At 71.3% G+C, this 49490-nt stretch carries 40 protein-coding genes, 1 pseudogene and 1 riboswitch; of the genes and pseudogenes, 23 read left to right on the top strand and 18 right to left on the bottom strand.

The features are described from left to right. A pseudogene (locus ABZY57_RS15485) lies at window positions 1–237 on the bottom strand (M23 family peptidase); the annotation flags it as partial. Between the two features lie 253 nt (window positions 238–490). Here ABZY57_RS15485 and rpsB point away from each other — a divergent pair. The 9 genes from rpsB (at window position 491) to ABZY57_RS15440 (ending at window position 10269) form a co-directional block, all read left to right on the top strand. After that, complete coding sequence (gene rpsB, locus ABZY57_RS15480) at window positions 491–1414, top strand: 30S ribosomal protein S2 (protein WP_250743876.1); 924 nt, start codon at window positions 491–493, stop codon at window positions 1412–1414. A 134-nt stretch (window positions 1415–1548) separates the two neighbouring features. Beyond that, window positions 1549–2385, top strand: a complete 837-nt coding sequence (gene tsf, locus ABZY57_RS15475) for a translation elongation factor Ts (RefSeq protein WP_266881358.1) — start codon at window positions 1549–1551, stop codon at window positions 2383–2385. 162 nt (window positions 2386–2547) lie between these two features. After that, entirely contained in the window at window positions 2548–3327 is a 780-nt protein-coding gene (gene pyrH, locus ABZY57_RS15470) for a UMP kinase (RefSeq protein WP_243337648.1), read from the top strand. A 51-nt stretch (window positions 3328–3378) separates the two neighbouring features. After that, on the top strand, window positions 3379–3936 hold the full coding sequence (gene frr, locus ABZY57_RS15465; RefSeq protein WP_254385784.1) for a ribosome recycling factor: 558 nt from the start codon (window positions 3379–3381) through the stop codon (window positions 3934–3936). Beyond that, entirely contained in the window at window positions 3936–5015 is a 1080-nt protein-coding gene (locus tag ABZY57_RS15460; protein ID WP_356512026.1) for a phosphatidate cytidylyltransferase, read from the top strand. The genes frr and ABZY57_RS15460 overlap by 1 nt, the downstream gene beginning before the upstream one ends. 93 nt (window positions 5016–5108) lie before the next feature. Beyond that, on the top strand, window positions 5109–6221 hold the full coding sequence (rlmN, locus tag ABZY57_RS15455) for a 23S rRNA (adenine(2503)-C(2))-methyltransferase RlmN (RefSeq protein WP_356512024.1): 1113 nt from the start codon (window positions 5109–5111) through the stop codon (window positions 6219–6221). 59 nt (window positions 6222–6280) lie between these two features. Beyond that, a riboswitch (TPP riboswitch) is annotated at window positions 6281–6389 on the top strand. Between the two features lie 84 nt (window positions 6390–6473). Continuing rightward, window positions 6474–7571 carry a thiamine ABC transporter substrate-binding protein gene (locus ABZY57_RS15450; RefSeq protein WP_356512022.1) on the top strand — a complete coding sequence of 366 codons (1098 nt, stop codon included), beginning with the start codon at window positions 6474–6476 and terminating at the stop codon, window positions 7569–7571. Window positions 7572–7630: 59 nt separating this feature from the next. Next, entirely contained in the window at window positions 7631–9247 is a 1617-nt protein-coding gene (locus tag ABZY57_RS15445) for an iron ABC transporter permease (protein WP_356512040.1), read from the top strand. Then, window positions 9247–10269, top strand: a complete 1023-nt coding sequence (locus ABZY57_RS15440; RefSeq protein ID WP_356512020.1) for an ABC transporter ATP-binding protein — start codon at window positions 9247–9249, stop codon at window positions 10267–10269. Before ABZY57_RS15445 ends, ABZY57_RS15440 begins: the two co-directional genes overlap by 1 nt. A gap of 203 nt (window positions 10270–10472) precedes the next feature. Here the strand turns inward: ABZY57_RS15440 and ABZY57_RS15435 are convergent, their stop codons facing one another. The 6 genes from ABZY57_RS15435 to ABZY57_RS15410 all read right to left on the bottom strand — a co-directional run bounded on the left by ABZY57_RS15435 (window position 10473) and on the right by ABZY57_RS15410 (window position 16495). Further along, the gene (locus tag ABZY57_RS15435) at window positions 10473–11381 is read right to left on the bottom strand and encodes a hypothetical protein (RefSeq protein ID WP_356512018.1); all 909 of its coding nucleotides are present in this window, start codon (window positions 11379–11381) and stop codon (window positions 10473–10475) included. Window positions 11382–11468: 87 nt separating this feature from the next. Then, window positions 11469–12572: an LOG family protein gene (locus tag ABZY57_RS15430; protein ID WP_356512016.1), complete on the bottom strand. Its 1104-nt coding sequence runs from the start codon at window positions 12570–12572 to the stop codon at window positions 11469–11471. Window positions 12573–12598: 26 nt separating this feature from the next. After that, a complete protein-coding gene (locus ABZY57_RS15425; protein WP_356512014.1) occupies window positions 12599–13672 on the bottom strand; it encodes a hypothetical protein in 1074 nt (357 codons plus the stop codon). Beyond that, window positions 13654–14433, bottom strand: coding sequence for an ATP-binding cassette domain-containing protein (locus tag ABZY57_RS15420; RefSeq protein WP_356512012.1), 780 nt, complete (start codon window positions 14431–14433; stop codon window positions 13654–13656). The genes ABZY57_RS15425 and ABZY57_RS15420 overlap by 19 nt, the downstream gene beginning before the upstream one ends. Before the next feature lie 193 nt (window positions 14434–14626). Next, window positions 14627–15988: an aspartate aminotransferase family protein gene (locus tag ABZY57_RS15415; protein WP_356512010.1), complete on the bottom strand. Its 1362-nt coding sequence runs from the start codon at window positions 15986–15988 to the stop codon at window positions 14627–14629. Between the two features lie 3 nt (window positions 15989–15991). Further along, entirely contained in the window at window positions 15992–16495 is a 504-nt protein-coding gene (locus ABZY57_RS15410; protein WP_356512038.1) for an Lrp/AsnC family transcriptional regulator, read from the bottom strand. A gap of 171 nt (window positions 16496–16666) precedes the next feature. Here ABZY57_RS15410 and ABZY57_RS15405 point away from each other — a divergent pair, with 171 nt between their 5' ends. The 3 genes from ABZY57_RS15405 to ABZY57_RS15395 all read left to right on the top strand — a co-directional run bounded on the left by ABZY57_RS15405 (window position 16667) and on the right by ABZY57_RS15395 (window position 20015). Next, on the top strand, window positions 16667–18106 hold the full coding sequence (locus ABZY57_RS15405) for a gamma-aminobutyraldehyde dehydrogenase (RefSeq protein WP_356512008.1): 1440 nt from the start codon (window positions 16667–16669) through the stop codon (window positions 18104–18106). A gap of 118 nt (window positions 18107–18224) precedes the next feature. Beyond that, window positions 18225–19403 carry a spermidine/putrescine ABC transporter substrate-binding protein gene (locus ABZY57_RS15400; protein ID WP_356512006.1) on the top strand — a complete coding sequence of 393 codons (1179 nt, stop codon included), beginning with the start codon at window positions 18225–18227 and terminating at the stop codon, window positions 19401–19403. 90 nt (window positions 19404–19493) lie between these two features. Beyond that, window positions 19494–20015, top strand: coding sequence for a hypothetical protein (locus ABZY57_RS15395; RefSeq protein WP_356512004.1), 522 nt, complete (start codon window positions 19494–19496; stop codon window positions 20013–20015). 7 nt (window positions 20016–20022) lie between these two features. Here the strand turns inward: ABZY57_RS15395 and ABZY57_RS15390 are convergent, their stop codons facing one another. The 5 genes from ABZY57_RS15390 to ABZY57_RS15370 form a co-directional block, all read right to left on the bottom strand. Next, entirely contained in the window at window positions 20023–21231 is a 1209-nt protein-coding gene (locus ABZY57_RS15390) for a serine hydrolase domain-containing protein (RefSeq protein ID WP_356512002.1), read from the bottom strand. A gap of 146 nt (window positions 21232–21377) precedes the next feature. Further along, window positions 21378–22067: a response regulator transcription factor gene (locus ABZY57_RS15385; protein ID WP_356512000.1), complete on the bottom strand. Its 690-nt coding sequence runs from the start codon at window positions 22065–22067 to the stop codon at window positions 21378–21380. Next, a complete protein-coding gene (locus ABZY57_RS15380) occupies window positions 22064–23170 on the bottom strand; it encodes a histidine kinase (RefSeq protein ID WP_356512036.1) in 1107 nt (368 codons plus the stop codon). Before ABZY57_RS15380 ends, ABZY57_RS15385 begins: the two co-directional genes overlap by 4 nt. A gap of 95 nt (window positions 23171–23265) precedes the next feature. After that, the gene (locus ABZY57_RS15375; RefSeq protein ID WP_356511998.1) at window positions 23266–23955 is read right to left on the bottom strand and encodes a glycerophosphodiester phosphodiesterase; all 690 of its coding nucleotides are present in this window, start codon (window positions 23953–23955) and stop codon (window positions 23266–23268) included. A 20-nt stretch (window positions 23956–23975) separates the two neighbouring features. Further along, window positions 23976–25001 (bottom strand): adenosine deaminase, encoded by a 1026-nt coding sequence (locus tag ABZY57_RS15370; RefSeq protein ID WP_356511996.1) that lies wholly within the window; start codon window positions 24999–25001, stop codon window positions 23976–23978. A gap of 247 nt (window positions 25002–25248) precedes the next feature. Between ABZY57_RS15370 and ABZY57_RS15365 the strand changes: the two genes are divergently transcribed. After that, window positions 25249–25860, top strand: coding sequence for a DUF4190 domain-containing protein (locus ABZY57_RS15365; protein ID WP_356511994.1), 612 nt, complete (start codon window positions 25249–25251; stop codon window positions 25858–25860). Between the two features lie 97 nt (window positions 25861–25957). Here the strand turns inward: ABZY57_RS15365 and ABZY57_RS15360 are convergent, their stop codons facing one another. Both ABZY57_RS15360 and ABZY57_RS15355 read right to left on the bottom strand, forming a co-directional pair. Beyond that, on the bottom strand, window positions 25958–27586 hold the full coding sequence (locus ABZY57_RS15360; RefSeq protein WP_356511992.1) for a TROVE domain-containing protein: 1629 nt from the start codon (window positions 27584–27586) through the stop codon (window positions 25958–25960). A 560-nt stretch (window positions 27587–28146) separates the two neighbouring features. Continuing rightward, the gene (locus tag ABZY57_RS15355; protein ID WP_356511990.1) at window positions 28147–28713 is read right to left on the bottom strand and encodes an NADAR family protein; all 567 of its coding nucleotides are present in this window, start codon (window positions 28711–28713) and stop codon (window positions 28147–28149) included. Between the two features lie 193 nt (window positions 28714–28906). Here ABZY57_RS15355 and ABZY57_RS15350 point away from each other — a divergent pair, with 193 nt between their 5' ends. From ABZY57_RS15350 to ABZY57_RS15315, 8 genes are all read left to right on the top strand, one after another. Continuing rightward, a complete protein-coding gene (locus ABZY57_RS15350) occupies window positions 28907–30433 on the top strand; it encodes a gamma-aminobutyraldehyde dehydrogenase (RefSeq protein ID WP_356512034.1) in 1527 nt (508 codons plus the stop codon). A 52-nt stretch (window positions 30434–30485) separates the two neighbouring features. Then, entirely contained in the window at window positions 30486–31736 is a 1251-nt protein-coding gene (locus ABZY57_RS15345; protein ID WP_356511989.1) for a spermidine/putrescine ABC transporter substrate-binding protein, read from the top strand. A gap of 85 nt (window positions 31737–31821) precedes the next feature. Beyond that, complete coding sequence (locus ABZY57_RS15340; RefSeq protein WP_356511987.1) at window positions 31822–32973, top strand: ABC transporter ATP-binding protein; 1152 nt, start codon at window positions 31822–31824, stop codon at window positions 32971–32973. Window positions 32974–33035: 62 nt separating this feature from the next. Continuing rightward, window positions 33036–33899, top strand: coding sequence for an ABC transporter permease (locus ABZY57_RS15335; RefSeq protein WP_356512032.1), 864 nt, complete (start codon window positions 33036–33038; stop codon window positions 33897–33899). Then, the gene (locus ABZY57_RS15330; protein ID WP_356511985.1) at window positions 33899–34705 is read left to right on the top strand and encodes an ABC transporter permease; all 807 of its coding nucleotides are present in this window, start codon (window positions 33899–33901) and stop codon (window positions 34703–34705) included. Before ABZY57_RS15335 ends, ABZY57_RS15330 begins: the two co-directional genes overlap by 1 nt. Window positions 34706–34727: 22 nt before the next feature. Beyond that, window positions 34728–36146, top strand: coding sequence for an FAD-binding oxidoreductase (locus tag ABZY57_RS15325; RefSeq protein WP_356511983.1), 1419 nt, complete (start codon window positions 34728–34730; stop codon window positions 36144–36146). A 159-nt stretch (window positions 36147–36305) separates the two neighbouring features. Beyond that, entirely contained in the window at window positions 36306–36770 is a 465-nt protein-coding gene (locus tag ABZY57_RS15320) for a hypothetical protein (protein WP_356511981.1), read from the top strand. Between the two features lie 109 nt (window positions 36771–36879). Next, on the top strand, window positions 36880–38736 hold the full coding sequence (locus ABZY57_RS15315; RefSeq protein WP_356512030.1) for a glycoside hydrolase family 18 protein: 1857 nt from the start codon (window positions 36880–36882) through the stop codon (window positions 38734–38736). Here ABZY57_RS15315 and ABZY57_RS15310 read toward each other — a convergent pair. The 4 genes from ABZY57_RS15310 to gabT all read right to left on the bottom strand — a co-directional run bounded on the left by ABZY57_RS15310 (window position 38721) and on the right by gabT (window position 44707). Continuing rightward, entirely contained in the window at window positions 38721–39992 is a 1272-nt protein-coding gene (locus ABZY57_RS15310; protein WP_356511979.1) for a hypothetical protein, read from the bottom strand. The two genes, ABZY57_RS15315 and ABZY57_RS15310, sit on opposite strands and share 16 nt — an antisense overlap. Then, entirely contained in the window at window positions 39976–42423 is a 2448-nt protein-coding gene (locus ABZY57_RS15305) for an AAA family ATPase (protein WP_356511977.1), read from the bottom strand. Before ABZY57_RS15305 ends, ABZY57_RS15310 begins: the two co-directional genes overlap by 17 nt. 10 nt (window positions 42424–42433) lie before the next feature. Further along, a complete protein-coding gene (locus tag ABZY57_RS15300) occupies window positions 42434–42979 on the bottom strand; it encodes a phosphatase PAP2 family protein (protein ID WP_356511975.1) in 546 nt (181 codons plus the stop codon). Between the two features lie 393 nt (window positions 42980–43372). Next, window positions 43373–44707, bottom strand: a complete 1335-nt coding sequence (gene gabT / locus ABZY57_RS15295) for a 4-aminobutyrate--2-oxoglutarate transaminase (RefSeq protein WP_356511973.1) — start codon at window positions 44705–44707, stop codon at window positions 43373–43375. 263 nt (window positions 44708–44970) lie between these two features. Between gabT and ABZY57_RS15290 the strand changes: the two genes are divergently transcribed. Both ABZY57_RS15290 and ABZY57_RS15285 read left to right on the top strand, forming a co-directional pair. Then, window positions 44971–47418 (top strand): ATP/GTP-binding protein, encoded by a 2448-nt coding sequence (locus ABZY57_RS15290; RefSeq protein WP_356511971.1) that lies wholly within the window; start codon window positions 44971–44973, stop codon window positions 47416–47418. Window positions 47419–47617: 199 nt separating this feature from the next. Further along, window positions 47618–49195, top strand: coding sequence for a PucR family transcriptional regulator (locus ABZY57_RS15285; protein ID WP_356511969.1), 1578 nt, complete (start codon window positions 47618–47620; stop codon window positions 49193–49195). The last annotated feature ends 295 nt before the right edge of the window (window positions 49196–49490 follow it).

Genomic DNA, 49490 nt, shown 5'->3' with positions numbered 1-49490 from the left:
CCGTGCGATCCTCACCGCCGGCGCCGCCAGGTCCACCCCGCGGTGGCCCGCCGCGTACGGGGTCGGGGGCGGATCCCACCAGCGGACCACCGTCAGCGGAGCGGGCAGCGGGCGTCCGCCCGGTGCCCCCGCGGCGCCAGGAGCGCGCGACGGCGCCGGCACGGCCGCGGGGGCGCGCATGGTGAGGCCCAGGGACAGGGTCACGGCGAGGACCAGGGTGAGCAGCGGCTTCGTCATGGGGTCAGGGTCCTGGCCCCGGGGCCCGTCCCGCCCCGGCCTGTGGACGGTCGGGACACTGTGGACAACCTCGTCATCCGGCATACCACCGGGTCCCGTACACTTCTTGTGGCGATCCGGGTCACCGGGTCGACTTCGCACGCCCCAGCACCGGCCCCTCAGGGCCAGGTGACAGCGTCTCTCGGTCCCCTTTCACGGGGGCAGGGCGCGACAGGGGCGTCAGGAACCAAACCGAGAAAACAAGGAGATGGCCATGGCCGTCGTAACGATGCGGGAGCTGCTGGAAAGCGGCGTCCACTTCGGTCACCAGACCCGCCGCTGGAACCCGAAGATGAAGCGCTTCATCTTCACGGAGCGCAACGGCATCTACATCATCGACCTGCTGCAGTCGCTGTCGTACATCGACCGCGCCTACGAGTTCGTGAAGGAGACCGTCGCCCACGGCGGTTCCATCATGTTCGTCGGTACCAAGAAGCAGGCCCAGGAGGCCATCGCCGAGCAGGCGACGCGCGTTGGTATGCCCTACGTCAACCAGCGGTGGCTGGGTGGCATGCTCACCAACTTCTCCACCGTCTACAAGCGCCTTCAGCGTCTGAAGGAGCTTGAGGCGATCGACTTCGAGGACGTCGCCGCCTCGGGTCTCACCAAGAAGGAGCTCCTGGTCCTCTCTCGCGAGAAGATCAAGCTGGAGAAGACCCTCGGTGGTATCCGCGAGATGTCGAAGGTCCCCAGCGCCGTCTGGATCGTCGACACCAAGAAGGAGCACATCGCCGTCGGTGAGGCGCGCAAGCTCCACATCCCGGTCGTCGCGATCCTCGACACCAACTGCGACCCCGACGAGGTCGACTACAAGATCCCGGGCAACGACGACGCGATCCGCTCCGTCACCCTGCTCACCCGCGTGATCGCCGACGCCGTCGCCGAGGGCCTCATCGCCCGTTCCGGTGCCGCCACTGGCGACTCGAAGCCGGGCGAGAAGGCCGCCGCCGAGCCGCTCGCCGAGTGGGAGCGCGACCTGCTCGAGGGCGAGAAGAAGGCCGACGACGCTGAGGCCGCTCCGGCCGAGGCCGCTGTCGAGACCCCCGCCGTCGAGGCCGAGGCTGCTCCGGCCGCCGAGGCCGAGGTTGTCGCCGAGGCCGTCGTCGAGGCTCCGGCCGCCGACGCCGAGCAGGCCTGACCCACTGAGAGCGCCCGGCGTTCATACGCCGGGCACTCACAGCACGGACGATGACGGCGGGGGAGCCGCGCCACAAGCGCGCTCCTCCGCCGTTCACCCGTAGATCTACGACTTCGAGAGAGAATCACAGACTCATGGCGAACTACACCGCCGCTGACGTCAAGAAGCTCCGCGAGCTCACCGGCGTCGGCATGCTGGACTGCAAGAACGCGCTGGTCGAGGCCGACGGTGACGTCGACAAGGCCGTCGAGGCACTCCGTATCAAGGGTCAGAAGGGCGTCGCCAAGCGCGAAGGCCGTTCTGCCGAGAACGGTGCCGTCGTCTCCGTCATCTCCGACGACAACACCTCCGGTGTCCTCGTCGAGCTGAAGTGCGAGACGGACTTCGTCGCCAAGGGCGACAAGTTCCTGGCAGTCACCAACGAGCTGGCCAACCACATCGCCGCGACCTCGCCGGCCGACATCGAGGCGCTGCTCGCGTCCGAGATCGCCCCCGGCAAGACCGTGCAGGCGTTCGTCGACGAGGCCAATGCCAACCTCGGCGAGAAGATCGTCCTGGACCGCTTCGCGCAGTTCACCGGCGGCTACGTCTCGGCGTACATGCACCGCACGATGCCCGACCTGCCGTTCCAGATCGGCGTCCTGGTCGAGCTCGACAAGGAGAACGCCGAGGTCGCCCGCGGCGTCGCGCAGCACATCGCCGCGTTCGCGCCGAAGTGGCTCTCCGCCGAGGACGTTCCGGCCGAGGTCGTCGAGTCCGAGCGCCGCGTGGCCGAAGAGGTCACCCGCGCCGAGGGCAAGCCGGAGGCCGCGCTGCCGAAGATCGTCGAGGGTCGTGTCAACGGCTTCTTCCGCGACAACACGCTGCTTGGCCAGGCCTACGCCCTGGACGCCAAGAAGTCCGTCCAGAAGGTTCTGGACGAGGCCGGTGTCACCCTGGTGCGCTTCTCGCGCATCAAGGTCGGCATCTGAGTCCGTCCGTACGCGACGGACACCGGACCCCGGTAGGGTCTGAAGCAGTCGCCCGCGTTCGCGCAGGGCGACCGCAGATCTGACGAGGAGGCCATTGCCGTAGAGGGAACCGCGAGGACCCACCGGCAATGGCCTTCTTCGTATGTGCACGAGGAGATCTCCATGAATCAGGGCGTGGACACCCACACCGCTTCCGACGACAAGAGCGACCAGGACAAGAAGGGCCGCCGCTTCATGCTGAAGCTGTCGGGCGAGGCCTTCTCCGGTGGCGGAGGACTCGGCGTCGACCCCGACGTGGTCCACGCCATCGCCCGCGAGATCGCCGCGGTCGTCCGCGACGGCGCGGAGATCGCGATCGTGATCGGCGGTGGCAACTTCTTCCGCGGCGCCGAGCTCCAGCAGCGCGGCATGGACCGGGCCCGGTCCGACTACATGGGCATGCTCGGCACGGTCATGAACTGCCTCGCCCTCCAGGACTTCCTGGAGAAGGAAGGCATCGACTCCCGCGTCCAGACGGCCATCACCATGGGCCAGGTCGCCGAGCCGTACATCCCGCTGCGCGCCGTGCGGCACCTGGAGAAGGGCCGTGTGGTCATCTTCGGTGCCGGCATGGGCATGCCTTACTTCTCCACCGACACCACGGCTGCCCAGCGCGCCCTGGAGATCGACGCGGAAGCCCTGCTCATGGGCAAGAACGGCGTCGACGGGGTCTACGACTCCGACCCGAAGAAGAACCCGGACGCGGTGAAGTTCGACGCGCTGGAGTACAGCGAGGTGCTGTCCCGCGACCTCAAGGTCGCCGACGCCACCGCCATCACGCTGTGCCGCGACAACAAGCTGCCGATCCTCGTCTTCGAGCTGCTCGCCGAGGGCAATATCGCGCGAGCCGTCAAGGGTGAGAAGATCGGCACGCTCGTGAGCGACCAGGGCACCCGGGCCTGAGCAGGCCCCCGTCCGCCTGAACCATCCATTTCTGACATGCAGGAGCACGTGGTGACCGAAGAGATCCTCCTCGAGGCCGAGGAGAAGATGGAAAAGGCCGTCGTCGTCGCCAAGGAAGACTTCGCCGCGATTCGCACCGGTCGTGCGCACCCGGCGATGTTCAACAAGATCGTGGCGGAGTACTACGGCGCCATCACGCCCATCAACCAGCTCGCCTCCTTCTCGGTCCCCGAGCCGCGCATGGCGATCGTGACCCCGTTCGACAAGAGCGCCCTGCGCAACATCGAGACGGCCATCCGCGACTCCGACCTGGGCGTCAACCCCAGCAACGACGGCAGCATCATCCGGGTGACCTTCCCCGAGCTGACGCAGGACCGCCGCAAGGAGTACATCAAGGTCGCGCGCACCAAGGCCGAGGACTCCAAGGTCTCGATCCGCGCCGTTCGCCGCAAGGCGAAGGACGCCCTCGACAAGCTCGTCAAGGACAAGGAAGCCGGCGAGGACGAGGTGCGCCGCGCCGAGAAGGAGCTCGACGACACCACCGCGAAGTACGTCGCGCAGGTGGACGAGCTGCTCAAGCACAAGGAAGCCGAGCTCCTCGAAGTCTGATGAACGACACTTCCTGGCAGCCGGAGCCGGTTCCGGCGGGTCCCGCCTACGATGCGCTGGTGGGCCCGCACACTCGGCCCATGCCCATCGTGCCCGATGCCGCCGGCCGTGACTTCGACGACCGGGAAGCACGCGATCGGGGGGCCGCCGCTGACGGCGGCTCCCTCTTCCGCGCCGATACGCCGCCGCAGGAGCCCATGCCCAGCCCCCCGCCGACCCCGCCTTCGCCGGCACCGCAGGACGGCCCGCCACCGCCGCAGAAGAAGCGCGCCGGGCGGGACCTGCGTGCTGCCATAGGGGTCGGACTGGGTCTCGGCGCGGTGATCTTCGCCTCGCTGTTCATCGTCAAGGCGGTCTTCGTCGGCGTCGTCGTCGTGGCGGTCGTCGTCGGCCTGTGGGAGCTCACCTCCCGGCTCCAGGAGAAGAAGGGCATCAAGGCCCCGCTGGTCCCGCTCGCGATCGGCGGTGCGGCGATGGTCATCGCCGGATACGTCCGCGGGGCCGAGGGCGCCTGGGTGGCGATGGCGCTGACCGCCCTCGCGGTCCTGGTCTGGCGGATGACCGAGCCGCCCGAGGACTACCTCAAGGACGTCACCGCCGGAGTCTTCGCGGCGTTCTACGTGCCCTTCCTGGCCACGTTCGTCGCGATGCTGCTCACCGCCGACGACGGGCCGCAGCGGGTCGTCACCTTCCTGGTCCTGACGGTGGTCAGCGACACCGGGGCCTACGCGGTGGGGTGGCGGTTCGGCAAGAACAAGCTCGCTCCGCGCATCAGCCCCGGAAAGACCCGCGAGGGGCTCTTCGGAGCGGTGGCCTTCGCGATGGGGGCCGGCGCGCTGTGCATGGAGTTCCTGATCGACGGGGGCGTCTGGTGGCAGGGCCTGGTGCTCGGCCTCGCCGTCGCGGTCAGCGCCACCCTCGGTGACCTCGGGGAGTCCATGATCAAGCGGGATCTCGGGATCAAGGACATGGGCACCCTGCTGCCGGGGCACGGCGGCATCATGGACCGGCTGGACTCCCTGCTTCCCACGGCACCGGTGGTCTGGCTGCTGCTCGCCCTGTTCGTCGGCACCGGCTGACCTGCGAAAAGGCGCCCGCACAGGCGGGGCGGTTACTCTTGGAAGGCGCGCTGCTTCTGCGGCGCGCCTTTCGTCTTACAAGGAGTACCTGCCATGGCCCGCCCAGTCCCGGGAGAGCTCACTTTCGTCGCCCCTCGTGGAGCGAAGAAGCCGCCCCGGCACCTCGCCGACCTCACCCCCGAGGAGCGCCGGGAGGCGGTCGCCGCGATCGGTGAGAAGCCGTTCCGGGCCAAGCAGCTCTCGCAGCACTACTTCGCCCGGTACGCGCACGACCCGGCCGAGTGGACCGACATCCCGGCCGCCTCCCGCGAGAAGCTCCAGCAGGAGCTTCTGCCGGACCTCATGAACGTCATCCGCCACATCTCCTGCGATGACGACACCACCCGCAAGACCCTGTGGAAGCTGCACGACGGCACGCTCGTAGAGTCCGTGCTGATGCGCTACCCCGACCGGGTCACCATGTGCATCTCCTCGCAGGCCGGCTGCGGCATGAACTGCCCGTTCTGCGCCACCGGCCAGGCCGGCCTCGACCGCAACCTGTCGACGGCGGAGATCGTCCACCAGATCGTCGACGGCATGCGCGCCCTGCGCGACGGCGAGGTCCCCGGCGGGCCCGCCCGGCTGTCGAACATCGTCTTCATGGGCATGGGCGAGCCGCTCGCCAACTACAACCGCGTCGTCGGCGCCATCCGCCGCCTCACCGACCCGGAGCCCGACGGCCTGGGCCTGTCCCAGCGCGGGATCACCGTCTCCACCGTGGGCCTGGTCCCGGCGATGCTGCGCTTCGCCGACGAGGGCTTCAAGTGCCGCCTCGCCGTCTCCCTGCACGCCCCGGACGACGAGCTGCGCGACACCCTGGTCCCCGTGAACACCCGCTGGAACGTCCGCGAGGTGCTCGGCGCGGCCTGGGAGTACGCGGAGAAGTCCGGCCGCCGGATCTCCATCGAGTACGCCCTGATCCGCGACATCAACGACCAGGCCTGGCGCGGCGACCTCCTCGGCAAGCTGCTCAAGGGCAAGCGCGTGCACGTCAACCTGATCCCGCTGAACCCGACGCCGGGCTCGAAGTGGACCGCCTCGCGGCCCGAGGACGAGAAGGCCTTCGTCGAGGCCATCGCCCGTCACGGGGTGCCGGTGACCGTACGCGACACCCGTGGCCAGGAGATCGACGGCGCGTGCGGCCAGCTCGCCGCCTCGGAGCGCTGATTTCGGCCCGCTGAGGTTTGCTTTCGGCCGCGGGGTACCCTGTGGCCGAAACCAATTTCATATTCCGACAGGGGAGCGCCACAGCGCTGAGAGTGCGGTATCCGTCACCGCAGACCCTCTGAACCTCGCCCCGGTCATTCGGGGTAGGAAGTTCGGTCATCACTCAAGCTGTTGCGCCCTGCCCGGCGTCCGCTCCACAGAGCGCCGGGCAGGGCCGCGTCTTCTCCTGGACATCCCAGGAGGAATTCACCAGTGAGCACCACCAAGAAGATGGCGGGCGTCGCGCTCGTGGCCGCGCTCGGCGTCACCACGCTCAGCGCCTGCGGCGGCGACGCCAAGGACAAGTCCGCCGGCGCGAGCGACGCCCCGAAGTCCAAGACGGTCACCCTCGTCTCGCACGACTCCTTCAACGCGACCGACACGGTCCTCAAGGACTTCGAGCAGCAGAGCGGCTACACCGTCAAGGTCCTGAAGTCGGGCGACGCCGGCGCGGCCCTGAACCAGGAGATCCTCACCAAGGGCTCCCCGCGCGGCGATGTCTTCTTCGGCGTGGACAACACGCTCCTCTCCCGGGCCCTCGACAACGGCATCTTCACGCCGTACGAGGCCAAGGGGCTGGCCGACGTGAAGCCCGAGTTCGTGCTCGACAAGGAGCACCGGGTCACCCCCGTCGACTCCGGCGACATCTGCGTGAACTACGACAAGGCCTACTTCGCCGACAAGAAGCTCGCCCCGCCGCAGACGCTGGACGACCTGATCAAGCCCGAGTACAAGAACCTGCTGGTCACCGAGAACGCCGCGACCTCCTCGCCCGGCCTCGGCTTCCTGCTCGCCTCCGTCGGCAAGTACGGCGACGAGGGCTGGAAGGACTACTGGAGCAAGCTCAAGGCCAACGGCGTCGAGGTCGTCGACGGCTGGGAGCAGGCCTACAACGAGCGCTTCTCCGGCTCGGCAGGCGGCAAGAAGGCCAAGGGCGACCGACCGCTGGTCGTCTCCTACGCCTCCAGCCCGCCGGTCGAGGTGCTCTACGGCGAGCCGCAGCCGGCCGAGGCCCCCACGGGCGTCTCGACGGACACGTGCTTGCGCCAGACCGAGTTCGCGGGCCTGCTCAAGGGCGCGAAGAACGAGGAGGGCGGCAAGGCGCTCCTGGACTTCCTGATCTCCAAGAAGTTCCAGGAGGACATGCCGCTCCAGATGTTCGTGAACCCGGTGACCAAGGACGCCGCGCTGCCGGAGCTGTTCACCAAGCACGGCGTCGTCATCGAGAAGCCCGAGGCGGTCGCGCCGGAGGCCATCGCCAAGAACCGCGACCAGTGGGTCAAGACCTGGTCCGCCCTCGTCGTGAAGTAGGACGAGTGAGCGAGGTCCCGAAGGAGAGCGGGCGGGCCACGGCCGTCAGGCTCGGTCTGATGGCCGTGCCGCTCGTCTTCTTCGGGCTGTTCTTCGCGTACCCCGTCGCCGCGATCGTCGGGCGCGGGCTCAAGACCGAATCCGGCTGGCAGTTCGGCCGGATCGGCGAGGTGCTGGCCCGGCCCGACATCGGCGACGTGCTCTGGTTCACCACCTGGCAGGCGCTCGCGTCCACGGCGCTCACGCTCCTGATCGCACTCCCCGGCGCGTACGTCTTCGCGCGCTTCGAGTTTCCCGGCAAGCAGCTGCTGCGGGCGCTCGTCACGGTGCCGTTCGTGCTGCCGAGCGTCGTGGTCGGCACCGCGTTCCTGGCGCTCGTGGGGCGGAACGGTCTGCTGGACGAGGTGTGGGGGATCCGCCTCGACACGACCGTGTGGGCGATCCTGCTCGCGCACGTCTTCTTCAACTACGCTGTGATCATCCGCACGGTCGGCGGACTGTGGGCGCAGCTTGACCCGCGCCAGGAGGAGGCCGCCCGCGTGCTGGGCGCCGGGCGGTTCGCCGCCTGGCGGCGCGTCACGCTGCCCGCGCTGGTGCCGGCGGTGGCCGCCGCCTCGCTGATGGTGTTCCTGTTCACGTTCTCCTCCTTCGGCGTCGTGCAGATCCTGGGCGGGCCCGCGTACTCCACTCTGGAAGTGGAGGTCTACCGGCAGACCGCGCAGCTCCTGGACCTGCCGACGGCCGCCGTGCTGACGATGGTGCAGTTCGCGGCCATCGGCGGGATCCTCGCCGTGCACGCCTGGACCGTGCGCAGGCGGGAGACCGCGCTGCGGCTCGTCGACCCGGGGAGGACCACGCACCGGCCGCGCGGCTGGGCCCAGCGCACCCTGCTCGGCGGGGTGCTGCTGACGGTGGCGCTGCTGATCGTGGCGCCGCTCGCCGTGCTCGTCGAACGTTCCTTCGACGCCCCCGGCGGGTACGGATTCGGCTTCTACCGGGCGCTCCAGGAAGTCGGCGCCGGTGGCGGCACCTTCCTGGTGCCGCCGCTGGAGGCGATCTGGAACTCCCTGCAGTACGCGCTCGCCGCCACCGCCATCGCGCTGGCCATCGGCGGGCTCGCGGCCGCGGCGCTGACCCGCCGCGGGGGCCGCTTCGTACGGGGCTTCGACGCGCTGCTGATGCTTCCGCTGGGGGTGTCGGCCGTGACCGTCGGCTTCGGCTTCCTCATCACCCTCGACGAGCCGCCGCTCGACCTGCGGACCTCGTGGATCCTGGTGCCGCTGGCGCAGGCGCTGGTGGGCGTTCCCTTCGTCGTACGGACCATGCTGCCGGTCCTGCGCGCGGTGGACGGACGGCTGCGGGAGGCCGCCGCCGTGCTCGGCGCCTCACCGCTGCGGGCCTGGCGGGAGGTGGACCTGCCGATGGTGCGGCGGGCCCTGCTGATCGCGGCGGGCTTCGCCTTCGCCGTGTCCCTCGGGGAGTTCGGGGCGACCGTCTTCATCGCGCGCCCCGACCAGCCGACGCTGCCGGTCGCCGTGGCGCGGCTGCTGGGGCGGGCCGGGGAGATGAACTACGGGCAGGCGATGGCCCTGAGCACGATCCTGATGCTGACGTGCGCGGTGTCCCTGCTCCTGCTGGAGCGGCTGCGACCCGACAAGACCTCCGGAGAGTTCTGATGACCCTGCTGCAGCTGGAAGGGGTGTCGGTCCGCTTCGGTGAGCGCGCGGTCGTGGACGCCGTGGACCTGGCGGTCGCCGAGCACGAGATCGTGTGCGTGCTGGGGCCGAGCGGGAGCGGGAAGTCCACCCTGCTCCGGGTGGTGGCCGGGCTCCAGCCCGTCGCCGGCGGGAGGGTGCTCCTGGGCGGCGCCGACCAGGCCGCGGTGCCCGTACACCGGCGGGGGGTGGGCCTCATGTTCCAGGACCACCAGCTGTTCCCGCACCGGGACGTGGGCGGGAACGTCGCCTTCGGGCTGCGGATGCGGGGCGCTTCGAAGCAGTCCTCCGAGGCCCGGGTCACCGAGCTCCTGGAGCTGGTCGGGCTCCCCGGCGCGCAGGGCCGGGCGGTGGCCTCGCTGTCCGGCGGCGAGCAGCAGCGGGTCGCGCTGGCGCGGGCGCTGGCGCCTTCGCCGCGGCTGCTGATGCTGGACGAGCCCCTCGGGCAGCTGGACCGCGGGCTGCGGGAGCGGCTCGTGGTGGAGCTGCAGGGGCTGTTCTCGCGGCTGGGCACGACCGTGCTGGCCGTCACGCACGACCAGGGCGAGGCGTTCGCGCTCGCCGACCGGGTGGTCGTCATGCGGGACGGGCGGATCGCGCAGGCGGGCACCCCGCTGGAGGTGTGGCAGCGGCCGGCGTCGGAGTTCGTGGCGCGGTTCCTGGGCTTCGAGAACGTGGTGCCGGCCGTGGTGTCGGGCCAGGTCGCCTCGACGCCGTGGGGGAAGGTACCGGTTCCGGCGGGGGCCGCCGAGGGGGACTGCCGGGTGCTGATCCGGCCGGCCGGGGTCGTGCTGTCGCCCGCGGGGCTGGGCTGCGAGGTGGTGTCGCGGACCTTCCGGGGGACACATGTCGCGCTGTTGCTGCGGCCCGAGGTGGGGCCGGCGCTCGAGGCGGAGTGCGAGCTGGCGGGGGCGCCGGCGGTCGGGGACCGGGTCGCGGTGGGCTTCGCCCCGGCCGAGGTGGTCGTGCTGCCGGGGGAGTAGGGAGGGCCGCTGCGCGGGGCGGAGTCCCCTACCCGCCCTTCACCCGTTCCCCGGGCTCTGCCCGGACCCCGGTCCTCGAGCCCCGGACGGGCTGGAGAGGGGTACCGGGCTGCGCCCGGACCCCCTGGGGCTCCGCCCCGGACCCCGGTCCTCAGACGCCGGACGGCTGAAGAGGCCTCAGACGCCGGACGGCCGAAAGGGCCTCAGACGCCGGCCGGGGTGAGTTCGGTCGGAGTTTCCGCGTCATCCGCGCCCTCGTGGTTGCCGTACCAGGCGACTGCCACCGCGCCGGTCACCGCCAGGACGAAGCCGAGGACCGCGAGCCAGGCCATGCCGGGGCGGGACGCGTCGCCGAGCCAGAGCACGCCGATCGCACCGGGGAGCACGGTTTCACCGACCACCAGGGCGGCGGTGGCGCCGTTCACCGAGCCGATCTGGAGCGCCACGGTGTGCAGGTACATGCCGCCGACCCCCGCCAGGACGATGGCGTAGAGGGCCGGGTCGGAGAGGAGCGCCGGGAAGGAGAACGGCTCGACGCCGTTGAGGATCCGGACCCCGACGCCCAGCGCGCCGAACGCCAGACCCGACAGCAGGCCCGCCAGGATCGCGGCCCGGGCGCCGAGGAAACGTACCGCCACCGTGCCGCCCACGATGATCAGCACGGTCACCGCCAGCAGCCACCAGTGCGTGGCGGCCGGCGCGTAGTGGCCGCCCTCGTGGCCCGCCGCCGTCGCCAGCAGGACCAGCGCCGCGCAGACGACCCCGATGGAGGTCCATTCCTTGCGGGTCAGCCGGATGCCGAGCATCTTCACGCTCAGCACGGCCGTGATCACGAGGTTGGCGCTGATGACGGTCTGGGAGAGGAAGAGCGGCAGGAGGCGGGCGGCCAGGGCGCCCAGGCCGAAGCCCACGAAGTCCAGGATCGTGCCGACGATGAACTCCCAGGTCATCGCGGCCTTCGCCGTGGAGGTGAGGTTCGGGCCGCCGTGCTGGGTGACCCCGGCGGCGGCGGGCGACATCCGGGCCGCCCGCCGTGAGCCCACGGCTTGCAGGACGGATCCCGTGCCGTAGCAGATGGACGCCGCGATAGCGGTCAGCAAGCCTATGAGCACCCGAGGGCTCCGTTCACGTCTGGCAGGTTTTACGTAGTGCGTACCTCTGCCAGACGTGTGAAAGCGGCGAGAAGTTGCCTGCCCGGGTCAGCTCATTGCGGCGAGGGCCGCCGGGACCTCGGTCACCGAGTCGACCAGGGCGATCCTGGACTCCATCGCCCGGCCCCGGGCCAGCGCCTGGAGCAGCGGCCAGGCGGGCAGCCGTTCGGTCCAGTGGGCGCGGTCGACGAGGATCATGGGGGCGGGTTCGCCCCGGGACCCGTAGTAGTTGGGCGTCGCGCTGTCGAATATCTCCTGGACCGTGCCGGCCGCGCCCGGCAGGAACACCACGCCCGCGTTGGAGCGGGCGAGCAGCCCGTCCTCCCGGGTGGCGTTCGCGAAGTACTTCGCGATGTGCCCGGCGAAGGGGTTCGGCGGCTCGTGTCCGTAGAACCACGTCGGGATGCCCACCGAGTCGCCGCCCGCGGCCGCCGGCCAGCGTTCCCGTACGGCGAAGGCCGCGCGCGCCCAGTCGGAGACGGACGGGATGAAGGAGGGGGCCTTGGCCAGCATCCGCAGGGCTTCGGGCAGGGCCTCGTCGGGGGCCGGGGCGAGGTACGCGCCGAGGTTGGCGGCCTCCATCGCGCCGGGACCGCCACCGGTGGCCACGGTCAGCCCGGAGCGGGTCAGCGTCCGGCCGAGCTCGGCCGCGCCCTGGTACGCGTCGCCGCCGCGGGCCATGGCGTGGCCGCCCATCACACCGACCACGCGGGCGCCGGCGAGGTGTTCGTCGAGGGCGTCGGAGATGGCGTCGTCGTGGAGGGAGCGCAGCATCGAGGAGTAGACGTCACCGTCCGCCTTGGTCTCCTGGAACCAGGCGTACGCCTCGGCGTCCACCGTGGCCTCGTAGCCCGCGGCCAGGCCGGTGAAGAGCTCCTCGGCCGTGTAGAGCAGGCCCCGGTACGGGTTGAAGGGGAGGTCGGGGACGGGCGGGAAGACCAGCGCGCCGTCCGCGCGCACCTTGACGGAGGCGTCCGGCTCCATCGCGCAGCCCAGGAACACGGCGGCCGAGGTGTCGGCGGACAGCAGGGCGAAGGTCCGCTCCAGCAGGTTGACCGACTGGATCCGGTACCCGCCGAGCGAGCCGCGGGCCACGACCCGGTCGAATTCGGCGAGGGTCTCGATCTCGGTGTCGATGTGTGGGTTGACCATCCGGCCCACCCTAAGCGCTGCCCACCTCAGCGGGTCAATGCCAGGGACGTCAGCTGTGACACACCCCAGCTGAGCGGCAGGCACACGGCCACCAGCGCGGTGGCCCGTACGGTCGCGGCCGTACGGAGGACCTTGGCCGGGGCCCCGATTCCGGCCAGGGTCTCGCGGGTGGAGGCCCGGGCCTGGCGGACCTCGACCGCGGATGTGAGAAGAGTCGCGGCCGCGCAGAGCACGACGAGCGCGGCGGCGGGCGCGGTCAGTGGGCCGAGCGGGACGTGGAGCCCGCCGCTCCCGCGCAGGGCCACGCCGCTGAGCGCGCCCGCCCCGACGGCGCACAGGACGCCGAGGGGCGCGCCGAGCCGGGGGGCCTCCTCCTGGAGGGCCCGCCCGGCCAGCAGCCGGAGCGCGCCCGGGCGGATGGCCTGGACGAGCGCCCCGCAGGCGTAGGCCAGACCCGGACCGGCGAGGGCGAGTCCGAGGGCGGTCAGCGCCCAGCCCGTCGGCACGCCGATCCCACCGGGGCGGGAGTGGGCCAGCGCGGCGAGCCCGCAGGCGGTGAGGGCGATGCCCCAGGGCAGCGCCGTCTGCGGCGCGGGCCGTGGGTGGGGGCGCAGGGCGAGGGCGGTGGCGATCGAGGCGCCCAGCGGGAGCAGCGCCAGCAGGGTGAGGGCGGCTGCCACGGGCAGGGGCTGGTCGCCGTGGAGCAGCCGCGCCCCGGCGCCGTCGAAGGGCAGCCCGGTGACGTCCCCGCGCAGATGGAGGAAGACGGCCAGGGCCACGGCGCTGCCGAGGGCGCAGGCCACGGCGGTGGAGATCGTCGCGACCAGGGTGAGCCGTACGGGTCCCAGTCCGGCGGCGTCCAGCCCTTCCAGGGGTCGGGTCGCGGGGTCGGTCCGGGCCACGGCGACCGCGAACTGGACGGTGACGGCGAGGGGGACCAGGGCCCACAGGAGCTGGGGGAACGATCCGGCGGGCCGGGCGGTGGCCTGCGCGAGCACGTACAGCAGCACGAAACCACTGCCGGCCGAGGCGGCCGCGACGAGCAGCCGGCGCAACTGGACCAGCGGCCTGGAGCCGCGGGCTAGGCGGAGAGCGAGCACGCGGCCTGGTCCTCCGGGGGCTGGGGGAAGGAGGTCGGGGAGAGGCCGGCCGCAGCGGCGGCCGGGCGGCCGTCGAGCAGCGGGAAGCGCCGGTCGGCGACGGCCGCGGTCTCCTCGTCGTGCGTGGCCAGCAGCACGGTGATGCCGTGGGAGCGGGCGGCCGTGGTGAGGGTGCGCAGCAGCAGGGAGCGCTCGGCGCGGTGCAGCGGGGCGGTGGGCTCGTCCGCGAAGATCACGGCGGGCAGGTGCGCGAGGGCGCGGGCGAGGGCGACGCGCTGCGACTCGGCCCGGTTGAGGGCGCCGGGGTGCTTGCGGGCGAAGGCGCCGATGTCGAGGCGGTCCAGCCATTCGCAGGCGGCCCGTTTCGCGGCGCGGTGGGGTGCGCCCGCGATCAGCAGCGGCAGGGCGGCGTTCTCCCAGACCCGCAGCTCGGGCAGCAGCCGCGGCTCGGGGCCGATCCAGCCGAAGCGGTCGCGGCGCAGCCGCTCGCGGACCAGGGTGCCCATGGTGTGCACGGGGACGCTGTTGAACCAGACCTCGCCCTGCTCGGGCCGGAGCTGGCCGGACAGGCAGCTGAGCAGGGTGGTCTTGCCGCTGCCGCGGGGGCCGGTGACGGCGAGGATCTCTCCCGCGCGGACGCCGATCGAGACCCCGATGAGGCCCGGCGAACCGCTGTGGGAGTAGTGAAGGGACCGTGCCCAGAGCAGATCGTCCTGGGGCAGGGCACTGTCCGGCGGAGCGTTGTCGCGTGGAGCCACCATGGCGTACACCTCCGTCCGGGGGAACGAAGCGGAGCCCGCTTGGTCACTGGCGCCGCAATGAGATGTAAAGAGATGAACGTCTTGGATGGTGACAGCACACGGCCCGGACCCCCGCGTTCTCACTCGAACGGAGGATCCGGGCCGTGTGGTCCGGCAGTTTGCCGCCTGCGGGACGGTGGGAGGACGTCGCTGGTTAGAGCTTGGTCCAGGCCTCGGTGAGCACGCGGCGCAGGATGCCCTCGATCTCGTCGAAGGTGCCCTGGTCGGCGATCAGCGGCGGGGCCAGCTGGATGACCGGGTCGCCACGGTCGTCGGCGCGGCAGTACAGGCCGTTCTCGAAGAGCGCCTTGGAGAGGAAGCCGTAGAGCACGCGCTCCGTCTCCTCGTCCGTGAAGGACTCCTTGGTGACCTTGTCCTTGACGAGCTCGATGCCGTAGAAGTAGCCGTTGCCGCGGACGTCGCCGACGATCGGCAGGTCGTGCAGCTTCTCCAGCGTCGAGCGGAAGGCGTCCTCGTTGTCCAGCACGTGCTGGTTGAGGCCTTCCTTGTCGAAGATGTCGAGGTTGGCGAGCGCCACCGCGGAGGACACCGGGTGTCCGCCGAAGGTGTAGCCGTGCAGGAAGGTGTTGTCACCCTTGTAGAACGGCTCGGCGAGCCGGTCCGAGATGATGCAGGCACCGATCGGGGAGTAGCCCGAGGTCATGCCCTTCGCGCAGGTGATCATGTCCGGGACGTAGTCGAACTTGTCACAGGCGAACATCGTGCCGAGACGGCCGAAGGCGCAGATCGTCTCGTCGGAGACGAGCAGCACGTCGTACTCGTCGCAGATCTCACGGACCCGCTGGAAGTACCCGGGCGGCGGCGGGAAGCAGCCACCGGCGTTCTGCACCGGCTCCAGGAAGACGGCGGCGACGGTGTCGGCGCCCTCGAACAGGATCTCCTGCTCGATCTGGTCGGCGCACCAGCGGCCGTAGGCCTCAGGGTCGTCGCCGTAGATCGGGGCGCGGTAGATGTTGGTGTTGACCACCTTGTGCGCGCCGGGGACCAGCGGCTCGAAGGGGGCCTTCAGGGCCGGCAGACCGGTGATGGACAGGGCGCCCTGCGGGGTGCCGTGGTAGGCGACCGCACGCGAGATGACCTTGTACTTGGTGTGCTTGCCCTGCAGCTTGAAGTACTGCTTGGCGAGCTTCCAGGCGGTCTCGACGGCCTCGCCGCCACCGGTGGTGAAGAAGACCTTGTTCAGGTCGCCCGGGGCGTAGTGCGCGAGGCGCTCGGCGAGCTCCACGGCCTTGGGGTGCGCGTACGACCAGATGGGGAAGAACGCGAGTTCCTGCGCCTGCTTGTAGGCGACCTCGGCCAGTTCCTTGCGGCCGTGACCGGCGTTGACCACGAACAGTCCGGCGAGACCGTCCAGGTAGCGCTTGCCCTTGTCGTCGAAGATGTAGGTGCCTTCACCCCGCACGATGGTGGGGACGGGCGAGTTCTCGTAGGACGACATGCGGGTGAAGTGCATCCACAGGTGGTCGTACGCGGTCTTGGAGAGGTCCTGGCTCACGGGCTATCTCGTTCCCCACATGTAGGTCTGCTTCTTCAGCTTCAGGTAAACGAAGCTTTCGGTGGATCGCACGCCGGGGAGCGTGCGGATCTTCTTGTTGATCGTTTCGAGCAGGTGGTCGTCGTCCTCGCAGACGATCTCCACCATCAGGTCGAACGAGCCCGCGGTCATCACCACGTACTCGCACTCGGCCATCGCGGTCAGCGCGTCGGCCACCGGGTCGAGGTCTCCCTCGACGTTGATGCCGACCATCGCCTGGCGCCGGAGCCCCACGGTGAGCGGGTCGGTGACGGCGACGATCTGCATGACTCCCTGGTCGAGCAGCTTCTGGACGCGCTGGCGCACCGCCGCTTCGGACAGGCCCACGGCCTTGCCGATCGTCGCGTAAGGACGACGGCCGTCCTCCTGCAGTTGCTCGATGATCGCGAGGGACACAGCATCGACCGAAGGGGACGGTTGTCTGTTCCTGGAATCTGCGCTTCGACTGACCACGACCTCACTGTGCACGAGGAGTCGTCTGTTCCGCAAGGCGAGAACGATGTAATTCGTTGTTTGGGGAGTCGGATCTCACTGATTCCGTAGTTCGTCGTGTGTGGGCCTGTCGAAAACGGTGCCAGAGAGGCTAGGCTGGGGAGCTGTCTCAACCACTGGACATGTGATCACAGGAGTGTGGCTGTAGTGACCACCGAACTGCGTCGTCTGCGCAACTACATCGGCGGGGAGTTCAAGGACGCCGCCGACGGGCGGACCACCGAGGTGGTCAACCCCGCCACGGGCGAGGCGTACGCGACCGCTCCCCTCTCGGGCCAGGCCGACGTCGACGCGGCCATGGAAGCCGCTGCGGCCGCCTTCCCGGCCTGGCGCGACGCGACGCCCTCCGAGCGCCAGAAGGCCCTGCTGAAGATCGCGGACGCCTTCGAGGCCCGCGCGGACGAGCTGGTCGCCACCGAATCGGAGAACACCGGCAAGCCGCTCGGCCTCACGGCCAGCGAGGAGCTGCCGCCGATGGTGGACCAGATCCGCTTCTTCGCGGGCGCCGCGCGTCTGCTGGAGGGCCGCTCGGCCGGCGAGTACATGGAGGGCATGACCTCGATCGTCCGCCGTGAGCCGGTCGGCGTCTGCGCCCAGGTCGCGCCGTGGAACTACCCGATGATGATGGCCGTGTGGAAGTTCGCCCCGGCCCTGGCCGCGGGCAACACCGTGGTCCTCAAGCCCTCGGACACCACCCCGGCCTCCACCATCCTGATGGCGGAGATCATCGGCGACATCCTGCCCAAGGGCGTCTTCAACGTCGTCTGCGGCGACCGCGACACCGGCCGGGCCATGGTCGAGCACTCCACCCCGGCGATGGCCTCCATCACCGGCTCGGTGCGCGCGGGCATGCAGGTCGCCGAGAGCGCCTCCAAGGACGTCAAGCGCGTCCACCTGGAGCTGGGCGGCAAGGCCCCGGTCGTGGTCTTCGCGGACGCCGACATCGCCAAGGCGGCCGAGGACATCGCCGTCGCGGGCTTCTTCAACGCCGGCCAGGACTGCACCGCGGCCTGCCGCGTCCTGGTCCACGAGTCGATCCACGACGAGTTCGTCGCGGCGCTGGCCAAGAACGCGGCCGACACCAAGACCGGCCAGCCGGACGACGAGGACGTGCTCTACGGCCCGCTGAACAACCCGAACCAGCTCAAGCAGGTCGCGGGCTTCATCGAGCGCCTCCCCGCCCACGCCAAGGTCGAGGCGGGCGGCCACCAGGTCGGCGAGAAGGGCTACTTCTACGCCCCGACCGTGGTCTCCGGCCTCAAGCAGGACGACGAGATCATCCAGAACGAGGTCTTCGGCCCCGTCATCACGGTCCAGTCCTTCACGGACGAGGACCAGGCCCTGGCGTACGCGAACGACGTCGAGTTCGCCCTCGCCTCGTCCGTGTGGACCAAGGACCACGGCCGCGCGATGCGGATGTCCAAGAACCTCGACTTCGGCTGCGTGTGGATCAACACCCACATCCCGCTCGTCGCCGAGATGCCCCACGGCGGGTACAAGAAGTCCGGCTACGGCAAGGACCTCTCCGCCTACGGCTTCGAGGACTACACGCGCATCAAGCACGTCATGACCTCGCTCGACGGCTGACCCACGGCCGGGCGGGCGGCCTGCCGGCCGCCGCATCGACCAGGCCACAGCCTTGAAGGGGCGGGCAGTAGACAACATGTCTATTGCCCGCCCTTCGGTGTTCCACCAGGCTCGAGCCATGCCTGAACTCGCCTTTTCCCGTCGCGCGGCGCTGCGCGGCCTCGGTGCCGCGGGGCTGCTGGCCGCGCTTCCCGGCTGTGGTGTCCCCGCCGCGTACGTCCCCGAGAGCCGACGGAAGGGGCAGGACGACTCCGCGAGCGACCGGAGCGTCTCCTTCTCCAACTGGCCTCTCTACATCGACACCGACGAAGAGGACGAGAGCAGGCGTCCGACGCTGGACGCCTTCGCGGAGAAGACCGGCATCGAGGTCCGGTACACCGAGGACATCAACGACAGCGACGAGTTCTTCGGCAAGATCAGCCCGTCGCTGATGAACCGCCAGCAGACCGGTCACGACCTCGTCGTGGTCAGCGACTGGATGGCCGCCCGCTTCGTCCACCTGGGCTGGGCCCAGAAGATGGACCGCTCGGCCCAGGCGAACGTGGCCCGGTACCTGGACCCGCAACTGCGCTCCCCGGCCTTCGACGAGGGCCGGCTGCACACCGTGCCCTGGCAGTCGGGGATCACCGGCATCGCCTACAACCGCAAGGCGCTCGGCCGGGAGATCAAGTCCGTCAAGGACCTGTGGCAGCCGGACCTGGCCGGGAAGGTCACGCTCTTCTCCGGTCTCGACGAGTCCTTCTCCCTGCTGATGCAGGGCAACGGTGTCGACGTGACCCGGTGGACCGAATCCGACTTCCACCGGATGTGCGACCAGGTGGAGAGCATGGTGAGGAAAAGGCACATCCGCCGCTTCACCGGCAACGACTACACCTCCGACCTCGGCAAGGGCGACGTACTGGCCTGCCAGGCCTACTCCGGGGACGTGATCCAGCTTCAGGCCGACAACCCCGACATCGAGTTCGTGGTTCCCGAGGAGGGCGCCGAGCTCTGGGCGGAGAGCCTGCTCGTCCCCAACCTCGCCCGGCACAAGGCCAACGCGGAAGCCCTGATCGACTACTACTACGAACCGGAGGTGGCCGCGCTGCTCGCCGCCTCCGTCAACTACGTCTGCCCGGTGCCGGCCGCCCGTGAGGTGCTGGCCGCCTCCGACGACCAGGAGACCGCCGAACTGGCCGAGAACCCGCTGATCTTCCCCGACGGGGACATGCGCAAGCGGCTCGTCGTCGCCCGCGACATCTCCTCGGCGGAGCGCTCGTCCTTCGCGAAGCGCTGGAACGGCATCGTCGGTCTGTGAGCGTCGGGGCCGATCTCGGTCCGGCCACAGAACTGAACGTGTTCAGTGATTTTACTGAACATGTTCAGAAAGCTGCGTAGGCTTCCTTCCATGAGCGAGAGAAGCGCCCTTCAGCGGCGGATCCGTGCCTGGCTTGCCCTGTTCCTCGTCTGCCTCGTGCTGAGCGGACTCACCGCCTTCCCCCTGGTGAGCGAACTCCACTGGGCCAATGCGCTGGTGGACAACGCCTGGCTGCGTCGGGTCGGCGACGGGCTGGAGCGGGCGGACTCCGAGTACCCCTTCCTCCTCTACGGCACGGACTGGCTCGCCTTCGCCCACCTGGTGATCGCGGTGTTCTTCTACGGAGTCCACCGCGACCCGGTCCGCAACGTCTGGATCGTCGAGGCCGGCATGATCGCCTGCGCCGGCATCATCCCGCTGGCCCTGATCTGCGGGCCTATCCGGGGCATCCCGGTCTGGTGGTCGCTGATCGACATCTCGTTCGGCGTCTTCGGAGTGGTTCCGCTGCTGATCCTGCGGCGCATGATCAAGCGGCTGGAGGCCATGGCGGTGGACACCGGCCGGGCCCCGACTCCGGGCCCGGCCGCGGACCTGGCCGAGGCCCAGGGCTGAGTACGCGCTACTCGGCGAAGGCCGCCATGACCACGGCGAGGGCGACCGGGTTCATGTCCTGGCCCTTGGCGTCGGTCGAGTTGACCGAGTACACGAGGGTGCGGGACAGGTCGCGCGTCCCGCCTATCGCCGTGTTGTAGCCGTGCCGGCCACCCGTCTTGCCCCAGGCGATCGTGCCGTCGGGCAGCTTGATCCGCGCCATCCCGGCCGTCAGGGTCGCGGACTTGCCCGTGACGAAGTCCTTCACCCCGGGGACCGTGAACATCTCCTCCAGCTGCGCCGCCGGTACGAGGCGTCCGCTGAACAGGGCGACGGTGAACCGCTCCAGATCGGCCGTGGTGGAGATGATGTCGCCCGCCGCCCACCGGTCCGAGGAGTTCCACTCGGTCACGTCCCGCAGCTCGGTGGAGCCGTCCTCGCGCGCCACCGCCTGGTACCCGTGGTTGTGGCGACCCGGTATGCGGGTCTGGAAACGGCCCGGGAAGGAGGTGTCCCGCAGCCCCAGCGGCCTCAGCACCCGAGCCGCGACCGCCTTCTCGTACGTCGTGCCCGTCACCTTCTCGATGAGCACGCCCAGCACCGTGTAGTTGATGTTCAGGTAGTGCTGGGCCGTGCCCGGGACGAACTCGGGGCCCTTGGCCACGGCTTCGGCGATCTGGTCGTGCGGATCGGTCACGTCGAAGCGGTGCTCCCACTGCGCCTCGAAGGAGTCGCCGGGACCGTCGGCCGCCGGTATGCCGCTGGTGTAGTTGAGCAGCTGCCGGACGGTGACCGTGCCGTACGCCTGGGGGATCGTCCCCGGCAGGTACCGGCGGACCGGCGCTTCGAGGTCCAGTTCGCCCTCGGCCACGAGCTGGAGCACCACCGCCGAGGTGAAGGTCTTGGTCACCGACCCGGCCCGGAACCGGCCCTCCTCGATCGCCGCGCGCCCGGTGCGGATGTCCGCGACGCCGGAACTGCCCTGCCAGCCGCCGCTCGTGCCACCCACCCGTACCAGCGCGGCCGTCGCCTCCGCGTGCCCCGCCCCGAGCCCCGCGATCGCCTGCTCCAGCGCCGTGGCGTTCGGCGGGGTCGAGACCTGGGGTGCCGGGCTCTGCGTCGCGGAGCTCGCGGCCGGGGCCGTGGCCCCCGCCGGGCCGGCGTGGGCGGCGGCCGGTCCGGCCGCGACGCCCAGGACCAGGGCGGTGGCGATCAGCGTGCGGGTCGCTCGGTTCATGGTGGATCCCCCTGTCGGCTCTCCGGGCGACTTCCGCCCCGATGACCTCAATGCTGCTGGTCACAGGGGTGGTTGCGGATCACCACCGAGAGGGGTCTTTGGCGGTACGACAACTCACCACGGAGAGCTAGGAGATCCCTGCCGTCTCACTCCCCAGAGGGAGATACCGCAGAGCCAGCCGCGATCAGACCCGTCTCGTACGCGCAGATCACCGCCTGGATCCGGTCCCGCAGCCCCAGCTTCGACAGCACGTTGCCCACATGCGATTTGACCGTGTGCTCGCTCACCATCAGCTCCACCGCGAGCTCCGCGTTCGACAGCCCCCGTCCCAGGTGCAGCAGGGTCTCCCGCTCCCGGGCCGTCAGCACCTCCAGCCGCTCCGCGGACAGCGCCTCCCCGGCCGCCGGCCTGGCCGTCGCCGCCGTGTACTCCGCGATCAGCCGCCGGGCCACCGAAGGCGCCAGCAGGGACTCGCCCGCCGCCACCACCCGTACGGCGTGCACCAGATCGTCCCGCCGCACGTCCTTGAGCAGGAAACCACTGGCCCCCGCGTGGAGCGCCTCGTACACGTACTCGTCCGAGTCGAAGGTCGTCAGCATCACCGTCCGGCAGGAACTCGTCCCCGAGATCTCCCGGCACGCCTCGATCCCGTCCAGCACCGGCATCCGTACGTCCAGCAGCGCCACGTCGGGCGCGAGGGACCGCACCGCCTCCACGGCCGCCGCCCCGTCCCCGACCTCCGCCACCACCTCGATGTCCTCCTGGACGTCCAGGATCATCGCGAAGCCGCTGCGCACCAGTTCCTGGTCGTCGGCCACCACCACACGGATCGTCATGTCCCCACCTCCGCGACCGACGTTACAAGCACCACCCGCACTTCGAAGCCGGTGCCGTCCGGCCCCGGTCCCGTCCGGGCCGTGCCCCCGTGGGCGGCGGCCCGCTCCCGGATCCCGATCAGGCCGTGCCCGCCCGGCCGAGCCCCAGGCAGGGAGCCCACCCCCGCCCCCGCGGCCGGACCCCGCCCGTCGTCGGTCACCGTCACCGTGAGCTCCCGCTCCCCGTACTCCAGGCGCACGGCCACCGCCGACGCCCCGGCGTGCTTGACCACATTGGTCAGCGCCTCCTGCACCACCCGGTGCACCGTCGCCTCCAGTGCCGCCGGCAGGGCGCGCACCGAACCCGTGCGCTCGTAGAGCACCTCCGGCCCGCTGCCCCGGACCCGCTCCAGCAGCCCCGCCAGCTCCCCGATGCCGGGCTGCGGGGAGCGCGGCGCCGCCTCGTCCGTGCGCAGCACCCCCAGCATCGTGCGCAGCTGGGCCATCGCGTCCCGGCCGGTCTCCGCGATCGCCTCGAACGCGGCCTCGGCCCGCTCGGGGGCCCTGCGTACGGCCACCGGACCGGCCTCCGCCTGCACGATCATGATGCTGACCGCGTGCGAGAGGATGTCGTGCATCTCCCGTGCGATCCGGGCCCGTTCGCGGGCGGCCGCCTGCTCCGCCTCGATCCGGTTGGCCCGCTCCAGCTGGGCGGCCCGGTCCAGGAGGGCGGCCGTGTACGCCTGCCGGGTGTGCTGCAGGCGCCCCAGCGCGTACGCGGCGCCGGAGACGAAGAAGGTGAAGAGCAGTTCGCGGGCGGTCCCGGTGTTCCAGTACACCGACAGGACGACCGTGAGGACCGTCAGCCCGCCCACCGTCAGCCGCACCCGGGCCGTGCACTGCAGGGCGACCGTGTAGAAGGCGATCAGCCCCGCGTACGGAAGCGGCTGCCCCGGGCCGTCACCCGCCAGGTTGTACACGCCGCCGGCCGCCAGGATCGCGACCAGCACCGCCACCGGAGCCCGCCGCCGCCACACCAGCGGCAGCACGCCGAGCGTGGTCATCGCGTACGAGGCCCAGTCCGCGGGCGGCAGTTCGGCCGATCGGGGCACCACGAAGGGCATCGTGACGGCCAGCTGCACCAGCAGCGTCAGCCCCAGGTCCTGCCGGCGCGGACCGGCCCGCCGGATCCACGCCCCGAGCTCCCCCCAGGCCCGCGTCACCGGCCGAGCTCGGCCCGTACGGCTCCCAGCACGTCCACCCGGTTCGTCGTGATCGAGTCCACCCCGGCCCTGATCAGCGCCCGCATCGGACGCTTCGTGTCCGGCGTCCAGGCCGACACCAGCAGGCCGTCCCGGTGCAGGGCGTCCACCAGCTCCGGGGTGACCAGGCCGAAGCGGTAGTTGAGCCAGGCCGGCGCCACCGCGTCGATCAGCACCCGGCGCGGGGGAGCCAGAGTGGTCCACGTCAGCGCGATCTCGGCGCCGGGGTCGGCGGCGCGCACCGCCAGCATGGTGGCCGGCCCGGCGCAGTAGTACGTACGGTCGCGGGCCCCGCACTCGCGGACCTGGCCGACGACGGTCCGTACGGCCTCGGCCGTCGCACCCGGCAGGTCGACCATGACCCGGCCCGCACCGGCGGCCATCAGAGCCTCGCGCAGGGTCGGGATCGCGCCGTCCGTCAGCTCCTTCAGCTGCGGGGCCGTGACGTCTTCGAGCCGGACGTCGTGGCCCCACAGCCGCTGGAGGTCCCCGTCGTGGAGGAGTACGGGGACGCCGTCGCGGGTCATCCGGACGTCGATCTCCACCGCGTCCGCCCCCCGGTCGAAGGCGGAGCGGATCGACGGCAGGGTGTTCTCGCGGACGCGGTAGGGATCCCCGCGGTGGCCTACGGCAGTCAGGGTGCGCATGCTCCCATTCTGCTGGGCCGTCAGGAAGCCAGCCAGGCGGAGGTGTAGGCGTCGATCTCGGCGGTGAGCTCCGCCTTGCCGGCCGGGTCCAGGAAGGAGGCCTCGACGGCGTTCTTCGCGAGCTGGGCGAGACCGCGCTCGTCCAGGTCCAGCAGGCGCGCGGCCACCGCGTACTCGTTGTTGAGGTCGGAGCCGAACATCGGCGGGTCGTCGCTGTTGATGGTGACCAGCACACCGGCCTCCACCATCTCCTTGATCGGGTGCTCGTCGAGGGTGGCGACGGCGCGGGTGGCGATGTTGGAGGTGGGGCAGACCTCCAGCGCGATGCGGTGCTCGGCGAGGTAGGCGAGCAGCTCCGGGTCCCGGGTGGCGCTGGTGCCGTGGCCGATGCGCTCGGCGCCCAGCTCGCGGATCGCGTCCCAGATGGTCTCGGGGCCGGTGGTCTCGCCGGCGTGCGGCACGCTGTGCAGCCCGGCGGCGCGGGCGGCGTCGAAGTACGGCTTGAACTGCGGGCGCGGCACCCCCACCTCGGGGCCGCCCAGGCCGAAGGAGACCAGGCCCTCGGGGCGCAGGTCGAGGGCGAGGCGGGCGGTCTCGGCGGCGGCTTCCGGGCCGGCTTCGCCGGGGATGTCGAAGCACCAGCGCAGGACGACGCCGAGCTCGGCCTCGGCGGCCTTGCGGGCGTCCTCGATGGCCTCCATGAAGGCCTTCTCGTCGATTCCGCGGCGGGTGGAGGAATACGGGGTGATGGTGAGCTCGGCGTACCGGATGTTCTGCCGGGCCATGTCGCGGGCGATCTCGAAGGTGAGGTGGCGCACGTCGTCGGGGGTGCGGACCAGGTCGACGACGGAGAGGTAGACCTCGATGAAGTGCGCGAAGTCGGTGAAGGTGAAGTAGTCGGCGATGGCCTCGGGGTCGGTGGGGACCTTGGAGTCGGGATGCCGGGAGGCGAGTTCGGCCACGATGCGGGGGGAGGCCGAGCCGACGTGGTGGACGTGCAGTTCGGCCTTGGGCAGCCCCGCGATGAAGGGGTGCAGGTCGGACATGAGGATGCCTCCGAAGGACGCGGTGCGGATGGAACGGCCTTCATCGTAGGCAGGACCCGCACCGTCGAAGGGCCTTGTCGGAGGCAGCGCTTAGCATGGCCGTACGAGAGGGGGGCGCCGTATGACCGATCAGAGCCCCGAGCCGCGAGACCCCTGGGCGCCACCGGAGCAGCCCGCGGTCGATCTGGGCAAACAGCAGGGTGGGCCGGGGGCATCGGCGGCGTCAGGGGCGCCGGGAGCCCCGGGGGTGCACGACCAGCAGACCGTCACCGGGATGCCGGGGGCAGGCGGCTACCCGGGCGGCCACCCGGGCGCGCCCCAGCCGGGGCAGACGCCGCCGGCCGGCACCGGGCCCATGTCCGCCGGGGCGCCCGCGCCCCAGCCGGGGCAGACGCCCGCCTACGGGTACCCGGCCGAGCCGCATCCCGCCGGGTACGGATACCCCGCCGCGCAGCAGCCGGTCCAGCAGCCCGGATACCAGGGCTACCCCGGTTACGCGGGCTACACCGGATACCCGGGAGGCGCCGGATACCCGGTGTACCCGCCGAGGAGCAACGGCTTCGGGGTCACCGCGCTCGTCCTCGGGATCATCGCCGTGGTCAGCTGCTACCTGGGCCTGCTGTTCGGCGTGCCGGCCGTCATCTTCGGCGTGCTGGGCCGCGGCAAGGCCAAGCGCGGCGAGGCCGACAACGGGGGCATGGCGCTGGCCGGCATCATCACCGGCGCGGTCGGCATCGTGGTCAGCTGCCTGTTCATCGCGATAGCCGTCACCGGCCTGATGCTCGACGACGGGGACTCCGACTTCGACTCGGACTACTCGTCCCCGTACGAGAACACCCAGGTGCTCCACCGGGGTTGAGCCGTACCCGGCAGACACGGAGGGAGGGCCGGGCGGGGATGCGTACCGTCCCTGCCCGGCCCTCCCTCCCTCCGGTCCTCAGGCCTCCGCCGTGCCGTCAGGCGGCCGGGTCCGCCTGCCCGTTCTCCCACGGCCAGTTGGCGTCCCGGCCGTCCTCGATCAGGGACACCATGCGGAAGGCCGCGTCGGTGAGCCCGCCGAAGGTGTGCCGGTGCGCGGACCCCGAGGGCGCGTGGCCCACCCGGTATCCGGCGAGGTTCCAGGTGTAGACCGGGACCGTCTCCGGCACCAGGGCCGTCGGATCGCCGCCGTAGGCGTACGTGGCCTGCTCGTCGGTGACGATCAGGACCCGGTCGTGACCGGCGTAGTGCGCGCGCACCGCGTCCGCCGTGCAGGTGCCGCCGAGGTCCTGGAACTGCTCCAGCAGCTTCAGGACCGACTCGCCCCGCCGGAAGCCGATCACCTTGCTGGTGGAGCCGAACTGCACCAGGTCCGCGTCCTCGGCGCGCAGTGCCAGCGCCGTCCCGAAGACGGCCGCCGCGTCGGCCCGGTTGAGCTGCGAGCGGTCCGACAGCGGCGACCACATCGACCCGGACCGGTCCACCAGGACCAGCGTCCGCCCGGGCAGCGCCGGTACGTGGGCCAGGGAGTGGCCCAGCGCCCGCTCCAGCGGGTACGCCCAGCGCAGCGACGGTGCGTGCTGGTGGGCGGCCAGGTAGCGGAAGGGGAACTGCCGGGCCCGGGCGACGGTCTCCGGTTCGGAGATCTTCGCCGCGACCCGTTCGGCCACCGCGTCCGACACCCCGGCCTCGTCGAAGTTGCGCAGGTTGCGCAGCAGCGCCATCGCGCCCATGGAGGGGATGACCGCCTCCCAGGCGGCCGCGTCCAACGGGCCCTGCAGCCAGCCCGCGAGCGCTTCCCAGGTCATGCCCGCCGCGGCGAGCCGTTCGGCTCCGTCCGCGGCGGTGACCACGGCCCGGCGCTCCGCGACGGGCAGCTCCATCAGGGCCCGGTGCGCGAGCAGGGTGCGGCTGCCCGCCGGGACCTCGGCGGTCTCGGGGTTGTGCCGGCGGTCGAGGGCGTACCGGAAGAGCTCGCCCTGCCAGGGCTTGGCCGGGTCGGGGGAGGCGTGCACCAGGTTGAGGACGTCGCCGAAGCGGTAGGCCCGGGACGCGGTGTCGTACTTCAGCAGGGAACCGCCGTTGTAGAGGCGGCGCACGGCGTCGGCGATCCCGCGCTTGACGGGCTTGGGCACGTTGCGCCCGTACGTGGCCGTCCAGTAGGCGAGCAGCTCCCCGGGCTCGTCCGCGCGCAGCAGGACGGAGTCCACGACCTGCCGGTTCGAGGGCCCCCCGGCCGCTCCGGCGTCGAGCCGCGCCTTGACGTACTCGGCGGCTCCGACCAGGGAAGCCGTCCGCATGTTGCCGTCGCGGCGCAGCCAGCCGAGCAGGCCGGCGGTCCACTCGGGGTCCTCCACGGCGAGGCCGCGCACGAGCGAGGCGAAGCGGTCGTCGCGGGCCGGGCCGCCCTCGTAGGCGGTCTGCTGCGTCACGAAGTTGGCGACGGCGAGCAGGAACAGCTCGGAGCGCGGATCGCGGACGAAGCCGGGGCTGCCGTGCGCGTTGGCGGCGCGGCGGCCGGTGGAGCGGACCGGTGAGGTGGGCGCCGTGGGCGAAGCGGATGCGGTGGGCGCCGCCTTGGAGCGGAGCAGGTTGAAACGAGCCATGGTGAATCCCCCCGAATTCAGTGGAAACCGGGGGAGGCGTGACGTGCGGAACGCCCGAGATCGAAGTCGGCGACGGACTGTGTCGACTGCTCTACCCAGCTGAGCTACCGGCCGGAGCCGGGCGGGACTCGAACCCGCGACACGTTGATCCGGAAGTAACCGTTGCCTGCGCACCGGGCACTCCGCACGTGCGCCTCCCGAGGAAGAAGTGGCCGCGGCGTTGTTTCGTGGAAGAAGTAGCCGTGGCCGGCGCACCGGGAGGTGCGTAGAACGTAGGTGTCCAGAGGTCGAAGTCGGCGAAACCACAAGGTGCTCTGCCAGCTGAGCTACACCGGCCGAAGCCGGTGACGGGACTCGAACCCGCGGCCGCCCGATATGAGTCGAAGTAGGTCTCGCCTTCGCACCTGGACGAGGACCACGCTAGACGCACACCGTGGTGGGCGGCGAGCGATTAAAGATCCGTGCGATCAAAGATCGAGTGATCAGAGGCCGAGATCAGAGGCCGAGATCAGAGGCCGAGATCAGAGGCCGAGATCAGAGGCCGAGATCAGAGGTCGCGATCAGAGATCGAGTGATCCAAGGTCCGCCCGCAGCCGCTCGCGCGCCTCCATGAGCGCGAAGCCCAGCAGGTTCAGCCCCCGCCACCGTGCCGGGTCCAGGGCGCGCTCGTCGTCGGCGGCCAGCCCGATGCCCCAGATCCGGTCCATCGGGCTGGCTTCCACCAGGACCCGCGTCCCGGTCGAGAGCAGGTACGAGGCCAGCGCCGGGTCGGAGCCGAACTTGTGCACGCTGCCCTCCACCACCAGCGCGAACCGCTCCCGCTCCCACACCACGTCGTCGAAGCCGCGCACCAGCCGCCCGGCCTTCTTCGCGGCTGCCGGGGTCGTCGCCTCCAGGGCCGCGCGCTCCGCCTCCCGGTCCTCGAACAGGCGCGCCTTGCCGGCCATCATCCAGTGTTCGGCGGTGGCGTACCGCACGTCACCCACGGTGAACTCGGACGGCCACCACTGACTGAGGCAGCTCGGTCCGAGTGTCCCGTCGGGCCGCGGACGGTGCCCCCAGAACGGCAGGAACTTCAGCCTCTCACCCCGGCTGACCTGCCCGATCAGTTCCTCGATCTTCTCCATGCACGCGAGTCTCGCAGGAGCCACGGACACTTCGTACGGGTTTTAGGGCGCGCCTCGACACATGGTCGACCGATTCCGTCGCGTAATCAAAAGGCAACAACGGAATCACTTGGCCGAGGGGTGTACCTCTGTCAGGATCGGCACTCAATTCGAGCTTTAGCTCGAACTGTAGCTACGAAAGCGTGAGAGCGTGATGGGCAACCGCTTCCAGGTCAAGGTCCAGGTCAAGGACCGATTCGCCGAAGGCGCGCAGTACATCGACGGGCAGCTGCGGCCCGGCACCTCGGGCCGGTCACACACCGTGGTCGACCCTGCCACCGGCGAGGAGGTGCTCACCTACGAGCTGGCCTCCACCGCCGACGTGGACGCCGCCGTCGCCGCCGCCAAGCGGGCCTTCCCCGGCTGGTCGGGGGCCACCCCCGGGGAGCGCTCCGACGCGCTGCACCGGCTGGCCGGCGTGCTGGCCGAGCGGGCCGAGGAGTTCGCGTACGCCGAGTCCCTGCAGTGCGGCAAGCCGGTCAAGCTGTCCACGGAGTTCGACGTGCCGGGGACCATCGACAACACCGCCTTCTTCGCGGGGGCCGCGCGCCACCTCCAGGGGCAGGCCGCCGGCGAGTACTCCGGGGACCACACCTCGTACGTACGCCGCGAGGCGATCGGGGTCGTGGGTTCCATCGCGCCGTGGAACTATCCGCTGCAGATGGCCGCCTGGAAGATCCTCCCGGCGATCGCGGCGGGCAACACCATCGTCCTCAAGCCCGCCGAGCTGACCCCGCTGACCTCCCTGATGTTCGCCCAGGCGGCCAAGGAGGCGGGTCTGCCCGACGGTGTGGTCAACATCGTCACCGGCGCCGGCCGGGACGCGGGGGAGCACCTGGTCGGCCACCCGGACGTGGTCATGACCTCCTTCACCGGGTCCACCGCCATCGGCAAGCGGGTCGCCGAGATCGCCACCGCCACCGTCAAGCGGCTCCACCTGGAACTCGGCGGCAAGGCCCCCTTCCTCGTCTTCGACGACGCCGATCCGGAGGCCGCCGCCCACGGCGCCGTCGCCGCCTCCCTGATCAACACCGGCCAGGACTGCACGGCCGCCACCCGCGCCTACGTCCAGCGCCCCCTCCACGACGCCTTCGTCGCCCGGGTCGCCGAGCTGATGGAGACCGTCCGCGTCGGGGACCCCTTCGATCCGTCGACCGACCTCGGCCCGCTGGTCTCGCACGCGCACCGCGACCGGGTGGCCGGCTTCGTCGAGCGCGCCCGCGCGTACGCCACCGTCGTCACCGGCGGTGAGATCCCCGGCGGGGAGCTCGCGGACGGCGCGTACTACCGGCCCACGCTGATCTCCGGCGCCGCCCAGGACAGCGAGGTGGTCCAGTCCGAGATCTTCGGGCCGGTCCTGGTGGTCCTGCCCTTCGACACCGACGACGAGGGCATCGCGCTGGCCAACGACACCCCGTACGGTCTCGCCGCCTCCGCCTGGAGCCGTGACGTGTACCGGGCGAACCGCGCCACCCGCGAGATCCAGGCGGGCTGCGTCTGGGTCAACGACCACATCCCGATCATCAGCGAGATGCCGCACGGGGGCTACAAGGCCAGTGGCTTCGGAAAGGACATGAGCACCTACTCCTTCGAGGAGTACACGCAGGTCAAGCACGTGATGTACGACAACACCGCGGTGGCTGCGAAGGACTGGCACCGCACGATCTTCGGGGACAGATAACCAGTCAGCCGCCCGACCAGCGGCCCGTACCCATCCCGAAAGGGCACCTCCCATGGAGCAGTTCGAGCCCGACCGCCTCTCGGCGGCGCAACTCGCCGCGATGCGGCGCAGTCTCACCACCGGGCGCGGCGCCCTCACCCGCCGCTCCGTGCTGCGCGCCTCCGGAGTCGGAGCGCTCACCCTCGGCGGTCTGTCCGCGCTGGCCGGCTGCGGCATCCCGCCGGCCAAGCGCGCTGAGGGCAACGCCGCGGCCTCCGACGACCACTCGGAGCAGGAGAAGGAGATCAACTTCTCCAACTGGACCGAGTACATGGACACCAGCGAGGACGAGAAGTCCCGTCCCACGCTGGAGGAGTTCACCAAGCGGACCGGTATCAAGGTCAAGTACACCGAGGACATCAACGACAACGTCGAGTTCTTCGGCAAGATCAAGCCCCAGCTCGCGGCGGGCCAGGACACCGGCCGCGACCTGATCGTCGTCACCGACTGGCTCGCCGCACGCATCATCCGCCTCGGCTGGGCCCAGAAGCTGGATCCCTCCCAGCTCCCGCACGCCTACGCCAACCTGATCCCGCAGTTCCGCAGCCCCGACTGGGACCCGGGCCGCGCGTACAGCTACCCGTGGACCGGCATCAACACCGTCATCGCCTACAACACCAAGGCGACCGGCGGGAAGAAGGTCGACTCCGTCACGCAGATGCTGGACGACCCCTCCCTGAAGGGCCGCGTCGGCTTCCTCACCGAGATGCGCGACAGCGTCGGCATGACCCTGCTCGACCAGGGCAAGGACCCGGCGAACTTCACCGACGCCGACTACGACGCGGCGATCGGCCGGCTCCAGAAGGGCGTGGACAAGAAGCAGATCCGGCGCTTCACCGGCAACGACTACACCGCGGACCTCGACAAGGGCGACCTCGCAGCCTGCCTGGCCTGGGCGGGCGACGTCATCCAGCTGCAGGCCGGCAACCCGGACATCCAGTACGCGATCCCGGCGCCGGGCTACATCACCTCCAGCGACAACCTGCTGGTCCCCGTGAAGGCCCGGCACAAGGCCAACGCCGAGCGGCTCATCGACTACTACTACGAGCCCGCGGTCGCCGCCCAGCTGGCGGCGTACATCAGCTACGTCTGCCCCGTCGAGGGCGTCAAGGACGAGCTGGCCACGATCGATCCGGAGCTCGCGGACAACGTCCTGATCGTCCCCGACAAGGCGATGGCCGCCAAGTCGCACGCCTTCCGCTCCCTCACCGGTGAGGAAGAGACGGCGTACGAGGAGAAGTTCGCCAAGCTCATCGGAGCCTGACGGATCCCGCCGCCGTCCCCGCCGGCCACAGACACCCGTACCGGCACCTGCCCCTTCCACGACACACCACCGAAGGCCCAGGCCCATGACTGACAAGACCGAAGGCGGCGACGTCCGCCTCGCCGGGATCAGCAAGCACTACGGTTCCTTCACCGCCGTGCACCCGCTGGATCTCACCATCCCCCAGGGATCCTTCTTCGCCCTGCTCGGCGCCTCGGGCTGCGGGAAGACCACCACCCTGCGCATGATCGCCGGCCTGGAGGAGCCCTCCACCGGCACCGTCAGCCTCGGCGACCGCGAGGTCACGCACCTGCCGCCGTACAAGCGCCCGGTCAACACGGTCTTCCAGAGCTACGCCCTCTTCCCGCACCTCGACGTCTCGGAGAACATCGCCTTCGGGCTGCGCCGCCGCGGCATCAAGTCGGTCAAGAAGCAGGTCGACGACATGCTGGAGCTGGTCCAGCTCGGCCAGTTCGCCCAGCGCAAGCCGCACCAGCTCTCCGGCGGCCAGCAGCAGCGCGTCGCCGTGGCCCGCGCGCTCATCAACCACCCGCAGGTGCTGCTCCTCGACGAGCCGCTCGGCGCCCTCGACCTCAAGCTGCGCCGCCAGATGCAGCTGGAACTCAAGCGGATCCAGACCGAGGTCGGCATCACCTTCGTGCACGTCACGCACGACCAGGAGGAGGCCATGACCATGGCCGACACGGTCGCCGTGATGAACGGCGGCCGCGTCGAGCAGCTGGGCGCCCCCGCCGAGCTCTACGAGAACCCGAAGACGACCTTCGTGGCGAACTTCCTCGGCACCTCCAACCTCATCGAGGCCGAGGTCCTGGAGGCCGGCGCGTCCGACGTCGTCGTCTCCTCGGCCGGTACGAAGCTGCGCGTCCCGGCGACGCGATGTTCGACCACACCCCGCGCCGGCGGAAAGCTGCTGGTCGGGGTGCGCCCGGAGAAGATCTCCCTGGTCCCCGCGGAGTCCGAGGGCACCATCGGGGCCGGCCGCAACAAGGTCGCCGGCAAGATCGCGGCCTCCTCCTTCATAGGCGTCTCCACCCAGTTCGTCATCGACAGCCCGGTCTGCCCGGAGCTGGAGGTGTACGTCCAGAACATCGAGCGCGACGCCCGCCTCGTCCCCGGCGCCGACGTGATATTGCACTGGAACCCGGAGCACACCTTCGGCCTGGACGCGGACCAGGACATCGACGCGGGCATCGAGACGGTCGGGGAGGGAGCGTGACGGCCCCCGCGACGCTGCCCGAGGTCGCCGTTTCCGCCGAGCCGCCGGTGCACAAGCCGTCGATGAAGAAGCGCCTGGTCCCGTACTGGCTGCTGCTCCCGGGCATCCTGTGGCTGCTCGTCTTCTTCGTGCTGCCGATGATCTACCAGGCCTCGACCTCGGTGCAGACCGGCTCCCTCGAAGAGGGCTTCAAGGTCACCTGGCACTTCCAGACGTACTGGGACGCCTTCACCGAGTACTACCCGCAGTTCCTGCGCTCCCTGCTCTACGCCGGTACCGCGACGGCGCTGTGCCTGCTGCTGGGCTATCCACTGGCCTACCTGATCGCCTTCAAGGCGGGCCGCTGGCGCAACCTGCTCCTGGTACTGGTCATCGCCCCGTTCTTCACCAGCTTCCTGATCCGCACCCTCGCCTGGAAGACGATCCTGGCCGACGGCGGCCCGGTGGTCGACGTCCTCAACACGGTCGGCTTCCTGGACGTCACCAGCTGGCTCGGCATGACCGAGGGCGACCGCGTCCTCGCCACGCCGCTCGCGGTCGTCTGCGGTCTGACGTACAACTTCCTCCCCTTCATGATCCTTCCGCTCTACACCTCGCTGGAGCGCATCGACACCCGCCTCCACGAGGCGGCCGGGGACCTGTACGCCCGTCCCGCCACGGTCTTCCGCAAGGTGACCTTCCCGCTGTCCATGCCGGGCGTGGTCTCCGGGACCCTGCTCACCTTCATCCCGGCGAGCGGCGACTACGTCAACGCGGAACTGCTCGGCTCCACGGACACCCGCATGATCGGCAACGTCATCCAGTCGCAGTACCTGCGCATCCTCGACTACCCGACCGCGGCCGCGCTGTCCTTCATCCTCATGGCCATCGTGCTCGTCATGGTCACCATCTACATCCGCCGAGCGGGGACGGAGGACCTGGTCTGATGAAGAGCGCCACCACCTGGCTGCGCAGCCATTTCGTCGTGATCGCGGGGCTGTGCACGCTCGCCTACCTGATCCTGCCGAACGTCGTCGTCACGGTCTTCTCCTTCAACAACCCCACCGGGCGGTTCAACTACGCCTGGCAGGAGTTCTCCCTCGACGCGTGGAAGGACCCCTGCGGGGTCGCCGACATGTGCGGGTCCCTGTCCCTCTCGCTCCAGATCGCCCTCTGGGCCACGATCGGCGCGACCGTGCTCGGCACCGCCATCGCCTTCGCGCTGGTCCGCTACCGCTTCAGGGCGCGCGGGGCGGTCAACTCGCTGATCTTCCTGCCGATGGCCATGCCCGAGATCGTGATGGCCGCCTCCCTGCTGGCCCTCTTCCTCAACATGGGCATCCAGCTGGGCTTCTGGACGATCCTGATCGCCCACGTCATGTTCTGCCTCAGCTTCGTCGTCGCCGCCGTCAAGGCCCGGGTGCTCTCCATGGACCCGCGCCTGGAGGAAGCGGCCCGCGATCTCTACGCCGGACCCGTGCAGACCTTCCTGCGCGTCACCCTGCCGATCGCGGCCCCCGGTATCGCGGCGGGCGCGCTGCTCTCCTTCGCGCTCTCCTTCGACGACTTCATCATCACCAACTTCAACTCGGGCAACACCGTCACCTTCCCCATGTTCGTGTGGGGATCGGCCCAGCGCGGTACGCCTGTACAGATCAACGTCATCGGCACCGCGATGTTCGTCATCGCGGTCCTGGTGGTGCTGGCCGGCCAGATGGTCGCCAGCCGCCGCAAGAAGGCACAGCCCAAGTAACACCTGTAGGGAGTTGGAAGACATGGCCCCAGACGCCATGCGCACCGCTGCACGATCCCTTTCCGAAGCGAAGCCGGTCTCGTACTGGCTGGACGACCCCGGCAAGCCCGCCGCCGAGCCCGCCCTCACCGGGGACGAGCACTGCGACCTGCTCGTCATCGGCGGCGGCTACAGCGGCCTGTGGACCGCGTTGATCGCCAAGGAGCGCGACCCCGCCCGGGACGTCGTACTGATCGAGGGGCACGAGGCGGGCTGGGCCGCCTCGGGCCGCAACGGCGGATTCTGCGCCGCCTCCCTCACCCACGGCCTCGCCAACGGGATGGCCCGCTGGCCCGACGAGCTGGCCACGCTGGAAGACCTCGGCGCCCGCAACCTCGACGCCATCGAGGAGGCGGTCGCCCGCTACGGCATCGACTGCGACTTCGAGCGCAGCGGCGAGATCGACGTGGCCACCGAGCCGCACCAGGTCGCGGAGCTCCGCGCGTTCCACGCGGAGGCCGAGCGGCTCGGCCTCGCCGGCCGCTCCGAATGGCTGGACGCGGACGCCGTGCGGGCCGAGGTCGACTCCCCGACCTTCCTCGGCGGGATCTGGGACCGGGACGGGGTCGCCATGCTCAACCCGGCGAAGCTCGCCTGGGGCCTGAAGCGGGCCTGTCTGGAGCTGGGCGTACGGATCTACGAGAACACGCGCGGGCTGGACCTGTCCGGCTCGGGAGCCGGGATGGCCGTGCGGACCCCGTACGGGCGGGTCTTCGCACGCCGGGTGGCGCTGGGCACCAACATCTTCCCCTCGCTGGTCAAGCGGGTGCGCCCGCTGACCGTCCCGGTCTACGACTACGCGCTGATGACCGAGCGGCTAGGCGAGGAGCAGCTCGCCTCGATCGGCTGGAAGAACCGGCAGGGGCTCGGCGACAGCGCCAACCAGTTCCACTACTTCCGGATCACCCCCGACCGGCGGATCCTGTGGGGCGGCTACGACGCGATCTACCCGTACGGCGGCAGGCTCGACGCCGAGCACGACCACCGCCCCGAGACCTACCTCAAGCTCGCCGAGCACTTCTTCACCTGCTTCCCGCAGCTGGAAGGGGTGAAGTTCAGCCACGCCTGGGGCGGGGCGATCGACACGTGCTCGCGCTTCTCCGCCTTCTTCGGCACCGCGCACGCGGGCAAGGTGGCCTACGCGGCCGGCTACACCGGGCTGGGCGTCGGGGCCACCCGCTTCGGCGCCGACGTGATGCTCGACCTGCTCGCCGGGGAGAAGACCGAGCGCACCGAGCTGGAGATGGTCCGCTCCAAGCCGATGCCCTTCCCGCCCGAGCCCTTCGCCTGGACCGGCATCACGATGACGAAGTGGTCACTGGCCCGGGCGGACCGGCTGGGCGGGCACCGCAACCTGTGGCTGAAGACGCTGGACCGCCTCGGTCTCGGCTTCGACAGCTGATCGGACAAGAGCCGCCCGTGCGCCCGGCGCACACCGCCGCCGGTCCTGTGACCCGGCTCACTACCACGGAGTAACGAAACCCGCGTCATACCTGAGCCCGGCCCCGCTCTCTCCCTGGTGAGAACGCTTCACCTCACCACACAGAGCGGAGGCCGGGCGATGACGATCCCGGGGGACAAGACGGCAGTGGAATGGCTGGTCTCGGTAGCGCCCGATCCGGACGCCTGCCGGTGGGAGTGGGAGCGCAACCCCCTCGGGGTCGCCCTGCTGCCCGCCGGCCGCCGGTGGGACGTGCTGATCCTGCCGGGGGAGCTGGGGCACGCCACCCTCGAAGTGCTGGAAGCGCTGCTGGAGCGGCCCGGCCCGGTGCTCGCCGATTTCGGCGGCTCCCGGCTGGGCTTCTTCGTGCCCGCGGGCACGGCGTCCCGCTGGGTCGGTACGGGCGTACGGGGAGCCGGTCACGGGACCTGGGTCGTGGTCCCCTACCCCGGCCGGGCCACGGGCGGGGTCCGCTGGCTCGTGGTCCCGGACGGGCAGGGCACGCTCACCGATCCGGTGGTACTGGAGCTCGCGATGCACGAGGCGGCGGCGCGCGCCGTGGGCCGGGGAGGCGGGAAGTCTTGACAAGAGGATTGGTCTGGACCATCTTGGGCGCCGCTGCGCCTTCCCCCACCGCGACCCCACCCGCGGCCCGGCTCCATCCCCCCATGCACCGGAGGCAGTTGTGCGCCCCATCCGCCCTGTCGGCCCCACCCGCCCCGCCAGACCCACCGTCATACGCTCCGCGCTGTCCCTCCTTACCGCCGCCGCCCTCGCGGCGGCCGGCCTCCTCGCCGCCGGTCGGCCCGCCGCGGCGGCCGACGCCGACCTCATCCGCAACGGCGGCTTCGAAGCGGGCCTCACCGGCTGGAGCTGCTCGGCCGGCAGCGGAGCCACCGTCAGCACACCCGTGCACGGCGGCGCTTCCGCCCTCAAGGGCACACCGGCCGGCCAGGACAACGCCCGCTGCTCCCAGACCGTCACCGTCAAGCCCGACTCCGCGTACACGCTGAGTGCCTGGGTGCAGGGCGCGTACGTCTACCTCGGCGCGACCGGCACCGGGACCACGGACCCGCAGACCTGGACGCAGACCCCGGGTGCCTGGAAGCAGCTGAGCACGAGCTTCCGTACCGGCGCGAGCACCACCTCGGTGACCGTGTACACGCAGGGCTGGTACGGCCAGCCGCCGCAGTTCACCGACGACGTGACCCTCGTCGGCCCCGACCCCGGCGGCTCCGGACCCGGCGACCCCCAGGTGCCGCCCGCCCCGGCCGGGCTCACCGCGTCCGCCTCCTCCGCCACCACCGTCGGCCTCTCCTGGGCGTCCGCTACCGGGGCCACCTCGTACAAGGTCTACCGGGACGGCGCGAACCCGACCACTGTCAGCGGCACTTCGGCCACGGTCACCGGCCTCACCGCCTCCACGACCTACTCCTTCCAGGTCAGCGCGGTCAACGCGACCGGCGAGTCCCCCAAGAGCGCGGCCGTCCCCGTGACCACGCCCGGCGGCGGAGGCGACCCCGGCAACCCGGGCCTGCCCGCCCACGCCCTCGTCGGCTACCTGCACGCCAGCTTCGCCAACGGCTCCGGCTACGTCCGGATGGCCGACGTACCCGCCTCCTGGGACGTCATCAACCTGGCCTTCGGCGAGCCCACCTCGGTGACCTCGGGCGACATCCGCTTCCAGCTCTGCCCGGTCAGCGAGTGCCCGAACGTCGAATCGGCCGCGGAGTTCAAGGCGGCCGTCAAGGCCAAGCAGGCCGCGGGCAAGAAGGTCCTGATCTCCATCGGCGGCCAGAACGGCCAGGTCCAGCTGGGCACCACGGCCGCCCGCGACACCTTCGTCTCCTCCGTCAGCAAGATCATCGACGAGTACGGGCTCAACGGCCTCGACATCGACTTCGAGGGCCACTCCCTCTCCCTGGCCACGGGCGACACCGACTTCCGCGCCCCCACCACCCCGGTGATCGTCAACCTGATCTCGGCCGTGAAGACCCTGAAGGCCAAGTACGGCCCGGACTTCATCCTGACGATGGCCCCCGAGACCTTCTTCGTCCAGCTCGGCTACCAGTACTACGGATCCGGCCCCTGGGGCGGCCAGGACCCGCGCGCCGGCGCCTACCTCCCGGTCATCCACGCCCTGCGCGACGACCTCACCCTGCTCCACGTCCAGGACTACAACTCGGGCTCGATCATGGGCCTCGACAACCAGTACCACTCCATGGGCGGAGCCGACTTCCACATCGCGATGACGGACATGCTGCTCAGCGGCTTCCCGGTGGCCGGCAACACCGCCCGCGTCTTCCCGCCGCTGCGCGCGGACCAGGTCGCCATCGGCCTGCCGGCCACGACCAACGCGGGCAACGGCCACACCTCCCCGGCGGAGGTCAACAAGGCCCTGGACTGCCTGACGAAGAAGGTGAGCTGCGGCTCGTACCAGACCCACGGCACCTGGCCCGCCCTGCGCGGCCTGATGACCTGGTCGATCAACTGGGACCGCTTCGGCAGCTGGGAGTTCTCGAAGAACTTCGACGCCTACTTCGGCGGCTGACCGACGACCTCGTTCCACACCCGGGCCGCAGCTTCCAGGGGCTGCGGCCCGGCCAGTTCGTCCAGTACGGACCCCAGGTCCAGCGGTACGGACCGGACGCGTGCCGAGGTGGCGCCCGCGCGGTCCCGCACGGCCACGCGCACGCCCGAGGCACCCGGTCCGGCGGGATGCACCAGCACGCACTCGGCCGGGCTCCCCAGCGCGTGCGCGTAGAGGAAGGCCTGGTAGATGTCCTGCGTCGAGAGCTTCTTCCCCTCGTACAGCTTGTACTTCGCGTCCACCGGCAGCCGGAACGGCACCCCGCCGCGCACCCCGCGGACCAGCACGTCCGGCCGCACCTCGCTGTAGTGCTTCTCCGTGGCCTCGTCGACGAGCACCCGCCGCTGCGCCGACTGGCCGGTCACCGTCAGCCCGCTGCCCGCCGCGCCGTCCTCCAGCAGCCGTGTCACGAAGTCCTCGAACAGTCCGCTCATGTCGACGAGGAAGGCGCGGGAGGCCAGCGGACCGGTGGTGAACAGCCCGTCGATCCCGCCGCCGGACAGCAGGAGCCGGGCCCACCGGTGAGCGGGCCGGTAGTGCTCGTTGTGCCGGTGGTAGGCCAGCGTGGAAACGGCCTGCCGCAGATCCCCGAGCGGGGTCGGCGCCAGCGGTCCGAACTGCGCGGCGGCCCGCCGGGCCCGGGCACGCACCTGGGCGGACCCGGCCGTGCGCGCGGCCCGTTCCACGGCCGCGGCGCACAGCCGGTTGTCGACGACGTCCGTGTCGTGCTCGTCGAAGCGGCACGCCAGCCGGTCCAGGCGCCCGTGATGCCGCAGTACCTGCCGGTCGGGCAGCAGTCGGCCCCGGACGGCCGGCAGATCCTCCTCGCGGGTGACGTAGTCCTTGCGGACCCCGTGCCGCAGCAGCCGCTCGCAGTGCTCGGTGACCATCAGCGCGACGAGGTCGCGCAGGTCCGCGTCGCCCTCCGCGAACCAGCGGCCGGCCTCCAGCGTCCGCACCCGGCCGCCCGCCGAGTACTCCAGCATCCGCAGCACGTCCAGGCTGCCGCCGAGGTGCTTCGGCAGGACCCGGATCTCGCACGCGTCGAGCCGCACGACCCCCACGTACGCCCTTGCCTCGACCTCCAGGCGGTCGCCGGCCAGCTCCCGGATCCGCAGCACCGGGTCCAGCGCGCCGTCCGCGAGCGTCCGGCGGTCGGCGTCGCTCAGCCGGACGCCGGGCAGGACCGCCCGGTCGTACTCACGCAGGCTGTGCACCGGCGCCGACCTGGAACTCCTCGTACAGGCAGGCCACCAGCTTCTCGTCGGGCAGCTCCCGCAGGGTGTGCGAGACGGGGTCGACGAGGTCCTCGCCGAGGAAGGCCGTGAGCAGCCCGTAGTCGTCGTAGGCGTACTCCTGGAGGAGCGGCAGGATCTCGTCCCTGATCACGGAGGCCAGCTCCGCGGCGGTCGCGACGGGCTTGCCGCCGGGCAGGAAGAAGGCCTGGCCTATCTGCTTCTCCCGGTCCAGCTCCCGCCTGATCCGGTGGTTGAGCGCGTCGAGGAACACCCCGAGGTCGAGTTCCTCCACCGCGGAACCGCGCAACGGCCCCGCGTCGGGAAGCAGTTCGAGGAAGGCGAAGCGGCGCCGGACGGCCGAGTCGAGCTGCCGGATCGACCGGTCGGCGGTGTTCATGGTGCCGAGCAGCTGCACGTTGCGCGGGACGCAGAACGCCTCCTTGGACAGGGGGAGGGTGACGGCCATGCCCCGCTTGTCCTTCTCGATCACCGTGATCAGCTCCCCGAGGACCTTGGGGAGGTCGGCCCGGTTGAGTTCGTCGACGACGACCAGGTAGGGGTGGCCGGGGTCGGCGGCCGCCCTGGTGCACACCTCCTTGAACACTCCGGCGGTCGTTTCGAGGGACAGGCCGGCGATGCCCGGCCGCGGGCGCAGGCCCTCGATGAAGTCCTCGTACCCGTAGCCGGGGTGGAAGGTGACCAGGGTCAGCCGGCCCGCGGCGGTGAGGGCGCGCACGGTGTGGCCGAAGAGCTCGTCACCCGGTTCGGCTGCCGGATGCAGGCCGGGCAGGTCGTCGGACAACTCGCCGAGCCGACGGACCGCGAAACGCAGGGCCTGGCGGGTCTTGCCGGTCCCGGGCGGACCGTAGAGGACCGCCTGGCCGCGCCGGTCCAGGGCGTCGGAGATCCGCTGGAGCCCGGCGTCGAGGGGTGGGAGCAGCTCGGTTTCCGCCTCCACGGCCTCGGGGGCGCTCGTGGTGCGCAGGGCCTGGATCTGCGTCCAGAGCTTGGGCCGGACATCGGTGACGAGCCACGGACCCCAGTCACCGACCGAAGGGTCGAGCACTCCGCCGTAGGTGCCGGCCCAGTCCACGGAGACGGTGTGCCGGTGACCGGTGAGGTCGGGGCGCCAGCGGTACCCCTCGCCGGTGACCTGCCCGACTCCGAGCACGGTGTCGCGGCCGGCCATGGCCACGACCCGGTCGCCCGCGCGCAGCCCGATCAGATCCCACAGCCCGAGGTCGTCGGGGGAGAGGCCGGATCCGGGGACCCCGCCGGATCCGGGGACGCCGTCGGAGCCGGAGGTCTCCGTGGCCTCCTCCGGGCCGGCGAAGGCGTGCAGATCGCCGATCGCCTCGTGGCGGACGGCCAGATAGCCGCCCTCCAGGCACTGCGGCCACACCCGGACGCCGTCCTCGATCCCGATGCGGACGATGCGGGGAGCCACGCGCAGGGGCGCCCACCAGAGCAGGAACCGCAGGACCAGCTGGGGCGGCCAGTCCTTGGAGCCCTCCCGGTCCAGGAACAGCCGGCGCAGGGCCTCCTTGCGGGCGAACGGCCTGAGCCCGCCGTACGCGTCGCCGCCCGCGAGCGACAGGTAGTGACGGGTGAGGTGGTCGGCGTACACCGGCAGGATGGCGTCCGGTGCGTAGATCCGCAGCGTCTTGGCGACGACCGTGACGCCGGAGGCGACGGCCGCGATGTCGTCGATCTCCGCCACCCGGCCCGCCCGCGCCGCCTCGACCGCCTCGACGATGCCGGCCCGGACCGCCTCCCACGCCGTCGCGGCATCGGGGTACTTCGTGTCGTGCCACCAGACGCCGTCCCTGCGGCGGAAGACGAAGTGCTTGTACGCCGAACCGCCGGTGATGCTGCCGAGCGGCTTGCTGCCGTACTCCAGGTCCCGGCTGTAGAAGGGCCCGGGGAGCCCGGGCTGCTGCCCCAGTGCGTACCGGTCCAGGGACAGCGTCGGCCACTCCTCCCACGGGAACCGCTCGCGGAACCGTGCGGCCTCGCGGTCGGCGGCTTCCACCGCGGCGCCGTGCGCCTCCGGGTCGAAGGCGGCGAACGCGGGGTCGAGGGGCCAGTAGGGGAGGCTGTCGGCGTGGTCGTCGGTGACCGCCCGCAACGCGCAGGAGCACACACCGGTGAGCGGCTTGCCCGCGCCGTTGACCAGCCCTCGGGCGGCGGAGAACGCGGCGGGATCGGAGGCGTCGAGGAGCTGGCGCCACAGGACTCCGGCGGGGTCGGGATGCGTCGGGAGGTCACCGGAATCGGTGAGGTGCCAGCAGGAACCGCTGTGGTGGATCTTGACGCCGCTGCGGGGGAGGATCACCTCGCCCCCCGACGGGGTCAATTCGTGGGCCCGTCCGCCGTACGTGACGGAGTACTTCAGCCGTTCCTGCGCCATGCCGCCGACCTTAGTGGGGGCTGTGGCGTCCCGTGGCCCACTTCACCCCGAGCAGCAGCGGCGTGCACATCAGGAGGCTGGCCAGGACGTCCAGGGGCCAGTGGTAGCCGCGCAGGACCAGCCCCACCGCAGTCAGGGCGGTGAGGGCGGCCGCGAGGAGGAAGGGCCAGCTGCCCCGGGTGTACGGGCGCACGAGCAGGGCCGCGCCCACGTACGCCACGTACGCGGTGGCCGTGTGGCCCGAGGGGTAGTAGCCGGAGGCCCAGGGCTCCAGGGGGCCCGGCCGGCCGGTCCACTCCTTCAGCGGGACGATCAGGGCCGGCACCAGTGCCATGGCCAGCGCCGCGGCCGCAGCGCCCCGGCGGTTGCCGCGCCGGACGGCGTGGACGACCGCGAGGAGCAGGACGGGGACCGCGACCGGGACGTTGCCGAGGTCGGAGAGGCGCTGGGTGACCGCGTCGGGGACGGTGCGCACGAGCGCCCGGCTGAGGGCGGCGTCGGGGACCAGCAGCGGCCCGGACACGAGGACCTGCCAGGTGATCAGGGCGAAGAGCACGGCGCAGAGCGCGCAGAAGGCGTAGCGGAGAGTGGCCGGCCGCCCCGGAACAGGGGGGGTGGTTCCGGGGCGGCCGCCCGGATCGGGTTGCCGGGCGCCCCGGGGGGTTTGGGGCGTGCGGCCGTCCGATCGGTGAGGAGTGTGCGCGAACGCATGCCCAGTGCGGCGCTGGGGAAGCCCGGTACTGGTGTCGCTTCCGGATTCCCGGGAGCGGGGTGTCTCACTCATCTGCAGAAACCGTACGGCAGCGGAAGGGGGACCGACAGCGGGAAAACGCTCCCGCCATCGGCCCCCCACACCTTCTTCACAGTGCCCGACCGTTACCCGCGGTAGTGAACGCTTGGTGATCGAGGATCACGGCCCCGCGTTCTACCGCCCGTGTCAGACGTTCGATCAGAGGGCCGCGAACGCGGCCTCGATGACGTCCAGACCCTCGTTCAGCAGGTCATCGCCGATGACGAGCGGCGGCAGGAAGCGGAGCACGTTGCCGTAGGTGCCGCACGTGAGGACGAGCACGCCCTCGGCGTGGCAGGCCTTGGCGAGCGCGCCGGCCGCCTCCGGGTTCGGGGTCTTGGACGCGGGGTCCTGGACCAGCTCGATCGCGATCATGGCGCCGCGGCCGCGGATGTCGCCGATGATGTCGTACTTCTCCTGCATGGCCGTCAGGCGGGCCTTCATGACGGACTCGATCTTCTTCGCCGCGGCGTTGAGGTCGAGCTCCTTCATCGTCTCGATGGAGCCGAGCGCACCGGCGCAGGCCACCGGGTTGCCGCCGTAGGTGCCGCCCAGGCCGCCGCCGTGCACGGAGTCCATCATCTCGGCGCGGCCGGTCACGGCGGCGAGCGGCAGGCCGCCCGCGATGCCCTTGGCGGTCGTGATGAGGTCGGGGACGATGCCCTCGTCCTCGCACGCGAACCACTGGCCGGTGCGGCAGAAGCCGGACTGGATCTCGTCGGCGACGAAGACGATGCCGTTGTCGTTGGCGAACTTCACGATCGCCGGGAGGAAGCCCTTGGCCGGCTCGATGAAGCCGCCCTCGCCGAGGACCGGCTCGATGATGATCGCGGCGACGTTCTCGGCGCCGATCTGCTTGACGATGTTGTCGATCGCCTGGGCGGCGGCCTCGGGGCCGCAGTTCTCGGCGCCGGTCGGCCAGCGGTAGCCGTAGGCGACCGGGACGCGGTAGACCTCGGGGGCGAACGGGCCGAAGCCCTGCTTGTACGGCATGTTCTTCGAGGTCAGCGCCATCGTGAGGTTCGTACGGCCGTGGTAGCCGTGGTCGAAGACGACGACGGCCTGGCGCTTGGTGTACGAACGGGCGATCTTGACGGCGTTCTCGACGGCCTCGGCGCCGGAGTTGAACAGCGCCGACTTCTTGGCGTGGTCACCCGGGGTGAGCTCGGCGAGGGCCTCGCAGACCTCCACGTAGCCCTCGTAGGGGGTCACCATGAAACAGGTGTGGGTGAAGTCGGCGAGCTGCGCGGCGGCGCGGCGCACGACGGCCTCGGCGGAGGCGCCGACCGAGGTCACGGCGATGCCGGAGCCGAAGTCGATCATGCGGTTGCCGTCGACGTCCTCGATGATTCCGCCGCCCGCGCGGGCCGTGAAGACGGGGAGCACGGAGCCCACGCCGCCGGCCACCGTCGACAGACGGCGGGCCTGCAGCTCCTGCGACTTGGGGCCGGGGATCGCGGTGACGATGCGGCGCTCCTGCGGGACAGCGGTCATAGAGGGCTCCTGGGGGGTGTTTTCGGACGCACTTGTGTCTTTGTCCGCAGGCTAGGCCCGGGCGGCGTGGTCCTGCATGCTCCGTTCGGGAGTGGTGCCCGCGTGTCCTTGTCCGTGGCGGCCATAGGAGGGAATCCGCGCCCGTCTTGTGGATCATGACCGGGTACGGGCCGCGGGGCGGTGACGGCCACTAGATTGAGCGCGCGGAGCCAGTGCAGGGCAGGCGCGGGACAGCGCGGTAACGGGCAGGGGGCAGGGGTTTCATGGACACCGACGGCACGCACGGCGGGGACCGCAGCGGCTACGGCGGCTCGCCCGATGTCGGGGCCGGTGGCCCCCACATCCCCCGGCCGTCCGGCCCGCCGCCCACACCGCCCACGCCGCCGCGACCGGTCACGGCCCCGCCGCCGCCCGCGTACGCGCCGGGGAGCCCTGCCGCGGGCGTGAGCGCGGCTTCCGCCGCGGGGGCCCCGTTCACCGCGTGGCTGTGCGCCCCGCGACCGGAGGCCAAGCCCGGCATCTGGCGCTACGCCTACACCCCGGCCGTGCCGAAGCCCGAGACCAGCGCCCGGGCCCTGATCACGCGGGTCGTGGTCTCCTTCCTCGTCTTCTTCGTGTGCTGGCAGGCCTTCCTCGATCAGAATCTCCCCCTCGATATCGAAGGATCCCCGCTCTACTACTTCACCCCCGACAGTTGGTGGGAGGGCAATCTGGTCAAGAGGCCGCTCGACCACCGAGGCATGGCGGCCCGTGAGTTCTACGAGTTGCTGGTCACCGTGGGCCTGTTCCTCGGCTTTGCCAAGCTGGGAGGCTGGCGGACCGCCTTCGACCAGCTGATCGCTGCCCGCGGCCCCTGGTACCGCGCGCTGGGTGCCGCGGCAGGAGCCTTCGCCGTCGTGTGGCTGATCCAGAACCCGACGCCGATCCTCATGGTCTATCCGCTGGCCTTCGGGCACCTGCCTTACCCGGAGCTCGGCGAAACGGGCGGTGCGGTGGTCACAAACGTTCTCTACGCACTGATCTACGCACCCGTCGCCCTCTACTTCGCCCGCCTCGGCGGCTGGACCACTTTGCTGACCGGCCTCCGGTCCTCGGCCCTTCCCGCCGATGCCCCGCAGGCAGTGAACCCGGACGGCCCGGACTCGCCGGCCGGCTGGCCGCAATTGCGTGCCGCCGGGCTGATGGAGACCGCGGACCGGCTGGCGGCAGAAGCCCGGCAGGGACGCATGAACGACGTCGACCACGCACGGATCCGGCGGGCCTGGGAGTCGGTGAAGGCCGATCCCTCGCGGCGCCCCGCCTTCGTCGAAGCCGTACGGAACAAGGGCGCGGCCGCCTGCGGACATCCCTCGGGCGCCCGTGATCTGCCGGTCCGCGCCGCCTCACACGACCTGACCGTCGGGCAGGTCTGGCTCGGCCGGGTCACCGGCGCCGAGCCGAACCCCCAAGAACGCCGCGGGACCGGGCTGGCCCTGGACCCCGGCGTACTGGGCACCTCGGTCCTCGCCGTCGGCCCCTCGGGCTCGGGCAAGACGCACGGGCTGGTCAGGCCGGTCGTGGAGTCGCTGGCCCTCCAGGCACTGGCCGGGCAGGCGGCCGTGATCGCCGTCGGCGCCGCGGGAACCCGGCTCGGACCCGACGACGCCTACGACATCGTGGTGCGCCTGGGCGACCCGGAATCCGTCCACGATCTCGACCTCTACGGCGGGACCGGCGACTCCGACGAGGCGGCTTCCTTCCTCGCCGAAGCATTCGTCGGCGACCTGCCGGGCGTCGACGTACGCCGGTCGGCAACGGCCCTCGCCCAGATCCTCGGCCCGTTCCATGCCGCGTACGGCCGTTTCCCGACCGTGCCCGAACTGCGTGCGCTGCTCGAGCAGCTGCCCGCGGCGCTCGGGGCGCTGCGCCACGAGCTGGAGAGGTCCGGGCAGCAGGCCATGCTGCGCGAGCTCGATGCGCGGGCACGGCAGCACGCCGTCCACGGCGACCCGGGACCGGCCCTCGCCGACAGGGCGGCCCTGCTCGACCGGCCGGCGTTCCACGGCTTCTTCGACACCACCGGCAGTGGACGGCCCTTCTCCCTCCGCACCCTGGAACACCCCGTCCGGGTGCGGGTGGACCTCCCCGAGCGCGGCCACCCGGACGCTTCCCGGCTGCTGGCCCGGCTGCTCCTCGCCCAGTTCAACGCGGCGGCCCTGGCCCGCGCCGACCGCTCCCTGTTCGCCTTCCTGGCCCTCGACGACGCTTCGCACACGGTCACCGCCGAGGCCGTGCGCAGCATGCAGGGGCTCCGCTCGGCCAACGCGGGGGTCCTGCTGGCGCTGCGCACCCTGGAAGACGTACCGGAAGGGCTGCGCACCCCGCTCCTCGGATCGGTCGGCTGCCGGATGGCCCTCTCCGGGGTCACCACGTGGGACGGCAAGTGGTTCGCCGACGCCTGGGGGACCGAGCTGGTCGAGACGCGGGACGTCACGAGCCGTACGGTCTACGCCGACCAGCCCTTCACCCGGGCCGTGCACGCCGTGCGCAAGGTGATCACCGGCAAGGCGGTCACCACGGACGCGGTCACCGTGCGCAAGGTGGAGCGGGAGCGGTGGTCGGCGTCGGCCCTCGCGAACACCGTGCCCCCCGGCCACGCCGTGCTGTCCCTCACCACCGTCCGCGGCGAGCGGGCCGCACCGCTCCTGGTGCGGCTCGGGGGGCAGGGCTGAGGGGAGGGGCGGACGGGCCGGGTCCACGGAGCGAACCCGTAGGGAGCGAACCCGTACGGAGCGAACCCGTACGGGATGGCAGAATCAAGGGGAGCCGTTCGTACGACACGGCGAAATCCGCGGTGGTGGTCCACGGCGAGAATCCTCCGTCGGCACCTCGCCGCCGCACCCCTCCTCTCCCTAAGGCGCCCCGGTACCCATGCCGCTCACCCTCGCCTCGCTCGTCCAGCACTCGGCGCTCAAACTCAGCGTCCGGGCCGGGGAGGGCCGCCTCGACACCCCCGTGCGCTGGGCCCACGTCAGTGAGCTCGCCGACCCCGTCCCGTACATGGAGGGCGGGGAGCTCCTCCTCATCACCGCGATGAAGCTGGACGCGGAGGACCCCGAGGAGATGCGGCGCTACGTACGCAGGCTCGCGGCGGCCGGGGTCGTCGGCATCGGCTTCGCCATCGGCGTGAACTACGACGCCGTGCCCGAGGCGCTCGTGGAGGCCGCCACCGCCGAGGACCTGCCGCTGCTGGAGGTACCCCGGCGCACCCCGTTCCTCGCCATCAGCAAGGCCGTCTCCGCCGCCCTCGCCGCCGACCAGTACCGGGCCGTGACCGCCGGCTTCGAGGCGCAGCGCGAGCTGACCCGGGCCGCGCTGTCCGCCGACGGGCCCGCCGAACTGCTGACGAAGCTCGCGGCGCACGTGCACGGCTGGGCCGCCCTCTACGACACCTCGGGCGCCGTCGTCGCGGCCGCGCCCGACTGGGCCGCGCGCCGGGCCGCCCGGCTCACCCCCGACGTGGAACGGCTGCGCGAGCGGCCGGCGCCGGCCAGCGCCGTGGTCGGCGGCTCCGAGGACCGGGTGGAACTCCAGTCGCTGGGCACCGGGCGGCGGGCCCGCGGAGCCCTCGCGGTCGGCACCGGGGCCCCGCTCGGCACGGCGGAGCGGTACGCCGTCCACTCCGCGGTGGCCTTGCTGACCCTCACCACCGAACGCTCCCGCTCCCTGCACGACGCGGAGTCCCGGCTCGGCGCCGCCGTGCTGCGCATGCTGCTCGCCGGGCAGGCGGAGCACGCCCAGGCCGTGGCCGGGGACCTGTACGGGGCCCTGCTCGACGCGCCGTTCCGGATCCTCGTGGCGGAACCCGCCCTGGCGGGCACGGCCCAGCCGGAGGGCCTGGCGCTGCTGGCCGACGCCGTGGAATCGGCGGCCGCGCGCACGGGGGAGACCCTGCTGGTGGTGCCGGAGCCCGGCCGGCTCGTGGTTCTGGCGGCCGACGGCGGCTCGGCGGTCCAGGCGTGCGCGGAACACGCGGAGGCCCTGGAGTCCCGGCGCGGCCGGGACGCGGGCGAACCGGAGCCGGACGAGCTGGTCCTCGGCCTGTCGGCGCCCGCGGCGGCCTCCGGTGTGGCGGCGGCCTTCAAGCAGGCCGACCAGGCCCTGGCCGTGGCCCGGCGGCGCGGCCGCCCCCTGGTCGAACACGAGGACCTGGCGGCGGGCTCGGTCCTCCCCCTGCTCGCCGACGACGCGGTACGGGCCTTCGCGGACGGCACGCTGCGGGCGCTGCGCGAGCACGACGAGAAGGGCCGGGGCGACCTGGTGGCCTCCCTCCAGGCCTGGCTCTCCCGCCACGGCCAGTGGGACGCGGCGGCGGCCGACCTCGGAGTCCACCGGCACACGCTGCGCTACCGGATGCGGCGGGTGGAGGAGATCCTCGGCCGCTCCCTGGACGACCCGGACGTCCGCATGGAGCTCTGGCTCGCCCTGAAGGCCACTTCGCCTTCTTGACGCGCCCCCAGCCTCTTGACGCGCTCCCAGCCTTCTTGACGCGCTCCCAGCCTTCTTGACGCGCTCCTCGCACCGCTGCGCGGGCTTCGTCGCGCTGCGCCGGACTCCGTCCGGCGGGGGCGGGTCGGCGTGCGCGCCACTGCCGGGCCGGCGGGGGTGGGTGGGTGCGGCTGGGCCGGCCCTGCGGGGCGAGGTGGGCCCGGTCCTCAAACGGGTCCGGGGCGGAGCCCCCGGGGGGTGCGCGGCCCCCCCCCCCGGGACCGGGGGCGGGGGGGGGGGGGGTTGTGGCCGATCC

It is taken from the genome of Streptomyces sp. NPDC006450, assembly GCF_040612195.1.
Classification (GTDB): Bacteria; Actinomycetota; Actinomycetes; order Streptomycetales; family Streptomycetaceae; genus Streptomyces.
This window is presented reverse-complemented; position numbering and strand designations above follow the sequence as displayed.

Bases quoted from the DNA above. Each gene is read 5' to 3' on its own strand.
- ABZY57_RS15370 (WP_356511996.1), bottom strand. From the start codon at position 25,001: ATGTCCGACCTGCACCCCTTCATCGCGGGGCTGCCCAAGGCCGAACTG.
- ABZY57_RS15440 (WP_356512020.1), top strand. From the start codon at position 9,247: ATGACCCTGCTGCAGCTGGAAGGGGTGTCGGTCCGCTTCGGTGAGCGC.
- ABZY57_RS15380 (WP_356512036.1), bottom strand. From the start codon at position 23,170: ATGCCCTTCGTGGTGCCCCGATCGGCCGAACTGCCGCCCGCGGACTGG.
- ABZY57_RS15460 (WP_356512026.1), top strand. From the start codon at position 3,936: ATGAACGACACTTCCTGGCAGCCGGAGCCGGTTCCGGCGGGTCCCGCC.
- ABZY57_RS15320 (WP_356511981.1), top strand. From the start codon at position 36,306: ATGACGATCCCGGGGGACAAGACGGCAGTGGAATGGCTGGTCTCGGTA.
- ABZY57_RS15325 (WP_356511983.1), top strand. From the start codon at position 34,728: ATGGCCCCAGACGCCATGCGCACCGCTGCACGATCCCTTTCCGAAGCG.
- ABZY57_RS15360 (WP_356511992.1), bottom strand. From the start codon at position 27,586: ATGGCTCGTTTCAACCTGCTCCGCTCCAAGGCGGCGCCCACCGCATCC.
- ABZY57_RS15345 (WP_356511989.1), top strand. From the start codon at position 30,486: ATGGAGCAGTTCGAGCCCGACCGCCTCTCGGCGGCGCAACTCGCCGCG.
- ABZY57_RS15420 (WP_356512012.1), bottom strand. From the start codon at position 14,433: ATGGTGGCTCCACGCGACAACGCTCCGCCGGACAGTGCCCTGCCCCAG.
- ABZY57_RS15350 (WP_356512034.1), top strand. From the start codon at position 28,907: ATGGGCAACCGCTTCCAGGTCAAGGTCCAGGTCAAGGACCGATTCGCC.
- rpsB (WP_250743876.1), top strand. From the start codon at position 491: ATGGCCGTCGTAACGATGCGGGAGCTGCTGGAAAGCGGCGTCCACTTC.
- ABZY57_RS15400 (WP_356512006.1), top strand. From the start codon at position 18,225: ATGCCTGAACTCGCCTTTTCCCGTCGCGCGGCGCTGCGCGGCCTCGGT.
- ABZY57_RS15385 (WP_356512000.1), bottom strand. From the start codon at position 22,067: ATGACGATCCGTGTGGTGGTGGCCGACGACCAGGAACTGGTGCGCAGC.
- ABZY57_RS15375 (WP_356511998.1), bottom strand. From the start codon at position 23,955: ATGCGCACCCTGACTGCCGTAGGCCACCGCGGGGATCCCTACCGCGTC.
- ABZY57_RS15355 (WP_356511990.1), bottom strand. From the start codon at position 28,713: ATGGAGAAGATCGAGGAACTGATCGGGCAGGTCAGCCGGGGTGAGAGG.
- rlmN (WP_356512024.1), top strand. From the start codon at position 5,109: ATGGCCCGCCCAGTCCCGGGAGAGCTCACTTTCGTCGCCCCTCGTGGA.
- ABZY57_RS15340 (WP_356511987.1), top strand. From the start codon at position 31,822: ATGACTGACAAGACCGAAGGCGGCGACGTCCGCCTCGCCGGGATCAGC.
- ABZY57_RS15395 (WP_356512004.1), top strand. From the start codon at position 19,494: ATGAGCGAGAGAAGCGCCCTTCAGCGGCGGATCCGTGCCTGGCTTGCC.
- ABZY57_RS15305 (WP_356511977.1), bottom strand. From the start codon at position 42,423: ATGGCGCAGGAACGGCTGAAGTACTCCGTCACGTACGGCGGACGGGCC.
- ABZY57_RS15285 (WP_356511969.1), top strand. From the start codon at position 47,618: ATGCCGCTCACCCTCGCCTCGCTCGTCCAGCACTCGGCGCTCAAACTC.
- ABZY57_RS15390 (WP_356512002.1), bottom strand. From the start codon at position 21,231: ATGAACCGAGCGACCCGCACGCTGATCGCCACCGCCCTGGTCCTGGGC.
- ABZY57_RS15335 (WP_356512032.1), top strand. From the start codon at position 33,036: ATGAAGAAGCGCCTGGTCCCGTACTGGCTGCTGCTCCCGGGCATCCTG.
- ABZY57_RS15430 (WP_356512016.1), bottom strand. From the start codon at position 12,572: ATGGTCAACCCACACATCGACACCGAGATCGAGACCCTCGCCGAATTC.
- ABZY57_RS15445 (WP_356512040.1), top strand. From the start codon at position 7,631: ATGGCCGTGCCGCTCGTCTTCTTCGGGCTGTTCTTCGCGTACCCCGTC.
- gabT (WP_356511973.1), bottom strand. From the start codon at position 44,707: ATGACCGCTGTCCCGCAGGAGCGCCGCATCGTCACCGCGATCCCCGGC.
- pyrH (WP_243337648.1), top strand. From the start codon at position 2,548: ATGAATCAGGGCGTGGACACCCACACCGCTTCCGACGACAAGAGCGAC.
- ABZY57_RS15330 (WP_356511985.1), top strand. From the start codon at position 33,899: ATGAAGAGCGCCACCACCTGGCTGCGCAGCCATTTCGTCGTGATCGCG.
- ABZY57_RS15290 (WP_356511971.1), top strand. From the start codon at position 44,971: ATGGACACCGACGGCACGCACGGCGGGGACCGCAGCGGCTACGGCGGC.
- tsf (WP_266881358.1), top strand. From the start codon at position 1,549: ATGGCGAACTACACCGCCGCTGACGTCAAGAAGCTCCGCGAGCTCACC.